Here is a 57,671-nt window from a genome sequence, read left to right as displayed (position 1 = left end):
TTTATGTTTGAAAGATCCTATTGCAGGTGGTCCAATATTTGAAAATGATCGAATAAGGATGACGGATGCTGTTGGAATTGGATTTTCATAATAAAGTGCAGCTTCAATTAGTGAGGGGGTTCGTCATCCCTACTGACTGTAAATAGAACCAATCGGGCTTTATGGATAGTTGATCTCTCACTTTTATTTTTTGTTTCGCTATAGTGGGATTTTCACTGTCTCTTTATGTAGATAAATAAGATTACTAGGGGGATGCTTATTATGAAAAGGTATTGGTTGCTTTTCGCGTGTCTTGTTGTAATGCTTTGTGCAGCCTGTAGTGATGATTCTTCAAATGAAAAAAAATCAGAGTATCGAGTTGTTTATTCAGGGGAAATAAAAACGTTAAATTACTTAAAAACCTCTGAAACGAATGAGTTTGCTGTGGCGGCGAACTTGATCGATGGATTAATTGAGTATGATAAGTATGGTGTTGTACAACCAAGCTTAGCAAAAGAATGGTCATCAAATGACGATGCTACAGTTTGGACGTTCAAGCTCCGTGACGATGCAAAATGGGTTACGCATGACGGGAAAGAGTATGCGAATGTTGTTGCTCAAGATTTTGTAGATGGCTTACATTATGTACTTGATGCAAAAAATGAATCATCAACAGCTTGGATTGCTACGGTCGTAAAAAATGGGGAAGCCTTCTATAACGGTGATATGACAGATTTTACGAAGGTTGGCATAAAGGCAATAGATGAACATACAGTAGAATATACTTTAGAAAAGCCAACACCTTACTTCCTATCTATGTTGAACTATGTCTGTTTCTTCCCGGTTAATGGTAAATTTATAGCGGAAAAAGGTGATAGTTTCGGTACAACTAATGATAATTTCCTTTATAACGGCTCTTATATTTTAGATAAATTTGAACCGCAAAACGAGCGAGTACTTGTGAAAAATGATACGTATTGGGATAAAGACCAAGTTCTGATTGATCGTATTCGCTATAAATACAATAAAGAAGCGGCTACAGTGGCACCAGAATTATTTTTACGAGGAGAAATTGATTCAGCGAGTATTCCAACTTCTATCATAGATGAGTGGTTTAAAGACGATAAGAAAAAATCCCAACTTCGTCAAACACAAAATAACTTCTATACGTATTTCTATGCATTAAACTTTAATCCGCAATTTGATGCAGAATATGAGCCTGAAAATTGGAAGAAAGCGGTCAATAATAAAGATTTCCGAAAATCTCTATTCCATGCATTTGACCGTGAATCTGCAATGCTAACTTTAGAACCTTATAATCCAAAAGATTTGCTTAGCAACACGATTACTCCTAAAAACTTTGTCGATGTGGAGGGAGTTGACTATACACAGTTAACACCACTAGCTGATATTGCAAATAACGATTCCTTCAACAAAGAGAAGGCATTGGAATACAAAGAAAAAGCGAAAAAAGCGCTTGAAGGAAAAGTAACTTTCCCAATAAAAGTGGTAATGCCTTATAACTCAGGAATGCCAGATTGGGCAAATCGTTCACAAGTGGTTGAACAGCAGATTGAAAAATTATTAGGCTCTGAATATGTAGATATTATCATTGAGGCCGGACCATCAACAGGCTTTTTATCAGAGGTTCGTAAACCGGGTAAATTTGCATTACTCGAAGCAAACTGGGGTCCAGACTATGCCGATCCATCAACGTATACGGACCCATTCACTGCAGACGGTACTTATAATAAACCAGAGCTAGCTGAAGGCTATACAGAAGCAAACGGAAAATCAAAATATCAAAATTTAGTGGACGAAGCAAAGGCAACGATCGATACAGCAAAACGTTACGAACTGTTTGCCAAAGCGGAAGCCTTCTTAATTGATGAGGCATTTGTTATTCCTTATTCAGTAGGGGGTAGCGGCTATGTTGCCTCTAAATTAAATCCATTTGAGGCTCAATACTCTCCATTTGGTGTGACTGCTGAGAAATTTAAAGGTCAGCGAGTTTTAAACAAACCAATGAGTAACGATGAGTTTAAAGAAGCTTTAGCGAAGTGGGAGCAAGAGCGTGCGGATGCGTTAGCTAAAGCGGCGAAATAAATGTGAAACTTCATTCAATGCCCAATGATTGATGGCTGATACAATCGGGCATTAGGCAGTTAATGCAAAAATATTGGGATTATTGCTACATTCAAGAAAAATGTTCAAAAGCGCTAAGTATGTATGAAGGAGATACCGAAATTTCAAAGTCGGCATCTCCTTTAGTCTTTCTGAAAAAGGAGGATGAAGTGATGCTGTGGTATATAGGTAAACGTTTATTACAATCAGTTTTAACACTATTTATTATTATTACGATTGTTTTTTCATTACTACGTTTAATGCCAGAAGAAGGTTATTTAGGGGCAGCAGCGAATAAAATGTCACCTGCACAACAAGAAGTATATTTAACGAATTTAGGTTTACGTGCCCCGTTACTTGTGCAGTTGGGAAATTTTTATTCCAAGCTGTTTCATGGTGATTTAGGTAAATCCGTTACATATCGGACAGATGTACCAGTCGTCACGATTATTGCAGATAAGATCATGTATTCGTTGCTATTTGGTTTAGGTGCGGTTGCGCTATCTCTTCTAATTGGAGTTCCGCTCGGCATATTGATGGCCCAGATGAAGGGACGCTGGTTGGACCGCTTAGGGACTGGCTATATTGTCATTATTGTTGCAGTGCCAGCCGCCGTCTATTATTTAGTCATTCAAATGTATATTACAGAAATATTTCATTTACCAATGCTTTTTGATGAATATAATCCTATTACTTGGATTTTACCACTGACTTCAATGGCGTTAGCACCGACAGCCTCCTATGCCATGTGGATGCGGCGCTATATGGTAGATGAACTCAACAAGGATTATATTAAGCTAGCGAGAGCAAAGGGAGTTAAAGAGCGTACATTAATGTTTAAACATGTCCTAAGAAATGCCTTTATTCCGATGGCACAGTATTTACCAGCGACTATTCTTTTTACCATTACAGGTTCCATCTACATTGAGTCCTTATATTCCATTCCTGGTATGGGGGGCTTACTCGTAGATGCTATACAGCGACAGGATAATACAATTGTACAAGGCTTAGTGCTTGTGTTCTCTTCACTTGGAATTATCGGACTAATTTTAGGTGATATTGCAATGGCACTTGTAGATCCACGAATTAAATTAGGGAAAGGGGAGAGTGTACGTTAATGGGAATGTATTCAGAAGAAATAAACAATATCTCAAACAAATCTCGTGAAACATTGTTCGAGTTTGCAGAAGTAGATGAGCGTCAGGCTGAGGAAACAGCATACTCTAATTATTCCTATTGGCGTTCTACTTGGAAATCCTTTTTGAAAAATCGTATCGCCGTCTTTCTATTAGTTGGCGTGCTTATTATCGTAGGTTTCACCATTTTACAGCCTTATTTACCAGCGCAAAAATCACCGACTGAAATATATTTAGATGAACAGACAGGTCTCCAAGCACGTAATATTGCTCCAAACGGTGAATTTTGGTTTGGGACAAATTCCATTGGGCAGGATTTATGGTCACGTATTTGGGCAGGGACAAGGACCTCGTTATTTATTGGCTGTGTGGTTGCTTTAGTAGAGGCTATTGTTGGTATTACGATTGGTACGCTTTGGGGCTTTTCGCGAAAATTAGAGGTACCTATCACACAGCTTTACAACGTCGTTGATAACATACCGACAACGATCGTACTTATATTAATGTCTTATATTTTGCGGCCAAGTATTTCAACTATTATTATTGCCATGTGTATTACCGGTTGGGTAGAAATGGCAAGATTTATACGCAATCAAATTGTTATTTTGCGTGATCGTGAGTATAACTTAGCCTCAAAATGTTTAGGAACGCCCGATTATCGAATTATTTTAAAAAATCTATTACCCTATCTCATTTCCGTCATTATGTTACGAATGAGTCTTGCCATACCATTTGCAATAGGCTCAGAAGTATTTTTAACATATATCGGATTAGGACTACCGATTAGTGAGCCGTCTTTAGGAAATTTAATCAATGAAGGACGGGTACTCATGATGTCTTCAGAATTAAGATATCAGCTCATTTTTCCAAGTATTGTATTAAGCGTCATTACGATTGCATTTTATATTATAGGAAATTCATTTGCAGATGCAGCAGATCCGAAAAATCATGTATAAAGGGAGATGATGGAAGTGACGCAAGCTAAATCACCTATTTTAACCATCCAAAACCTTGTCATTAAATTTACACTTCGTGGCAGAGTGCTAACGGCTATTCGTAATATTTCCCTCGATTTGTACAAAGGTGAAAGTCTTGCAATCGTTGGCGAATCTGGTTCAGGAAAATCAGTTCTAATGAAATCAATCATGGGCTTGCTCGATAAAAATGGTTATATTGATCAGGGGAAGATCATCTACAATGATCAGGATTTAGCACAGTTTAGAACCGAGCGGGAGTGGCTTAGCATTCGTGGGAAAGAAGTGGCAATGGTTACACAGGATCCAATGACATCATTAAATCCACTGAAAACGATTGGCAAGCAAATTGAGGAATGTGTTATTTTACATCAGAATTTAAAGGGCAAGGTAGCATACGAAGAAACCTTGAAATTGTTAAAGGATGTTGGCATTCACGATGTGGAAAAGCGCTATAAGCAATATCCTCACGAATTTTCCGGTGGCATGCGTCAACGAATTGTGATCGCTATTGCACTAGCATGTAAGCCTAAGATCTTAATTTGTGATGAGCCAACAACTGCATTAGACGTAACAATTCAAGCACAAATTTTGCAACTTTTAAAAAATCTTCAACAAAAATATGGACTAACAACTGTTTATATAACGCATGATTTAGGGGTTGTAGCGAAGGTTGCAGACCGTATTGCAGTTATGTATGCAGGTGATGTCATCGAGGTGGGAAAGACACATGAAATTTTCTTTAATGGCAAGCATCCTTATACATGGGCACTCATTTCTTCATTACCGCAACTTGGCTCAAAAGGGGAGCAGCTATATTCTATTAAGGGTACTCCACCAAATCTTTTCCAAGAAATAAAAGGTGATGCCTTTGCACCTCGCAATCAATATGCGTTAAAGATTGATTTTGTCGAGCGTCCTCCATTTTTTCAGGTGAGTGACACACATTATGCTCGTACATGGCTATTAGATCCACTTGCGCCGAAAGTAGAGCCTCCTGAAGCACTACAAGCTTTTTTCGCAGAAGGGAGACGATACGCGCATGAGTCATAAAGAAGTGTTAGTTGAAGTAAAAAATTTAAAGGTTGTTTTTGGGAAAGGCAAAAATAAATTTATAGCTATTGATGATGTCAGCTTCGATATTTTTAAAGGTGAAACATTTGGTTTAGTAGGTGAATCAGGTTCTGGAAAAACAACAATAGGCCGAGCAATTATGCGTATCAATGAAGTAACCGAAGGACAAATACTGTATCACGGTAAGAAACTAAATGGCAAAATATCGAAAGAGTGGGATCGAGAAATTACACAGAAAATCCAAATGATTTTTCAAGATCCTATGGCATCGCTAAATGAATGTGCAAAGGTAGACTATATTATTTCAGAGGGACTTATTAATACAAGAAACTTTAATAACGAGGCTGATCGCCAACAGAAGGTACGCGATGCATTATTAAATGTAGGATTATTACCGGAGTTTTCTAGTCGCTTCCCACATGAATTTTCAGGGGGGCAGCGTCAGCGTATCGGCATTGCACGTGCATTAGTAATGGAGCCAGAGTTTATTATTGCAGATGAACCGATATCAGCACTAGACGTATCCATTCGTGCACAAGTATTAAATTTACTAGCGAACCTACAGCAGCAAAATGATTTAACTTATTTATTCATTGCTCATGACTTATCAGTAGTCCGATTTATTACTGATCGAACTGCTGTTATTTATAAAGGTAAAATTGTTGAACTAGCAGAGACAGAAAAGCTGTTTGCTAATCCCGTTCATCCTTATACAAGGGCATTATTATCGGCAGTACCTGAGCCAAATCCTTATAAGGAGCGTGACAAAGTGGTAGAAATCTATGATCCGTCACAGCACCGTTATGACATTCAGCCACCATCATTTATTGAAATAGAAGAAGGTCATTTTGTCTTGGCCAATGAAGAGGAATTGGAATGGTACCGAACTTCACTAAAAATGGAGGTAAATAAATGATTCGTCCAAAGGCATTGAAAAAAGGTGACACAATTGGTCTTATAAGTGCTTCAGGTGCAACCCCACCTGAAAAATTTCTCCCTGCCGTTCAAAGTATTGAAAAGCTAGGTTTTAAGGTTGTCGCGGGGGAAACTTGTAGGGCAAGGCATGGTTACTTAGCAGGCTCTGATGAACTAAGAGCTTATGAAGTTAATCAAATGTTTAGCGACTCTAACATTGACGGTATCTTCTGCATACGTGGAGGTTACGGAGCGACGAAAATTTTACCGCTTCTGGATTTCGATATGATAAAAGCAAACCCAAAAGTATTTGCTGGCTATAGCGATGTGACGGCATTACATATTGCTTTTAACCAAAAATGTGGCTTTGTCACTTATCATACACCAATGCCCTCTACAGAATTTATTCGGCCGGAGATGGATCAATATACATGGAATTCCTTTATCGAAAGTGTGACAGCAACAGAACGTACAGATTACTACCTTGAAAACCCACCTGGACGTACAATGACAACGCTTGTAGCTGGAAAAGCAACAGGTCAGCTTATTGGTGGGAACTTAACACTAGTTACAGCATCCCTTGGCACACCTTATGAAATAGATACAAAGGGCAAAATATTATTTTTAGAGGATGTAGACGAGAGTGAGCAACGTGTTGATCGCATGCTTACGCAATTAAAATTGGCAGGTAAACTAGATGAGGTGGCAGGTATCTTATTAGGAGCTTGGACAAATTGCGGTCCTGAAGAACCAAAACATCCAGAACATAGCCTATCACTACAAACAATTTATCAAGAAATTTTAGGTCCACACAATATACCTATCATGAAGGACATTACTTGCGGTCACTGTTTACCAACGATGTCATTGCCATTAGGTCGAACTATCACAATGGACACGGAGAATCAAATGATAAAAGTTATAGAGTAGGTGTGAAATATGAAGCAAACGATTACACGGATTCTTCAAAAAGCACCCTATAAAGTGCATATGTTTGTGAAAGATTGTAAAACGGAGCATTTTTATATTAGTGAAAAAATAGAAGACACGTTTTCCAGTGCTAGCTTAATTAAAGTGCCTATACTACTTGCTGTTCTAAACTATTTAGAAAGCAATAACCTATCATTAGAGCAAGAGATCAAGATAGCACCAGAAGAATGGGTTGATTATAGTATTATTAGTGAGCAGCGCCTAGAGCAAAGTACCATCTATGAGCTTTTAGTATGGATGATTATTACGAGTGATAATACAGCAACAAATGTACTAATCGATTTTCTAGGGATGGATGCACTCAATCAATATTTTCGTCAAATTGGGCTACTACAAACAATGATTCAACGAAAGATGATGGATTTTGAGAGGCTTGCAAAGGGCTTTGATAATACTACTTCAGCACGTGATATGGCACTGCTATTTTCACGAATTTATCGCAGGGACTTGTTATCATCAGTATTTAGTGATCTAACGATAGATATTTTAAGTCGTCAACGTGTACACGAATCACTAAAACGTTATTTAGTAGATGATGTGAAGCTTGCTCATAAAACAGGTGGTCTTGATACGGTAGATCATGATGTTGGGATAGTTTTCAACAGCTCTGGGGATTATCTTATTGGCGTTTTCGTCACTGAGGTTAGAAATAATAATCATGCAAGACAGCTAATTGGTCGTATTTCCAAAGTTGTTTATGATTATTTGGTGAAGCGGAAGGAGATGATAGAATGAATGCCATTGTGACGTCAATGATTGCAAATTTACACGTAAAGCCAGATGAAGCCTCAGAATTAGTGGATGAGGTACTATACGGTATGACGGTTCAAATCATGGAAGATATAGATGAAAGCTGGGTACGTATACAAACTGCTTATCGCTATGAAGGTTTTTGCCAGAAGGATAACTTACTAGTTGATGAAGCCAAAACGGATGCCTGGCTACAAAAGGCAAACCATTTTATTAACCAAAGCTTCGCCGATGTTTTGCAACAGCCTCGAATTCAAAGTACGAAAATGATGACGCTCGTTAAAGGATCGATCATCTGTTCGATTGCTATTGATGAGCTAGATCCTGAATGGGCGGCAGTGCAATTAGTGCCAGGTGAGATCGGTTACGTACGTAAGCAATGGCTACAAGAAAAAATTACAGTAAACAGCTTATCTGAGCAACAATTACGAGAAAATGTTGTCCAAACAGCGCTAAGTTATTTAGCAACACCCTATCGCTGGGGAGGAAAATCGCCGCTAGGTATTGATTGCTCAGGTCTGTGTTCAATGGCATATATGCTTAACGGGGTATATATTTATCGTGATGCCAAAATTGTTGAAGGTTTTCCTATCAAGGAAATATCTCTAAAGCACATACAAAAGGGAGACTTATTATACTTCCCAGGACATATTGCTTTATATATAGGGGATAACCTTTATATACATTCTTCACTTGGCGGGAATGAGGTCAATATTAATAGTCTGGATGACCAACATCAGCAATATCGGGAAGATTTGGCAACATCTATTATCGCTGTGGGCAGTTTATAAATAGAAAGTTTAGAGAAGCTTAACTTTGCTTCTCTTTTTCAATTTTTGTGATAAATCGAGAAAATATTGATAGAGTTAACCTATTTTCATTATGCTATAATGAAATCAAAATTAAAGGGATTGGAGGATATGAATTGAATCTAGAGTTAAAAGAGATGTTACGTTCTGTTTTAAAAGAAGAATTAACACCAGTGCATAAGCGACTTGACGGAATTGACCAACGACTAGATGGAATGGACCGACATCTTGAGACTATTGATCAAAGATTTGATGGTATTGACCAACGGCTAGATGGAATGGATGATCGCTTTGAAAATATTGATCATCAATTAGTCGGAATGAACAAACGTTTTGACGGAATTGAACTACGCTTAGATAAAATTGAAAATGATTTGCATGAACTTAAGTGTGATGTATATGAACTCAAAATTGGACAAGCAGAGCTTCAGAAAAATATTATCGAAAATTTAGGTGAGTTTACTGAAAAAATTGCTCAGCAGGTAGAAGGTAGAACTTACACTTTGAATAAAAGAGTCTTTGATATAGAAACTGTGATTTACAGATTAATAGGTTAGTATAAGAAAAAAATCTCCATGTCTATAATTATTCATGGAGATTTTTTTACATTAATATTTATAAATATTTAATTGCTGACCGGCTTCAATTCTATCAGATCGAAGCTGATTCCATTGTTTGATGGACGTAACTTTAACATTATGTGCCTCTGCAATATGCATAAGAGAGTCACCATCAGCTACGGTAATTGTTTTTTTATCTTTGACAGGGCTGTCATACTGTTGTAAGTCATACTTTGCTATCAGTGCATTAAGTTTTTCATTGTATTTTGAATCTGTTGCATAAGAGCCTGTTAAAAACTTTGTAGCATCTGAATAGGTCTTCGCGTTACTTTTGAAAACTCCTGCATAGAAATTTTTGTTCCAAGAAACCCCATTACGCATTAATTTAACATAATCTTGTATGGAAGCCTCATAGGAAGGATATTTGCGAAATTCAGCCATTACCCTTGTCATATTACCTGAACCATCATCCTCAGATGTTTCCAATGTTACGGAGTTATTTTGATAACTACCTTTCATACCAAATAAATTGTTATTTGGAGCAGAACCAAGGCCACTTTGTCCATGCTCACTTTCTAAAACGGCTTGCGCAATGATAATCGATGCATACAAGTCATTGTCGGCACCTTTTTTCCGTGCAATTTCAGCAATAGAGCCAATAAATTCTTCTACACTAGGATTATTATCGACTACTACAGGCGCTTCAGTTTCATGAGTATTGAATAGCTGTGTCACCATAAAAAACGAAATACAAATAACAATAACAGTAATCATCAGACCTTTAAAAAAATTAATTAAGTATTTCATTGATTATTGATGTTGGTAGATTACAACATCTCCCTCCTTTCATTTCAATAACGAAGTTCATATATTTCTAATTATTACAGAGTTATTAATAGAAATAAAGTCAGTTTTCTTTTATAGAGTACATCATTTATAGAACGAAAAAACCCTTCATTTAGTTCCTTAATTTCCAGCACCTTTTAGAAATGAAGGTCATAAATAGATAGTTGCAATAGTTACTCAAAAAAACAAAAATGGTATTATTAACATTTATGAAGCTATTCATTTTGAAAGGACATCTTTATTGAATAGTAGTTAGTCGTACTCAAAAACAGTATACGATTTACTATGAAAATTATGAGACACATAGAGTAGAGCGTCAAGAGGACCAACGTTTTGATATGAAACAAAAAATAAGTTTGAAATCATTTTAAATAGTGAAATATATATAGTAACTCGGTGTATTTTAAAAAAGTGTCAGTTCTAGACCTACTATGCTTAACGTATATGAAATGAAGAGAATTAAAATAGTAGTTTATTTCTATTTTAAAACATTTAGTAAATAGACTAGACAATGTGTGTTCTCGAAAGATCAAGGAAGCCGAGCAAAGTGGATTAGTTGATTGGAGTGGAGGCTGGGCGACTCCTTGGGATCAGCGTCACAGATGAGACCCTGGAGCGAGCAGACAGAGGAACGAAGGCTAAAAGCATCACGTCCTGTGATAACGCCTTCGTGACCAACATCGTGTTGCCCCAAGCGGCTCATCGGACGCCCCCAGGAAGCTCTGCGCGAAAGCGAAGCGTCAGCGGCAAATGTTTTATCTGTAGCGAAAGCAAAGCGACAGCTACAAATGTTTTCTGCGCGAAAGCGAAGCGGCAGCGATAAAAGCGCCTAGCCGGAACGGAAATCAACCCTTCGTTTTGCTAAGAGATAATGAGTTTATGTAAAAGCAATATTAAAAGGAGCCTATACAATGATAGCATTTGAAAATGTCACAAAAAAATATGAAAATGACCAAGTCGCAGTGAAGGCTATTAATTTAGAGATCAACAAGGGAGAATTCTTTGTTCTTATTGGACCTAGTGGCTGTGGAAAAACAACATTATTAAAGATGATTAATCGATTAATTTATTTAACGGAAGGGACCATTCGAATTAACGGTAAAAGAATTAGTGATTACAACATACATGAATTGCGATGGAATATCGGCTATGTCCTTCAACAAATTGCGCTTTTTCCCCATATGACGATTGAAGAAAATATAGCTGTTGTCCCTGAATTGAAGAAGTGGAGTAAACCGCAAATCCAGCAAAGAGTTCGTGAGTTATTGGATATGGTTGGACTTGAACCAGATAAATATAGTCAGCGCAAGCCAATAGAGCTTTCTGGTGGTGAGCAACAAAGGGTCGGTGTTGTTCGTGCATTAGCAGCTGATCCAGAAATCATTTTAATGGATGAGCCTTTTAGTGCTTTAGATCCGATTAGCCGCACAAAATTACAAGATGATCTTCTAGAGCTTCAGCAAACGATACAAAAAACAATTGTCTTTGTTTCGCATGATATGCAAGAGGCTTTAAAATTGGGTGATCGAATATGTGTAATGAAGGATGGAGAGATTGTGCAGATTGGTACTCCTCAAGAAATCATACAAAATCCTGTTAATGATTTTGTTCGAGAATTTATTGGGGTAAAAGAGTATGGGGCGAATACTTTCAATATCCAAGATGTAATTGAACCAATTGCAGGCGAAGATGACCAAAGAAATCGAGAGTACACCATTTCTTCCAGAGATTCTTTACATACCATTCTACAAAAATTAGCTCATTATGAATGTTTAGGTGTGGAAGATAACGGAAAAATAATAGGCGTTGTCACAAGAGCATCTATGCTTCAGTATTTAGCGCATGATTCCTTAGAAAGAGGTAATATAAATGGCTAATTTTTTTGAGGTGTTTAGTGAACGAAAAGGCCAGTTATTGGCATCTTTATTAGAGCATATTCAAATTTCCTTCATTGCACTATTTCTTGCAGTGGTGATTGCTATTCCTCTAGGAATCTATTTAACGAATAAAAAGAAAATAGCAGAAAGTATTATTGGGATTAGTGCAGTTTTACAAACGATTCCTTCATTAGCGTTATTAGGGCTATTGATTCCGTTGTTTGGCATCGGAAAAGTACCTGCAATTATTGCCTTAGTTGTTTATGCACTTCTTCCGATTTTACGCAATACATTTACGGGGATAAACGAAGTAGATCCGTCTTTAAAAGAGGCAGCGATGGCTATGGGGATGAATACTCGAAAGCGATTAGTGAAAGTAGAATTGCCCCTTGCTATGCCTGTTATAATGGCGGGGATTAGAACAGCTATGGTATTAATCGTTGGAACGGCAACTTTAGCAGCATTAATCGGAGCTGGGGGATTAGGGGATATCATTTTGCTAGGAATTGACCGAAATAATACTGCACTTATTATTTTAGGGGCTGTCCCAGCTGCGATTTTAGCATTAGTGTTCGACTTTTTACTAAAAAAGCTAGAATTGCTTTCGTTTAAAAAAACAATTACAGCATTGAGCATTATTAGTGTTGTGGCATTATTAATGATTATCTTACCGCTACTAAACTTCAAAGAAAAAGAAGAAATTGTCATTGCAGGGAAGCTAGGCTCTGAACCAGAGATTCTAATAAATATGTATAAATTGCTTATTGAAAATGAAACAGACTTAAAGGTGCAATTAAAACCTGGGCTTGGAAAGACTTCCTTTGTATTTAATGCACTTAAGTCTGGCAGCATCGATATTTATCCAGAATTTACTGGAACGGCAATTTCAGAGTTTTTAAAAGAGGAAGCCATCAATAATAAGCAGGAAGATGTTTATAACCAGGCGAAAGATGGAATGATGAATAAATTTGGCATGGTAATGCTTAGTCCGATGAAATATAACAATACGTATGCCTTGGCGGTATCAAAGCAAATGGCTGAAACCTATCATCTGCAAACAATTTCTGACATTAAGCCTATTCAAGAAACGATAAAAGCTGGATTCACATTGGAATTTAATGATCGAGAAGATGGTTATTTAGGCATTCAAAAGCGTTACGGTATTACACTTTCAAACATAACAACAATGGAGCCAAAGCTTAGATATCAGGCGATCGAATCAGGAAATATAGATTTATTAGATGCTTATTCAACGGATAGTGAAATACGTCAGTATAATCTGCAAGTATTAGCAGATGATCAGCAACTATTCCCGCCTTATCAAGGAGCTCCTTTACTAAGGAAAGAGACGCTAGACAAGTATCCTGAGATTGAAACAGCTTTAAATAAGTTGGCAAATCAAATAACAGATGATGAGATGCGTGAAATGAATTATCAAGTAAATGTAGAAGGCAAAAATATAGAAGAGGTGGCGCGCGAATATTTAATAAAGGCTGGACTGCTGTAAGACGAAAATCATGTGATACAAGAAGCTAGAAAAGAGATGTTTATCTTTTATCTAGCTTTTTTTTGTTAGTTTTTATCACGGAGTTTGAAAAAGAGCTAATGGTGAACAGCGAAGCGGCAGCCTTAATTAAGCTAAGGAAAAAATACATGATTTCACATGCAACTATATTCATGGGTAGATTATACTTATTCTCTGACAACTTAGAGAAATAAAGTTTTTTTAGTACATAAATAATTATTATTCGATGGAATTATCTCGAAAAAGGTCAAATATGGTAAATGCTGTAAAATGAAAAATAGGATAGAATTATTCAATAAACAATATTTGGATGCTCATTACTTCGTTAGTACAATTTCTTCCAATTCAAGTTGTTTTGGAGATAAATGTGGATTAAAATGGGTATCAGCTCAAAAAATAGCTTATATAATTCGTTTTTACAGTTGGGCCTAAAAAATTTTAAAGACACATCTTGGAGGAAGAAATGAAAAAGAGTTTATTTTTAATGTCTTCGCTAATTTTATCAACATCAATTATTCTTAGTGGCTGTGGAAAAAGCGCGGACGAAACAAAAAAAGACGATGAACCAAAGAAAACACAGGAGGAAAAAGGACAAGATAAAGATAAAGTCCAAAAGGAAGAATCTAAAAAAGATCAAGAATCAACTAAAGAATCAGCTGACTTTGCACCTTTAATTTCTTATATGGAAAAGGAAACTCAAGGGAAAACTAAAGTTCTTTTTGAAAACAATGAACCACAAGTACATAAAATGGAGAATGTTTCAATTTCGCTTGATGCATATTCAGTAGTAGAATTAAAGGATTTCCACACAGATTTTAATATTCCATTTGGTGATCAAACTGACGGTGGGGTTATTTTAGCTAAATATACCGTGAAGAATGGTATGGATAAAGATGTTTATTACATGCCTAGTCTATATGTTACATTTACGGGTGCAAATAAAGATTATTCGAATTATAAGGATTTAATTCCTGAAGAAAGCCAATTGCCAACAAAATTAGGCTACAAGACTGATTATTTGCTAAAAGCAGGTGAAGAGATAACTGGGTATATCGCTTATCCATTCGGTGAAACAGATTTAGCAAAAATCAATAAATTGGGAACAGTAACAGTAGAGGTTCCAAAACCGATTACTGAAAAGGAAAATTACGGCTCTACGATTGGTTCTGATGGAAGATTTAATCTTGCTATAAATGCGGATGGCTCGAAAAAAGTAGCAAGTAATTCGTCATTTTATCAAGATAAAGTAACAATGGACAATATGGGCGAAAAGAAGATGTTGAAGGAAAAAAGCGACATTAATGAAAGTAAGAAAATAGGGGATGTAAATGCTATTCTAGAAGGGTATCAGTTTACACAATTTACACCTAATGAGGTGGAAGCTCCACGTTTCTCTAATTTCACGAATGGTGTCACTTTATTAACAGTGAAATTTAAGCTAGAAAATAAAGCAACAAGTGAAATCGGTTTATCATCTATGTCTTCGAAATTATCAGTTAACAATGGCGCGCAATATTCATTAAGCGAGGGTATGCTATTGAATTACAAGTATAATGACATTATTAAAGCTGGCGAAACTGGCGAGCTATTGCAAGTATTCGTATTAGATCAAGAGCAATATGAAAAAATCTGGAAAGATAAAGCCTTTGAAATTGAATTAGGTCCTATCCGAAATAAAGGAGCAGAGGATACTTCTAAAGGTAAAAAAGAAACGTTTACATTACCGAAATAAAACTAGTATGAGCCCTCTCACAATTTGAGAGGGCTTTTGCTTGGTGACATAGGTTGATTTTCACCCCGAGTTGGCGCTTTCCGTAGGCTTGGCTTCAATCTCCTTGTCAATCCGGTGCTTTCAACGCAAGCCCATCCCCGCAGTATTACAGACCCCCTTTTTTTCTTTGTATTTGACGATGTGAAGTAAGAGCTATAAAATAAAAAAAGACCGTCCAGACGGTTTTTTATGCTTTTAAAGGGGGCGATTATATGTCATCAAAAGCAGATTTAAAACGTTCATATATTATTGAAACGGCGATTGATTATTTAAAAGACAATGATTTAAGCACTTTAACTTTAGAGAAAATCGCTAGTAAGGCGAACATTAGTAAGGGTGGGTTACTGTATCATTTTATAACGAAGGATGCACTTCAAACAGCAATAGCTGAGAAGATTTTGAACGAGGTTGTACAATCCTATGAACATCTAGCAAGCCTAGAGCAAGGGACAGGGAGATTAACGAGAGCATTTATTTTAGCTTCTCAAAAAGATCTTGCGAATGGGGCATCTTTAAATATTGCGATTCAAATTATGCAAAATGACAATTCAGCCATCTCAACAGTTTATGAATGTTTACTAGACGAGTTGTTTCAAGATGGCTTGGAGGAATCCGTTGTTCATTTGATTCGGTTAACGATTGATGGATTGTATTATTCGAAACTATTAAATATCGCACCGATTTCTGCTAAGGCAGCAGACGGTGTCTTTAAACAATTAATGCACATGACAAGGAAGGACTAACAGACATGAGTGCTCTTGGTTATTTATTCATCTCAATTTTCTCAGAAGTTTTTGCGAGCTCGATGCTGAAACTAACAAATGGCTTTAAACGAATATTACCGACAATGGGTGTAGTGGTTGGATATGGAATAGCTTTTTATTTCTTTTCTCTAACATTACAATCTTTAGAAATTGGTACTGCGTATGCGATATGGGCAGGGGTAGGAACGGCGTTAACGGCAATAATCGGTGTAGTCTTTTATAAGGAATTATTCAATTATAAAAAGCTTCTAGGTATTTTATTAATTATTGTCGGTGTAGTTATACTAAACCTTGCTGGTAGCGGACATTAAGGAGGAATTTGTGAATGAAGGGTTATTTATTTTTAGCGTTATCCATTGTCAGTGAGGTATTTGCAACAACGATGCTGAAGTTTTCAGAAGCATTTACAATTCTAGGTCCATCGATAGCTGTCGCATTAGGATATGGCATTTCGTTTTATTCATTATCCCTTTGCTTAAAAACACTACCATTAAGTCTTGCATACGCCATTTGGTCAGGTATAGGCACAGCATTAACAGTCATTGTTGGAATCGTTGTATGGGGAGATATTTTTAATCTTTACTCAGCAATCGGAATTACACTGATTATTGGTGGTGTTATTCTTCTAAATCAGGGAGACCATCATAATGCGGCAACATAACATCCAAAAAGGAAAACGTTCAAAATGGACGTTTTCTTTTTTGTAGAATCCTTGTTTCCTTTACGAAAAAAGTCGTCATATTCCTAAGTGCTACATATTATAGCGAGAAGGTGTTAAATATTTTTGTAACTGTTTCAATGTTTATGGATAGCTCATTAAGACTTGGGAGGGCTGAGGGAAATGAATAATGAAAATAAAAGAAACCATTTTCTATGTGAAGCGCTCTACGACATAAAAGTACTCCAGGATGTGATAAAGGATTTCCATTCTAAATACTTTGGTCACCTGCTTGTGAAAATAGTGGGAAGTGATACGATTCCCTTTTTTTTAATAACACACAACGGTACTCATTTAAGGTTAATGGATACTGTAAAGCAGTTTGAAACAGAGTTTTTTCGTATAGAGGCTATTGATCGAGAACGTTGTCGAGGAACTGTTTCGCTTTTGCGAGCCTATGATTATGAAGGGCATGATACGAATATGATATCAGAGGTTGTCCGATTAGAGCGAACATCCTCAGAAAAATCCATTGAATTAAGTGGTATATCTGCGATTCAGTTATTGAAGCCTGACATGTTAAAAGGGAAATTTATCATCGAGCCCAAATGGTGATGAAATTTTAAACTACTAAAATAACATAATAATTAGAGCATCTGTCTAGGTGCACGTTGTATTCATTGAATTTATTAGATAGAGAATCCTATGAAAGGAAGAGATTAATGGATGACAATTATCGGAATGTTGCATCATCGTCTAGATCCTAGAACAGTTATTAAGTCATATGCATATGCGGCTGTTGCAAAAGCAGAAGGGGCTCAATTTTTTTATTTTACACCAAAAAGCGTTGACTTTGATAAACGTTCCATAAGAGGAAAGGTATATGAAAATGGTGATTGGCATGAAAGAATGATGCCCTTCCCAGATGTTATATACAATGCAGGGAGTCCCGAAAAATTATCGGTATCAAAGGACATTATTGAGAAATTAAAAAAGGAAATACCTTTTACAACCTATTCTATAGGGAACAAATGGAATGTTATTAAGCGACTTAAAGAAGCAAAGGAATTCGATAAGTATTTAATTCCATCTGAGGTTGTGGAAAATGTTGATTTACTCCATAATTTTATGGCTTTTTATAAAAAAGTCGTATTTAAACCGATAGATGGTCGGAAGGGCAAAGGGATTTATTTTATTTCGAAAGTAGGAAGAATTAACTTTGAGGTAAGGAAGGATAGGGAAACTACTATTTGTTCAAAGGCACAGCTAGATGAATTAATTAGAGGGCAACTTTCTACAGGCACCTTTATCGTGCAGCCTTATATCCAATCCATAACAAAATCTGGCCAAATTTATGATTTTCGTCTTCACGTTCAAAAAAACGGTGAGGGAAAATGGGTTATAACGACGATTTACCCGCGAATTGCACCAAATGGCTCGATTATACCGAATATTAACAATGGTGGTTTTACGAATTATTTAGATCCTTTTTTAGAGCAGGAATTTAAAGAAGAAGCTTATGATATTCGGCGGATGTTAGAGCATTTTTCCTTGTCACTAGCTCGACATTTAGATGAAATTCAAATGGTGCAATTTGGAGAAGTTATTGATGAAATTGGCATTGATATAGGCTTAGATGAGCAAAGAAAAATTTGGATGTATGAAGTGAACTGGCGACCAGGTTGTCCTCCTGCTTTTTATTTAGAATTAGATGTGGTCATCAATACTATAAGGTATGCAATGTACCTTGCTAAGAACAAGAAACAGATTAAAAGGGAAATTATGCAACATAGGAAAAATGAGGATATAGCCGAAGTGAAAAAGAAAATTACGCAACAGGAGAAAAATAAGGATATAGCTGAAGTTAAAAGAGAAATTATGCAACAGGAGGAAAATAAGGATATAGCCGAAGTTAAAAAGGAAATTACGCGACAGAAGAAAAATAAGGATTTAGTCGAAGAAAAGGCTTTACCGATTATCGCGATTACCGGCAGTGCTGGAAAAACGACATCAAAAGCATTCCTTGCCTCTATTTTATCGGAAAAATGGAATATCTTTGAGTCAAAAGATTATTGGAATACAACAGAGCATACGAAAAAACATAAAGAAGAAATTAATGCTTCGCATGAGGCTGTTGTGCTTGAGTATGGGATGGCTTATCCAGGTATCATAACAAATCATTGTAGTATTATCCAACCAAATATAAGTATTATTACAAACATCGGTTTAGCTCATGTAGGCAACTTTGATGGAGATATTAAAGGAGTGGCCAAGGCAAAGTCGGAATTAATACATGGAATGGACCAAAATGGTTTATTAATCCTGAATAAGGATGATGAGAATTCAAAATATTTAGAAACACAGCGGTTTAAAGGGGAAATCCTAACAGTTGGTATTCATAGCGCAGCGAACTATAATGCTTATGATATTCAATATAAAGATATCGGTATGACCTTTAAAATAAAGCTGCAAGGACAAGAAATTGCAATGTATATCCCAATTTTAGGAGAACATCATGTTTATAATGCGCTTAATGCGGTTGCGGTTGCAGATTATTTAGGGTTTAGTCCAGAAGATATTAAAGCAGGGTTAAATTTCAAAAAACCACCTAGAAGATTAACGATTTATAACTGCCGCGATGACATTACAGTCATTGACGATACCGTTCACTCTCATCCTCAGGGTGTACGTGCTGCTATTGATGTTCTTACAAATATAGCGAAACAACGTAAAATTGCTATTATTGGTCAAATGCGAGAATTAGGGGAGTTAAGAGAAGAGGAATATCGTAAATTAGGCGAATACATTTATGAGCAAGACATAGATCTATTCATTACTTATGGTTTCAGAACGGAAGAAATGGGAGCAGCAGCGCAGGCAAAAGGGATGGATTCTTCTAAAATTTTTCATTTCCTCGATAAAGAAAAATTGCATGCTCTCTTAGAGAAAGTCATAAAACCTCACGACACCATTTTAGTAAAGGGTGCTAGCAAAACGAATATGTTTGATACGGTTAAATTTTTAGATCAAAAATATCAAGAATAAATAAAAAAGCCCGAGTAATTGACCTTGTTGAAAGGAGGCAATTACTCGGGATATTTTTTATAGGAGTGCATTTTAAATCTAAGATACTTTTAGGATGAACTTTATTTCTTTCGCGGCGTTAAAGGCTTTATTTTTAGCTTCAGTTAATGTTGCCCCTTCCGCGATTACATATGCATAACGATGTCCCATTGATAAAGGAGGGGTCAGCAATGTCCCTCTTTTCGGCTTCACATATACATCCACTACTCCTGGTGATTTCGTCGCTTTATTTCTTCCAATAACTTTTTCTAAAATACCTTTACTTTCAACAATGACGTATTTTGTATAGACAAACTTTCTATGCTTTGGATTGATATCGGGGCGCTCACCTAAAAATAATTTAAGTGTTTCTTCCACTAAATTAAATCCAAAAGCGGCGTGAAGCATCGTATTCATTGCTCCCCCTGAGATTCGTGGATTAATCTCAATAAGCTTCCAGCCATTCTTTGTTAAACGAAGCTCTAAATGCAGAGTACCATTTTCGATGTTAAACGCTTTAACGATAGATTGAAGAACTTCCTCAAGACCAGTTTGAATTTCTTTAGGAGCTTTAACGAGAACACCATAACCAGTAATGATAAAACGTTTACCTTGAGTAATTTCTTGTTCAATAATACCGATGATATTAGCTTGCCGTTTATAGACAAGTGCTTCTACTAAATATTGCGGACCTTCGATATATTCTTCAATCATAAGTGTTTCACGAGGATTTTTGCTTCGTAGATAGCTCAGGTGTTTGTTCAGTTCACTTGAGTCGTTTGCTAACAAAACATCTTTGGAGCCAGTAGATCTTGGAGATTTTATAATAAGTGGGAATTCCAAATTATTAGGGACGGACTCATTTGGCTTAAGAAGAAAAAAGTTAGGAGAATAAGGCTGATTCTTTAAGAAATTTCTAGTTTTCTCTTTATCCTCCATCATTTCAATAGCTGTTGAAGATGTATAGTTGTCACAAAATTCATCACATAAAATTGAGGCAATATGAACAAATGGGTCAACAAAACTAACAATAGATTTTATTTCTAACCCGGTTTTAATTAAATTATAAATTTCTTCTTTCAAGTCTTCTAAATTCGAAGTATCAATAAGAATCATTTTATGAATTTCTGGGTAGGCTTTTCTCTGCTGTAATTGCTTTTCATTGTTAGTAAAAAGTACAGTAAAATAACCTAATTTTTCTGCTGCTCTGGTTGCTTCACGACTTGACCCGGATTTGTTTGTGCCAATAAATATAATCGTTTTCAGGTATATCACTCCTTCTATTGTTACTAAGATGCTTAATCAACTATATATATATGCGAAGAAATAGATTTCCTCTAGTTATGTATCTCGTATACATCCAAGCAACTTTTAAGAAGTTACATATACTAGAGTGGAAAGGAGGGAAAATAATATGAAGCCTCTTACGGTGCAGAATTTAACAGTCATTACTGCAGGCCATTTAGTGCAAGGGTCGGAGGAAGTGTTGATTCAACATGCGGCTTATCGACTGAAGCAAGTGAAAAGACCAAATACCGCCCTTTTTATGAGTAAACGTATTGTCAACTGGAAAGACTTAGAGCCACTTTATCCTTTAGTACTTGTAACCGATAGACTATACAGCGAATATGAAATACCTGAGCAAATAATCATCATTAAAGTAAATAATATAGATGAGGCATATTGGAAATTTGTAAATTATTATCGCAATCAATTTGATATCCCTATCGTAGCCATTACTGGTACTTCTGGTAAATCGACGACAAAGGAAATGATCAAACATATACTTTCTGAAGAACTAAAAGTAGCATCCACACCACTTAGTAGTAATTCTAGAACCGCTTCTTTGCAATACTTACTGAATATTGATGATCATACCGATGCAGCTGTTTTTGAAACTGCTGTTGGTTCACCGGGGGACGTCAGACTTGCGGGGGAATATTTCAAGCCGACTATTGGGATTATTACAAATATAGGGGCACATCATTTAAATTATTGTAAAACTTTAGAGGGGTATATCCAAGCAAAGGGTGAAATGTTGGACATTATTAGTCCTGCAGGCTCATTAATCCTTAATGCTGAGGATATCAACACAAGTAAAATAGATTTATCAAAGTTTCAAGGACACGTCATTAAAGTAGGTAAGCATGAATCTTGTGATTTTCGAGCAAGTAATATTCGCTACCATAAAAACGGTATGCTGTTCAACGTTCATCACATGAAGAAACTCTATGAAATCTTTGTACCAGGTTTTGGCGAGCACCAAGTATATAATGCCCTTGCTGCGATTGCAGCTATTTATGAAATGGATTTGCCGATTTCGTTGGCAGCTAAACGACTGCAATCATTCCAAAAATTGAATAAGCAGCTTCAAGTATTTAAGGGCATTAATAATTCCATGTTAATAGATGATACATGGAATATTACGACCACTTCTTTGGAGGCAGGATTAAAGGTTTTGAACGCGCTCGGAGAAGACAAGAAAAAGATTGCCATTATTGGAACGATTACAGATTTAGGGTCTTGGGGATATATTATTCACGAACAAGCGGGAGAATTAATTAGTCAAATTGGGGTTGATGTACTCATTACGATAGGGGAACATGCAAGCATTATAGCGGTTCATGCCATTGAGGCAGGACTGAATTCACCTGTGTATATTTTTAAAAATAGTACGCGCGTCTATAAACTGTTAGAAGACATTGTAGATGAAAATACGATTCTTTTCATTAAAGGAGATATGTATAGTAAAGAAGTTTCGAAGTTGGCAGATGATTTAAAAATAAAAAAAACATCTTCTTCTGAATAGATTTCACCTAAATAAATGTTATTTTTCATCATTTACTAGAATGAGCATTTCTATTGTCAATTGCTAGAAATGCAAAAGCATAGTCATTTATTAATTCATTTATTCAGAAATATACTTTATAGAAAGGGGGCGTAGTTAACTTGCAACATATAAGTGTGACCGATATAAGAAAATTATTACAAGGAGAATTAATAAGCGGTTCTGAACACTGGTCTGTAAAACATGCAATTTATTATAACCGACATGAACTGACACAAAATCATACACTTATGTTTGTTAGTAAAAGTGATACTATCAACTGGCAAGAGATAGATCGAAAGGGGCCATCTCTAGTCATTTCGGATAAATCATCAGAAGAATTGAAAAATGCGCTGAAGAATACGACCGTTATACGCGTCAAGAGTATTGTGCAGTCATATTGGAAATTCATGGACTATTACAGAAATCTATTTCAAATACCCGTCGTTGCTTTGACTGGAACATGTGGTAAAACAACAACAAAAGAAATGATTAAACACATAGCTAGTAAGGAATGGAATGTTCAAGCATCTGTCAGCAGTAAAAATGAGCCACGGCAATCCTTACCCTACTTGACTGGAATCAATCAGAATACAAAAGCAGCAATCTTTGAATTAGGACTGGGGAATATAGGGAATATTAAACACCAATGTATGATCTATCAGCCTACGATTGGTATCATTACGAATATCGGAGTCCATCATTTAGATGGATGTATAAATCTTGATGGCTATATAAAAGCAAAGGCTGAAATTGTAGAAGGAATAAGAAAAGATGGCACGTTAATCATTAATGGTGATGATGAAAACATTAAAAAGATCCCCCTGAATAAATTTAAAGGGAAGGTTATTACCTTTGGCGTCCACGAAAAGTCAGATTATCAAGCTACGAATATCCAGTTCACAAAAGGCGGCATGAAATTTGTATTAAAAGTGTCAAATGACAAGTACAATTTATTTGTTCCAGGATACGGAGAACACCAAGTATATAATGCATTAGCGGCAATAGCTGCCGTAAAGGAAATGGGACTTTCCATTGCTGTCGCTATTTCGCAATTAAAAACGTTCAAAGCGATGGCACGGCACTTAGAGATTTCTAACGGCATTGGTGAAAGTACGATAGTAGATGATACATGGACAAACAACCCAACTTCTGTAGAAGCAGCACTAAAGGTTTTAGATACGATCGGAAAAGGGAAAAAAGTAATTCTTATTTTAGGTGACATTAAGCGATTAGGTAATTTCGAAGAAAAATATCATCGAGAGATTGGCACAATGGTCGCGAAAAGAAACATTGATACGCTTATTACAATTGGCAATAGAGCAGAAAATATCGCGAACCAAGCGCTGAAGGAAGGCACGAAGGCAGATGTTCATATTTTTCAAGATGTTACAGGAGTTTTAGATGTACTAAAGCCTAAGTTAGATAGTAATACCATTGTACTTATTAAAGGTCCAATGTCTAGCAAATCTATGATTGAATTTGCAAATCAGTTAAAAAATATATAATAGAAAAAGAAGCACTCCTTAAGGAATGCTTCTTTTCTATCTACAATATAAAACGGTCTTAAAAAACACGTTTTGCTGTAATATAATGATCTTTATAATAGTCAAATAATAGTACTCTTGTAGTTATACCATTAGAACTTGGAATGATTAAACGCTGATCTCCTGCATAGATAGCTACTAGTGAAGGAGTTTTAGATCCTTTAACACTATTAAAGAACACCATATCACCCTTTTTTAAATTGGCACGTGAAACTGTTGTTCCAACATTCATTTGTTCCTTTAAATTAGTTGTACCAAGTTTAATTCCACTCTTACGATAGATAAAGTCTACAAATCCAGGCGTTGTAAAGCGAAGACTTGCTTCATTATTTGAAGAGCTTATCGTTACTTTATTTTTATAATTAAAGGCGTTTTCAACAATTTTATCGCCTTTCGTAGCAGGATTAGCTGAAAGTAATGTAGGTAATACTCTACGGGCACCTACATAACTATTTGTATAATATGGTTTGCTATTTAAATCAGAAATAATAATATTTTGCTTAGAATCAGCCATGTGAATCATTTTATTGTCCCCAATATACATACCAACGTGGTCAGGGTCTGTTCCCGTTTTTTTACTCTTAAAGAATAGTAAATCACCTTTTTGTAATTGATTTCTGTTAACAGATGTTCCTTGCTGTATCATATAATCTTCATTATAAGTCCCGAGGTCAACACCATTTTTCTCGAAAATGTACATTATAAATGATGCACAAGAAAATTTATAAGGATATGTAGCCTTGTATTCCGCAGTGCTGTATGTCGCCTTACCAATTAAGCTTTTTCCAGTTTGAATTAGTTGATCTGCTTTCGCAGCAACAGCCTGTGTGTTATTTTGAGCGTTAGTTGTTGCAGCCTCTACTTCTATTGGATGAACAGTTGATTCTACCATTCCCAATGTACTAAAACCTATCGTTAATGCTAATGTTGTTGTTAAAAATCGTTTATTCATGTTGTTAAGTCCTCCTGAAGCTATTTGTTAGGATTAATCCGGTTTTGGCTTGCCATTGGAATTAATCGTAGCATGAAAAAGTAGGGCTTCTTTGAGGTAAATGTTACCACGGTGGATGGGGATTTGCTGCAAACACTTGATATAAAAGGCTTTGTCGCCTTAATTTACAGTTTTATTACAAATGTTTCAGTTGGGTGAAGTGTTATAGAAACGAAAGGTAATAGGGGCAGAACGTACAAGCATTTCTAAGCGGTGGTAGGAGGCATTAACAGGTGTAAACGACAATCATCGACCGATACACTAACATGGAATACTTAACGATAAACAAACTATCACATCTTTGGGGTCTAGCGAGAAATAGCGTTTGGAAAACAAAAATCTTTATTGAGGAGCTTTATAATGGGAGCGTTCTAGTCTACTAGAGGTGAGAGTCGAACTGTTTCCCACCGCTTGACGTTGTTGCTACGCTACGCTTTCGAACAAAAGATAAGTTGTTGGTGTGAGATGTCAGATACAGGTTTAGTGAAATGGTTGATTGGAGAGAGACTGAGCGACTCTTTGGGGACCAGTGTCACAGATAATAAAAAGACTGGAGCGCAAGCAAGCGAAGCGGCTCATCAACGCACTCCAGCAAAGTGCCCAGTCGGAACGGAAATAAACCTCTCAATAAGCCTACGATTTAACAGACAGCTTTGTGTGTGATTCTTTTTTTGCTCTTTGGAAGGCGGATGTCGATAATATTCAGAAGTTGGGTGATAAAACGCGAAAGTTAATCGATAAAACTAAAAAGTTGGGTGATAAAACGTAAAAGTGTTCCGATAAAATTAAAAGTTGGATGACATCCGCTGAGCTGAAAAGTTACTTAAACCTGCATTCATCTCACCACCTTTAGAGGTGGGAGACTTCTGCACCTGTCGCTTTGCTTTCGCTACAGTAAATAATTGCTGAAAGAAGTTAAATTTCCTGAATCATCTCAACCCTATTACCGAATGGATCCCTAAATTCAAAGCGTTCAAAATGAGGAATAGGAACTGATTCGAAAATTTCTATATGATGTTCAGCTAATGCCTTTTTCCACTGTTCTATATTTTCAACTTGATAGGCAATATGAGCCTTTGTCGTTAATCTATCAAAGCCATCCTCTGTCCCTACATGAACCTCTTTATTGCCGACCTGTAACCAAAATCCACCTCGTCCTTTAAGGGAATCAGGCTTTTCAAGTTCTTTTAGTCCTAATACTTGACAGTAAAAATGTTTACCTTTTTCTTCTTCACCTTTTGGAATTGTTATTTGAACGTGATGTAAGCCTATAACCATTTTTTCTCCTCCTTTAATTCTAATCGATACTTACTTCTAGGATAATAATGCCAAATCCTTTAATTTGACGAATGAATAGTATTTTTCCTTACGAATGTGGCCTTTGTAAAACCAGTAATGAGAATTAGGGAGTAAGCCCATAATAGCCATGAGGCGAAATATCGATCTAAGTAAGCCGATAAATTCGGGAAAATATTATCGAAAACTAATAATACAACTGCATCGATGAGCATTCCAGGTAATACGATACAAATAGCAGCCAGTAACCGTTCTGTACCTTTTGTCTTTTTCAAAGAATAAATAGGTATTGTCGCTATCCAAACGATCGGAATAGCTAAAATGTAAGTAGCTATCATGAGGAAAGGTTCTTCAAGGGTAAAAAAGTAATGCCCTACAAATCGAAATACAGCACTTGCTACAAGCCAAATCCCAAAACCCCAGCATAAAAAGAATCGCATAGTGTTCCTCCTCGAGTTATTTTCCTAGACGACGCAGTGCCTGAAGGATTGTTTCTAATTGCAGATAGAATACATCTACATCGAAATCGTCCCGCATCATCACTTGTATGGCCAAGCCATCAATAAGGGCGTTGAAAAAAATGCTCCAAGTTTCCATCGACACACCATCAATTGGTGATGTATCCCATAATTCATTTAAAATGTTACATAAATGTTCATTTTCGGACGCTAATATCTGTCCAATTTGCTGTCTAATAGTTGGGTTCGTAAAGCCGTAGACGATCAAAGTTGAAAATAATTTATGATAAAAGGCATCGTTTTCATATCGACTTTTTGCAGAGAGAAGTGCAGATTGAATCAATTCTTGATTAGTCATCAAAATCTCATTCCAAGAATCTTCACAGATGTCTTGGACAATTTCGAGAATGATTTGCTCTTTTGATTTGAAATGATAATAAATAGTTCCTTGTGTCACACCAGCTTGCTCAGCAACTGCCTTTAATGTGAATTTTTCAATCCCTTTTTCTACTAAACTTTGCCTAGCAGCAGTTAATAAATATGACTTTTCGATACCAGTAGGTTTTGCCATTCATTTACACCTCCAAAGATATTAGTTAGTTGGATAACTAACTATAAAATAACAAAATATCCCTTTATTTACAAGTGTATTTTGGCAACGAGGATCCAAAACAGATAAATGATAGAAGCACACAAAAAAGTATTTAGGCATTAAAAAATCTGAAGCAAATAAGCTTTTGGTTATCGAGGGATAATAGGGGAATTAATACGTAATGAGTAAGGAAAAACATTTAGAGAAAGGGAGCTTCATTGATAAATTAGATGATTATGCATGTGACAATAAACAGAGTAATAGGATTGTATCTGTACAAATCAATAAATACATTGATGAAAGTATGCAGCCAAATTACCTAAATACAAATATTACTATTAGAGCGTTAGATGATGATATTGCACATAACTTAGATAATCAAAAATGGCGAGATGGTATTTTAAATGGTCAAATTTATCGAGAGTTATTTAAAACAGATACATAGTTATTTTACAGTTCTCCCATACTTTATTATCTAATCTATTTATAAAAGTTGAATAAAGGTACAAACAACTTGCTCACACGCAGTGTATGACTAAGTTGTACATAAGACTATGAATTTGCTCGCACGTTGTGTACGACTAAATTCAATATTTTTGAGAGCGTCAGTAACTAACTCACACGTTGTGTATGACTTAGAACTTATGCTCTTAAAATTTTCAGTCATATTTTTAATTCTTTTGAATATACTTAATAATAAGTCGTACGTTGTGTACGTCCCCTCTTTTTTATTTGTATTCACTAAATATAATTTTACTTTGAAGAAATTGTGTATAGAACTGAATAATTTTAGATTGATGTCTCTTTCTAGGTGCATGTCCATATTTTTGTCTAAAATATACAGATGAAATAAAATTAACTAAGTCAGCTAATTGAATTAGATTACAATTAGGATCATGAGATTCTTTAATTTGTAAATCAGGATAAACTCTCAAATTTGAAGGGTTTTTTAATGCGTTATAAAAATTACTAATTTCACTTGGTTTTCCATCGTCACATATAACAAATGCAAAATCATCATTTTGGCTTAATTCAGTGTTTATTAAGTTGACTAATTCAGCATACCCATCCACATGCATTTTATTGTGGTCACTAATTCCAGTCATAGATTGATATGTCTGTTTATCAGTTATAGAAGCAACTATTTTTATATCACTATCTTGTAATAAAGTAAGTAAATCTTCAACTACTTTAAATCTATCATTATTATCAAGATTGTAATAAAAATCTTCGCCATCTAAAAATAATGAGAGAGAAAAAACAAGTAGTTGAATTGACTAAAATTGACTTTGAAAATTGACTCCATTACATTAAATATTAGTAATCTATAGGGGTAGTGTCAATGTACACAAACCACTATGGTATAATAATAAAAACGGAATAATAAGATAAAGGTACAAATCATAATTTCGATTTGTTTAAAAGGGAAGATCGGTGCAATTCCGACGCTGTCCCGCAACTGTAAATGGGAGCACGTTTCAAAAGACCACTGTTACGAATTGTAATGGGAAGGTGAAAGGTGTGATGAACATAAGCCAGGAGACCTGCCTTTATCTAGTACAACCAAAAAGCCTACGAGGATAGGGGGTGTTGAGTGTGACTAGAGAAATTCTCCTGCACGCTCATAGTACGATGATTGCTAATATGGTAGCTTCTATTAATAATAGAAAGCTTTTTTCACCATGGCAAACAGCGTATTATGTCGTGTATTTGTCATAGTAAACATCTTTCTAAAGAAGGAAAGATGTTTTTTTATGCTTAAATTAAAGGAGTGTTACACATGAATCCACAAGTAATCGACTATTATGAAAGTCTGTTAAAATTTGAAGTCATGGAAAAGCAATATACAAGTACTTCTCAAACATTAAAGGAGATAGTTGAACAGTATGTAGGACAGGATGCTGTTCATAAAAATGATATTTTAACAGCTTATACGAATGTAATGAAAGAACTAATAGGATAAAGACAAATAATATAAAGGCTACTTATGTTCTCCATTTTACGGGGCATGAAGTAGCCTTTTTAACTTATTTCATCTGATTCTAAGAGGCATAATTGATAGAAAACAATCCCTTTTGTTTTCTATAACCTAATTATATCGATAGAAATACATATATTTGTCAAAAAATACTTTCTAGGACTTCATACTTATTTCACTTTTTAACTATATAATTATTTTGCGCTTATCTGTATTCAGTAAACACCTACTGAATGCAGATAATGCCTCCGGCGGATATCACGAATTTTGAATTGTGCAGGCACAATTCAAAATCCGGACGCAATTACGCCAAGGCGAAATTGATTTTTATAGATTGGAGAATTAGACATGAAGAACACGTTTTATCAGAGCTTTTGGCGAACGCATTTTTATGCCGCATTATTTATTACTCCACTTCTTATTTCGCTAACACTAAGTGGTATTGGTTATTTATTTTATACTGATGTTGAAAATCAGATATATGATAAATACTTTTTTGGTGAAAGTGGAAAGACCGAGGTACAATCTATTGATGATGCTGTTAAACTCGCAGAAGAATCATATGCAGGCTATAAAACCAATAAAATTATAGAGTTAGAAGAGCCTTACAATACTCGTTTATCGATGAAGAATGCAGATGGCAAAGAGAAATATGTGTTCTTGGATGATCACAATCAAATTATTGGTGGTCAGGATGCAGATTACACATTTTCAAATATTATGAGAAATGCCCATAGTTCCTTATTTATTGGGGGAACGGTTGTCAATTATTTAGTAGAATTGGCAGCGTGCTGGGCTGTTTTTTTACTGCTTTCAGGCATTTACATGACGTTTAAAGCAAAACTACTAAAGAAAACAAAGCAGACAAACAAACGTCAAAAGAGTAGAAAGTTTCATGCACTTATTGGGACAATTATTACCATTCCAATGCTTGTTATTATTTTCACAGGCTTACCATGGTCTGCGTTTATGGGGAAATATATTTACCAAGCTTCACAAGATCATCCTTCTTTCGGCACGCCATTATTGCAGCAACAGCCGCCTACATCTGATGTAAGTGAGATTCCTTGGGCTACTCGTCAAGAAACACCTCCAACGTCAGATTCAGGACATGCAGCACATCATGGTATGGGAGCCAATACGATCTGTGCTGCTAACCCTTACCAACTAAGCGTAGAAAAGCTACAACATGAAATTGATGCAATGAAAATATCAAAACCTTACGCGATTATCTATCCTACTAATGAAGTCGGAGTTTATACAGTTGCAAAATCTAGTAACACTGGTGTCACAGGTCTTGATGTTAGTCCGTATGATGAAACGACAATGTATTTTGATCAATATAGTGGAAAATATATTGACAAGGTTGGATATGAGGACTATGGCATTCTTGCCAAATGGTTCACTTGGGGAATTCCTTTGCATGAAGGTCACTTGTTTGGCTGGCCAAATAAATTAATAAATTTACTAGTATGTCTAGCATTTTTAGTGGTAATTGCTTGGGGAGTTAGAACATGGCTACTAAGAAAGAAAAAAGGTATGCTATCTGCACCACCTAAAATCTCTCAAAAGGTATCTATTCCTTTTATCATTTTCATGATCATTTTAGGTATACTGATGCCACTATTTGGACTTTCCTTAATTGCTGTCGTACTCGTTGAAATTATAATAAATCTGTTTTCTAAAAATAAAACAGAAGTTAATTAAAAATTAAGCGATACTGTATCCTTTATAGATGAGAAATGCAGTATCGCTTTTTTTTTCTAAAGCCAACCTTTATCGTTGGCGACTTGAACAGCTTGTTGCCTAGATTCGACCTGTAGCTTTTGAATAGAGGTTGATAAATAATTTCGAATAGTGCCTTTCGTTAAAAATAGTTTTTTACTAATCTCATGCGTTGTGAGTCCTTCTTTTACCAGCTGCAGAACAGCGATTTCACGTTCATTTAGCGGATTCTGCTCTTTCATAAACAATGTAGCAGCTAAATCTCTACTGACGACCTTTTCACCATTCATCACTTTTCTTATAGTTTCAATTAAATAGTCGATAGGCTCATCTTTTAATAAATAACCATGTACCCCACAATCCATCGCTTTTTGTAAATAGCCAGGGCGTGCGAAGGTAGTAACAATCATCACCTTGCACGGCAAATTTGCCTGTCTTATTTTTTCAGCAAGGTCAAGTCCAGAAAGATTCGGCATTTCGATGTCCAATACACAAACATCTGGAATCTCTTGTTGAATATATTCCCATGCTTTTTGACCATCTGAAACTTCTGCAATCACTTTTATATCAGTCTCAAACGACAACAAGGAAGTCAAGGCGCCACGTAACATTTGTTGATCCTCTGCTAGCAATACTCTTATCATGTAATCGGCTCCTTTTTATAGTGTTGAATAGGCATTGTTAATGTCACAATCGTTCCGCCTGTCAGTAAATTGTCAATGGAAGCATTTCCTTGAAGGGCATTCATTCGTTCTTTCATCGATGATAATCCATTCCCATGCCCTTGGTTATGTAAGCCGACGCCGTCATCAATAATGTTTATCTTTAAAATTCCATTTATATCATTGATATCTATTTCGCATTGTTTTGCTTGACTATGTTTAATAATATTTGTAGTAGCTTCCCGGAGACAAAGGGACAGCATCGTTTCTTCTACACTAGCTAGTAAAAGTTTTGGACAGTTATTTTTGATTTTTATGGAGACATCAGCTGTTTGAAGATGTTGCTTACAATGTATAAGCTCACTTTCTAACGAAATAAAATTCATATCTGAGACTAATTCTCTTACTTGCTTTAGTGCTGTTCGTGTTGTTGCTAAAATATCGTTTAGCTCATCTTTAACACGCACTGTATCCTTTTCGACTAATTTAGTTGTTAGTTCGGTTTTTATTTTAATCATAGTCAATGTATGACCAAGCGTATCGTGGAGGTCTCTTGCAATACGTTGTCTTTCTTCTTGCTGTACAAGCTGGGTATTTACCTCTGTTAATTCAGATTGTAATTTTTTGGACTTTTCAACGTAGTAAATTAGCATTGGAAATAGTAGCTGAATGATCATAATGGGTATTAAAACTTCAGTTTCTAATGTGAAAGATGTTCCAGATTCAAACCAAATAACGATAAAAAACATAAGGGCAATGGTAAACATTCCTACTGCAATATGCCACTTAGTTTTAGCTCTCCCAAGTAAATCGGCAAATGTAAATCCGAAAATTAACATAGAAGAACCTTCATAAATACCCAGGATGACAATAAGAGTAAAGCCTAGTAAAGAAGCTAACAGTAAACGCCAATCTTTAAACCATAAAGCAATATAGAAGGCTACTAAAAATAATATAAGGATTATTATTTTTGCCATTAATGGTAAATGAGAATTCGAACTTAATACCATTGTAAATAAAAAAACTAGTGACACAACATCGATAATTAAATAGTGTTTTGCCTGGTCTCTTGGATAAATCTTTATATTTCACACCAACCCTTGCCGATTATTTCTGTGTGACACTTTGAATGGCATGTTTCCGAATCCATTCCATTGGTCCAACATGAAAATGCTTGATACAAATATGTGCAATGAAAAGTTGTAGAAGGGAGAGGGTTAGCCAAATACTGATAACTTCAATACTATTCAATTTTCCACCCAAACCTAAGCCCCAGCCATAGAAAATAATTGATGCAATAATATTTTGTAGTACATAGCAACTTAAAGACATTTTCCCGATCTCGCCAAATCTCTTCCATAACCAATCAAGCTTCTTATATTCTATCATTTTACCTAATATACCAATATAACCAATAGATAGAATTGGTGCAAATAAATAACGAACAGGTAAATCAAATGCTCCTCCAGGAATAAAGATTAGGAGATTTAAAGGCACCCCAATAAAAATACCGATTTTGAAAAGCTTTTGACGCGCCTGACGTCCTTTGTCATCTTGTAAAAATACACCGTTTCTCATCAGCTTAACACCAAGTAAAAATAAAAAGATATTCATTGGGATAATAAAAATAGCTTCCGTTCTATAATAAAGGAAATGTGTTAAACGATATTGTATTTGCTCAAACCAAGTGCCATTTTCATAAAGATTAACGACTGGATCGAGTCCAGCAAGGGAAACATTGGCGGCACCTTGCAATGTGCCGACTAAAATTATTAGAATCGTTAGTGTATGGAAACTACCAAAAACATATAAAGCGAGTTTAATTGCTTTGTCACCAAATTTAACAATAAAGGCAACAATTACAGCAGTCACAGCATAGCTCATTAAAATATCATATTCCATTACTAAGGTGAAGTGGATAAGCCCCTCCATAAATAAAAATACAATTGTCCAAATATACATTCCAGGCCAAGCATTTCCTTTTCGTTTGGCTTGCTGATATTTTAATTCTAGACCTACACCAAACATTATTGTTAATAAACCAAGGAGTTTACCGTTCACTAAAAAAAGAACTGCCATTCGTAAAAAATCGTTGAATGACCACCAACCTGAATAACTACTCGTTGTGATATACGAAATATCTCCAAGATAAGCAAAAATCCAAATATTCGTGCCAAGTGTCCCTAATACAGCAAAGCCTCGTAACATATCGATTAGGGGTAATCTTTGTTGAACTTTCATTATAAAATCACTCTTTCTTTGTTTTCTTACAATAATGATAAGAAAACGAAAGGAAAAAACATATTCACACCAGTCAAAGGTTCTTTATGACAGGTGTCATTTTATGGTGTATCAACTAGCAATGATTTAGCATAAAAAGGACCTTACCATAAATTAGGGCTTTTTTATTCTAAATTATTTTAATTTAAATATTGCGAAAACTAATCGTATTAGTTAAAATGAAAATACAATTAGTTTATAAAGGGGATTTGATTTAGAATGAGAATCAAAAACATTGGTACAGTGTTTCAATTGTCATTTATGCCAAGAATATTTCCTGTAAATTGTTATTTTGTAGAAGAAGAAAACGAGCTGACACTTATCGATGCAGCACTACCATATAGTGCGAAAAGCATAATGAATGCCCTGAGAATATTGGAAAACCGATAACAAGAATTATCATTACCCACGCACATAGTGATCATATAGGGGCGTTAGACACATTAAAAGAATTATTACCAAATAGTCAAGTATGCATTTCTTCCAGAGATGCGCTGCTATTGGAAGGGAATAGTACGTTGCTATCAAATGAGAAAAACACACCAATTCGGGGAGGCATTCCAAAAAATATTAAAACCAAACCTGATTTATTACTTGAAGAAGGTGATCGTGTTGGTTCATTAGAAGTGATTGCAACTCCAGGTCATACGCCTGGTTCCATCACTCTTCTCGACACACGCAATAGAAGTTTAATTGCTGGGGATGCCCTCATAACTAGAGGGAAGCTAGTAGTATCGGGAATGATGAACCTGTTGTTCCCGTTTCCTGCGCTAGCTACATGGGATAAAATCACAGCACTTAAAAGCGCAAAAAAATTAAATGATCTTAATCCAAGCTTACTTGCTGTGGGGCATGGAAAGATGTTGAAGGAACCACAGGAACTTTTGGACAGAGCTATAGCAGAAGCGGAAAATATTTTTAACTATCAATATAGGAAGTGAAAAAAATGTCTCGTCGTATGAAATTAGATTTATCTATTATTTTGCAAAAGGCAACAGAGATCGTTGATGAACAAGGATTGGATCAACTTTCAATTGGATTATTAGCTGAAAAATTGGAAGTGCGGCCACCTTCCTTGTATAACCATCTTGATGGGTTAAATGGGTTGAAGCAGAAGTTAGCCATTCAAGGAGTAAAAAAACTAAATGAATATATGCTACGAGCTGCAGTGGGGCGTTCAGGTGATGATGCCATTCGTGCAATTAGTAAAGCATATATTCAATTTGTTAGAGAGCATCCGGGTTTGTATGATGCTAGCACACGTTTTCCAGATGCTAATGATCAAGAGCTACAGCAAGCCCAAGAATCTGTCGTACAACTTGTACTTCAAGTGCTAGATGCCTATAATTTGCAAGAAGAAATGGCGGTTCATATTGTCAGAGGATTACGAAGTATTCTACATGGATTCACTTCTATTGAACAGATGGGGGGATTCGGAATGCCTCTAGACATCAATAAAAGTTATTCAATCTTAATCAATACCTTTATTGAGGGCATTCATGCAGTTACGATTAATAAAGATAAATACATGCAAATGAATGACTAAGGAAGTTTTGAAATTTTGTTAATTTTATATTGTAACACAAGAAGTAAATTCATAAAAATGGAGGAAAAATTCATAATGCATCCCACACTTTTATTTCGATCTGTCGGAGGATTCGCAAGTGTTATGTCTGGTTTATTCTTAGGAATCGGACATTTGATTAACCTATTAGGGGAGGCAGATGATGGAATTGTTTTTGGTCAAAGCTTAGTTTTATTTGGTCACTTAGGTCTTAGCCTTGCTTTTATAGGATTATTTGAGGCGCAGGGTAAAAGAAATGGGCTGTTGGGTAGTCTAGGAATGTTGTTGAGTCTGATTGGTACGACTTGTGTAACGGCAGTTGTATTTGTAGAAATAGCAGGTGTTTCTGGGGTGAATGTAAAGCCAATTTTTGATGAAGGCGTTCCAGGCATTATATATACAGTTGGACCATTGTTTTTCGTTTTAGGTATGATTCTGGTTGGAATTTCGGTGATGAAAGAAGGTGTTCTTCCTCGTATGGGTGGTTTAAGCTTAATAGTAGGAACACTCGTTTTTGCGTTGGCTACTTTTATACCATATGCTGAAGGAATCATCACTGTCATCGGAGGAGCCATTACAGGTATAGGATTTGTATGGCTGGGAGGATATTTACTTTCTGCTAATGGTAAAAGAGAACTAACTAATCAAACAAAAATGAGCACGATTGTTTAATAAGCGTCACTGTTCTTCTTAAAGACGGGGCTTTAGCTAAATTTCGATTCACTAAATATAAAAACAAAAAGGCAGAATTTAATCTACAGTTTTGTAGATTAAATCTGCCTTTTGTTTTAACAGTAACAATCTTAGGGAAAACAGCCTAGAGAATAAGAAAAGGCGGGAAATGACACAGAGGACAATTTCACACTATAAGTCATTGAACAGTAGCACAAAAACAAAAGAATTGACATTGAAGAAGGAGATTTGTCGTTGAATCTTTTTCATTTTCAAGTTGAATAAAATCCTCAAACTATTTAGTACATGAATAAATTCTATAGTCAAAAAGCCCTTCGTACTTTAAGTTCATATCAAAATGTTTATCCATTATCTCATAAAGTTCAGGTTCAATATCCTTCGAGTGATGAAACTCAGGTACTGAGAAGATTGATTTATTTTTTTGTATACGAATATTTTTAAAACCGGCCTGTTTAAATAAAGCTACCCAATCCTTTTTCATTGAGCAAGAATCAAATCCATAAAACTGTTTGACTTCCTTTTCAATTTCTTCTTCAAGTGGTTGATGAGTAGTAAATTCAATGGCAATAAACCGACCGCCATTCTTTAATAAACGAAAAATTTCTTTTAGGGCACTAGGTTTATTGACAAAAGAAAGAACAGATTCAGAAATAATAAAATCAAATGTATGATCAGGTAACGGTACTTGTTCTATAGAGCATTGAATTATTTTTACGGGTAAGCGATTTTTTTTCATTCTCTTTTTAGCCTTTGCGACCATTACAGAATTGATATCAATACCTGTTACTTTTGCTTCGTATTTGTCAGCCAAATAGGCAACTGTTTGGCCTGTACCACACCCTACATCCAAAATATGAGAATTTTTTCCAATGTTCTCAGTCTTGAATATTTCCTTTGTTAAATTAATACCACCCGGATGAGCACCGCCAACACCAAATTTGGACAGAAATTCTAGATATTTTGAATTTTGAATCGGAATCCCTTCTTTATTCGTATTTTTGTATAATATGAAATTAAAAATAGTATGGTTCCTGTGGAAGACAAAGTTGTCGTGAAGAACCTTCACAGAAAGGGGAGACACTAGATTTCAAAATTTTTTACAATACATATTGTATATAATTTTTCAGCATCTTCTTCGATAGTCTAAACAATAAAAAAATACAGACATATACTAGGTAAAAGATATCTGACAGGGGGTGAATTGATGCCATTTTTTCCGCCGAATCCAAGAATGAGACCATTCCCACCAAGATACAGACAAGGTTTTGGTCCTCCTCCTCCTATTCAAGGTAGAAGAGTGCAACCTTTCTTTTACCCTAATCAACAGCCCCAACCTTCTAGATTTGGAAGATTACCACAGCATTTAAATACAATTATGGGCCATGCGGGAACAATAACAAATGGAGTTGGTATGTTAAGACAAATGGGAGCATTTTTAAATTTCTTTAGGTAGTTTATCTCGATGGAACGTAATAGAAGAAACCTATCTTGATAAGTATGGAAAAAATGTAATATCATAGGATCGTCATCAAAAGTTGTGGATGACATTTATAAAAATATATGCCCTGTATATTAGTTGATTGGAGTGGAGACTGGGCGACTCCTTGGGGATTAGCGTCACAGATGAGACCCTGGAGCGAGCAAAGCGAGTGAAGCGGCTCATCGGACGCCCCCAGGAAAGCGCCCAGTCGGAACGGAAATCAACCACACGTTATGATGATGAGCCATATCATATTAGCGAGAAAGGTTATGGTATTGTAACATGCGATATACCTAGAACCCCTCTTAAAACTTGGAGTAAGAGAAGGTGCGACGGGGGGAATGGTGTGAAAAGGAAGGTTTTGATTTTTGCTCTTTCTTTAATGGTTGTTGTGACTATTTCAGTTCTTATCCTTTTTAATAGGAATGAGATTGTAAAATTGAAAGATATTTTTAGAGACGATGTAGATGTCTCGAATGTAAGCCGAATTAACATCATTAGAAGTTCAGACAACGAAGAAATGATGCTGAAGGGAAATCAGGCGAAGGAATATTTAAATACCCTGTTAAATACTGAATTGAAGCAAACAAAGGTAAGTGATAAAACAATTAAAGAGTCATATTGGATTACGATTTTCAGAGAGAATGACATAGCAGCGTTAGGGGTGAGAATGGATAATAATCTCCTTATCGATGCTTATAGCTATAAGGGAAATAAGAACAATTCAAAATATTTTAAAGCAGAAAATGATTCGATTTTTGATGATACGGAAAAGATGTTCAGTAAACAAAAAGCTCCCGCTCATTAGCGAGAGCTTTATTAAATTACGAAGTTTTCTGTATTCTCGGCATAAAGCATGCAATTGCTAACCCGACGATTGCAATCACAAGCATAACTAAATATGCGTCATTGGTACTCAGAATGGAAGATAATTGGCCGATTTTTTCGTGAACAACATGCTGCGTTGCAAGTGTCGTGGCATGAGAAGTTGTTTGAATTGAATAAATCGTCATGACAACGGCTGTACCAATGGCACCTGCAAGTTGGCGAACTGTATTATTAACAGCAGATCCATGTGAACCTAATGTTCGTGGAAGTGCATTTAAGGCAGCAGTATTTAATGGCATCGTAATAAAGCTTAAGCCGATACGTAAAATAATTGTGCGAATCATGATATACATATAAGTTGTAGAAGAAGTCAAATCTAGTACGCCCCATATGGAGATAATAATAAATACTAGCCCAGTAATGAATAGAGGTTTTGCCCCATATTTATCAAACATCTTCCCTGTAACTGGCGAAAGAAAGGCATTTATGACTGCACCAGGTAATAGTAGCAATCCTGCTTCTAATGCTGTAAAACCTCGACCATTTTGCAAATAAATCGGTAGCAAAATTAAGTCTGCATACATAACCACTGTAATAACAACATTAATAATTGATGTTAATGTAAAGATTTTATATTTGAATACAGATAAATTTAACAACGGATCTTTCGACTTTATTTGTCTGATACAGAATAAAGCTGTCATGATAATACCAATAATGATCGTTGTTAAAACAATTACATCATCCCAGCCTTTACTTCCTGCTCTACTAAAACCAAATAAAATACCGCCAAAGCCTATTGTTGAAAGTAAAACACTGAATAGATCCAATTTGACTTTTTCTGTTTCTGCGACATTCATTAAATATTTATTTGCTAACAAAATAACAACAAGTACAAATGGAATTAACCCGATAAATAGCCAGCGCCATGAGAAATATTCAATGAGGAAACCTGAAAGTGTAGGAGCAATTGCAGGGGCAAATATAATCGCAAATCCCATTTTTCCCATCACAGCACCACGTTTTTCAGCAGGATATAAATATAAAATGACCGTCATCATTAGAGGAACGATTATGCCAGCTCCGACCGCTTGTATCATACGCCCGGTTAATAGGAAGCCAAAATTCATGGCACTCCCACAAATAATGGAACCAATTAATAAAAAGCACATCGAACTGATAAACAGTTGTCTCGTAGTAAATCTCTTTATTAAAAATGCAGTAGTTGGGACGAGTATCCCATTTACAAGCATAAATCCAGTCGATAACCATTGGATGGTAGCCGCATCTACTTGAAATACATTCATAAAGTTACTAAGTGCAACATTTAACAATGTTTGATTTAATGTGGATAAAAAACATCCCATTATTAAAATGACTAATAATATGGACTTCGCTTTTTCTGATAATTCGTTTTGCATGTGAACTCCTTTATATTGAAGCTTGTATTATCGACAATTTGTCGATAAAGTATATGCTATCAGAAAGCTACATCTCTTGACCATAAACAATATTTTTCAAATTGTTCAGTAGTCGACACGAATGAATTGCCTGTCGATGAAATGAGAAATGATGAACAAAGGAGAGAACAAATGTCTACAGATAAAAAAGAAGATCCAAGGTCGATTAGAACGAAGGAAATGTTTAAGAAGGCAGTGCTGCAATTATTAAGTGAAGGGGAAAAGACTTCTACATTGACCGTACAAAAAGTAGCAAAGGCTGCAAATTTAAATCGTACTACTTTTTATTTACACTATCAGGACATTCAGGATCTAGTAGGACAACTAGCTCATGAAATTATGGAAGGAATCTCAGTTCAAATATTGTTCCTTATTGATGCTAGAGATTTGTCGGAGAAACAACAATTTACGAAGCTTTTAGATAACTTGTATAGCCACCGCGACTACTTATTAATTTTATTTGACAATGATGAGTTAGAAGAGCAGCTATTTAATTTTATCCAACAGCTAGTCATGAAAAGAAGGGAAAATAGTGAGAAAATACTTCCGGAAAATTACGTAAGTATTGAAATTAAAACAGCTTCAATAATTGGTGTTATTATGTGGTGGATTAGAAAAGGCTTACACTACAGTTCCGACTATATAGCACATCAAATTTATCTTTTATATAAAGGTTAATCTACATAAAAAAGAGGCTATATGCTCATATATCCTCTTTTTCGTTTAGTCTATTTCAGCAGAATCATGGTGGTTGAAAATAGTCATGAACAAATTAATATTATCAAAGAATAGGTAATTAGCTTGATGATGATTGATTTTGATTCAGTTGATTTGCATGGGTTTCTTTGTGCTTATTTTGTATAAGGTGCTTATCAATAATAGAGCGATTTTTCTCTTTAAATACTTCATTATGTGATGACACGATTCCATGACGATAGGCAGTAGGCTCTAAATACGATTTAATAGAGTTCACGGCATTGGCTGCATCCTGGAATGTACCTAGAAGGAGATTAATTTTTCCTTCAAACGCTAAAATATCACCTGCTGCAAATATCCCAGGCTGAGCTGTTTCTCCCGTTGCTTTCCCTTCAAAATAATAATCATCTTTTTTAGGAATAGTAATCGCATGATCCAATTCTAATGATGCTTCGCGATTATAGCCATGACTAACAATTACTTCATCAATTTGACGCGTATAGCTTTGTTTTGTTTTTGAGTTTTCACATGTCACTAATTGGATGGCTGTTTTGTCAGCATTAGCAGTCAATTTTGTAATCGTTGTATTGCATTCAATCTTTACTCCAACATTTAAAGCTTCTTGAATTGTTGCTTCATGGGCAGATAACTTATCTTTACGATAAACAACAGTTATGTTTTTAGCGATAGGACTTAGTTCAACTGCCCAGTCAATAGCCGCATTTCCGCCTCCCGAAATAATAATTTCCTTGTCCACAAAGTGTCGATAAGACTGCACCGTATAGTGTAAATTAGTCATTTCATATTTTTCTGCACCTTCTAGCGAAAGCTTTTGAGGGTTAATAATTCCACCACCAACTGCTAAAAGAACGGTTTTAGAGTAATGTTTAACACCTTGTGCAGTATGTAGAGCAAAAATATCATCTTGGCGCTCGATAAAATCAACTTTAGTGCCTGTTAAAAAGGTTGGCTCAAAAGTTTTTGCCTGCGCAATTAATTGTTTTGCAAATTGTTCTCCTAACACAGGGGGGTGACCACCAATATCCCAAATCAACTTTTCAGGATAAAGTAAAACTTTACCACCAAGCTGTTGTTGACTCTCAATTAATTTCGTTTTCAATCCTCGTAAACCACTATAAAAGGCACTATATAGTCCTGCAGGGCCACCACCAATAATAGTTACATCGTATACATGTTGCATTTATATCACCACATCCTAAAAAAGTGTTTGACAAAATTTTATAAGATAACTAGACTATTCACTAGTGATAATGATTATCATTATCGATTAATAGTTATCATAGCATGGAAAGAAGAAAAAGGAAAGAGAGGTTACGTTGTGCGTTTACAAGTTGAATCGATTCGTATCGGCTACGAGGATAAAACGATTGTGCATGATTTATCGTTACAAATTCCAGACGGTAAAATAACGACCATTATTGGTTCCAATGGCTGTGGCAAATCAACACTTTTAAAGGCTATAACAAGGATTTTGAAGCATAAGAGTGGACAAGTCATCTTAGATGGTCAAAATATTTCCGAAATGAATACGAAGGAATTAGCGAAAGAGTTAGCCATTTTGCCACAAAGTCCGGAAAGTGCACATGGTTTAACAGTGGAAGAGCTTGTATCCTACGGTCGATTTCCATATCAAAAGGGCTTCGGTAATTTATCGCAAAAGGATAAAGAAATGATTGACTGGGCCTTAAAGGTAACTAAAACGGATGACTTTCGTCAGAACACGGTTGACGCCTTATCAGGTGGACAGCGTCAACGAGTGTGGATTGCGATGGCATTAGCGCAAGAGACCGATATTATTTTTTTAGATGAGCCTACAACTTATTTAGATATGGCCCATCAGTTAGAGGTTTTAGAATTACTTGACAAGCTTAACGAAGAAGAGGGGCGCACAATTGTTATGGTGCTTCATGATTTAAATCAGGCAGCACGTTTTTCAGATTTTATAGTCGCGCTGTCAAAAGGAGAGCTTGTGAAGTTTGGTACTGCTGAGGAAGTCATGGTACCTGAAGTATTAGAAAAAGTGTTTCATATTGATGCAGTCATTGGTAAGGATCCACGGACAAATAAGCCAATGTGCATTACATATAACTTACTACAAACTGTATAAAAGGAGATATATTCATGAAAAAGTGGTTATTACCAATGTTTATGATGGTCGTACTAGTGCTTGCAGCGTGCGGCAATAAAGAAGAGAAGACAGATGAGGGCTCAAAAGATAAAGCATCTGCAGAAACAATTACGTATCAATCAGAATCTGGTCCTATTGAAGTGCCAGCTCATCCAAAACGTGTAGTTGTGTTATCTTCATTTGTTGGGGATTTACTAAAGCTTGGCGTTAATGTTGTAGGTGTTGATTCATGGGCTAAAGATAATCCAAACTTCCAAAATGATATTAAAGACGCAGTGGTTGTTGAGAATACGGATATCGAAAAAATTATCGAGCTTGAGCCAGATTTGATTATTGGTTTAAATGGTATTGAAAATGCGGATAAATTAGCAGAAATCGCACCAACTGTATTATTTACTTATGGTAAAGTGGATTATTTACAGCAATTTATTGAAATCGGTAAAGTGGTTAATAAAGAAAAAGAAGCAACTGAATGGGTAAAAGATTTTAAAACACGTGCTGCAGAAGCAGGTACGAAAATTAAAGAAAAAATCGGTGAGAATGCAACGGTTACTGTAGCAGAAATGTTCAATAAACAATTGTATGTTTATGGAGATAACTGGGGCCGTGGAACAGAAATTTTATATCAAGAAATGGGCTTGAAAATGCCTGAAAAAGTGAAGGAAGGTGCTTTAAAACCAGGTTATTTAGCAATTTCTCAAGAGGTATTAGGTGATTATGCGGGTGACTATGTGATTTTTAGTATGTTTAAAGGTCAAGATAGTGCTATTAAAAATGCTGCATGGTTTAAAGATTTAGAGGCTGAGAAAAATGGTCATTTATTTGAAGTGAATGCCAATGAATTTTACTTTAATGACCCAATCACTTTAGATTATCAATTAGATTTCTTTGAAAAGAAATTTTTACAATAATTTCAGTAGAGAGTAGCGAAGGCAAATGACAAAGTTTCGATATTTCCCATTTTGGCTTCAGGTGTTGCTTGCACTGATCTTATTAGCAGTGACAGTTACGATTTCACTTTGTATCGGAGCGGCAAATACGAGTATTCAAGACGTCTATCAAGCGATTGTCGGACAAGACGACGGTAAGCATTATGCTATTTTACGAGAAATTCGATTTCCTCGTATTATTGCCGCTATTTTTGTAGGCAGTGCACTCGCAGTTGCTGGGGCTATAATGCAAGGGGTTACTAGAAATCCATTAGCAGATCCAGGGCTTCTTGGTCTAACAGCAGGTGCGAATGCGGCACTTGCATTGACGATGGCTTTTATCCCAAATACCTCGAATTATATGCTTATTTTTGCATGTTTCGTAGGTGCAGGCGTAGGGATGATTGTTGTCTATGGAATTGGCGCTTCAACAAAGAATGGCTTTTCTCCATTAAAGCTAGTCTTAGCTGGGGCAGCTGTATCCGCTTTATTACAAGCAATAGCAGATGGTACGGGAATATTATTTCAAATTTCGAAAGATGTTTCGATGTGGACGAGTGGTGGTTTAATCGGCACTACATGGCAAGCTTTAATAATTGTTCCTATTATTGTTGTCGGATTAATTGTTGCGTTTGCATTTAGTCGTCAACTAACCATTTTAAGTTTAAATGAAGAAGTAGCTGTTGGGTTAGGACAAAATACGGCAGTCATTAAAGGAATTATGATGTTTGTCGTTGTAATTCTTGCAGGCTCCGCAGTTGCTCTAGTAGGTAATTTAGCATTTGTTGGGTTAATGGTGCCACATATTGTTCGTGCAATTGTAGGGACAGACTATCGATTTGTTTTACCAATGAGTGCCATCGTTGGTGGATGGTTTATGGTGACTGCAGATTTTGCAGGTAGAATGATTAATGCTCCATATGAGACACCTGTAGTTGCGATTATTTCAATTATTGGCCTTCCATTCTTCTTACTTCTTGTACGGAAGGGAGGTCGTCAAATTGTTTAATGTCGGGCGAAAAAAACAACGTAAATGGCTAATCGCTTGGATACTATTAACAATTGCTATTTTTGTAATGGGTATTTCAATGGGAGCGGCTTCTGTTTCGATTTATCGCATAATACCAATTTTAATGGGAGACGGTAGCTTCAAAGAATCATTCGTATTGTTCTCTGTTCGCTTGCCGAGATTGTTTGTGCTGGCAGCTGCAGGGATGGCGTTAGCATTGGCTGGTGCCGTTTTGCAGGGTGTGACACGTAATGACTTAGCGGATCCCGGTATTATTGGGATTAATGCAGGTGCAGGTGTTGGGATTACGCTCTTTTATCTCCTTGTTAATGGAGATCTACCTAACTTTGCGTATGTGTTACCACTAGTAGGATTTGTCAGCGCTTTATTAACAGCACTCTGCATTTACTTTTTTTCATATAAGCGTAATGAGGGTGTGCAGCCGGTCCAACTCATTTTAGTCGGAGTAGGTGTAGCATCGGCCTTATCGGGTGTAATGATAATATTAATTTCCTCAGCTGAGCGGAGTGATGTGCAATTTATCGCGCAATGGCTTGCAGGCAATATTTGGGGAGCAGATTGGCCATTTTTCTGGGCTTTATTACCTTGGCTTGTACTAGGTATTCCATTTATTTTTTATAAGGCTAATGTGTTAAATGTACTGGCGATGACCGAACAAACGGCGGTTGGCTTAGGCTTGAATATCGGCAGAGAGCGTTTGCAATTATTAGTTGTCTCCGTAGCATTAGCTGCGGCAGCTGTATCAGTCACAGGAGGCATTGCCTTTATCGGTCTTATGGCGCCACATATTGCGAAACAGCTTGTCGGACCGCGCTTCCAGTTCTTTTTACCGCTCACATTGTTGATCGGTGCAAGCTTACTAATGCTAGCGGATACAATTGGCCGCGTAGCTATTTCAAGTGCGACAGTGCCAGCAGGTATTGTCGTAGCATGTATCGGAGCGCCGTATTTTTTATATTTATTACGAAAAAATGACTGAATGGCTTAGGCTGTTCAGTTGTTTTTTTGTGTAAAGTCTTTTTGGAATATTTTGTTGAAAATGTAATACTAATATAGATGGGGGATGGTATATGAGGAAACTATTAATTATCTTTTTATGTTCCATTATTGCATTGTCAGCATGTCAATCAACAATAGCAATCACTGAAGTAAAATCTGTACCAAGGGACCTGCAAAAAATTTTAAATGTTCTTGGAATGGAAGATTATGTACAAATGATTAATAATGGTGAAAAACGCTCGTTTATTGTGATTAATACCAAGGGTACTGTTACGGTAAGCGTGAAGAGTAAAGGCGATACGATGGTAATAAACATTGATGAAGTTGAAAATCAAAACAACGAAGTTATTACGCAGCATATTTTTAAACTTACGAAAGATGTTAATTATGAATATATTGATTTATATAAAAATGGCGAACAGATTCCGTTTGATACAGTGGGGGCTTTTTAGGATTAGAGGCGACGGAAAGCAAGGCTTCACCGACGGATAGAAGTCTCGGAGCGACGGAAAGAACTACGCCAACGACGGAAAGAACTACCTGGGAGACGGATAGGATTAGAGGCGACGGAAAGCAAGGCTTCACCGACGGATAGAAGTCTCGGAGCGACGGAAAGAACTACGCCAACGACGGAAAGAAATGCCTGGGAGACGGATAGGAATAGAGGCGACGGAAAGCAAGGTCACACCGACGGATAGAAGTCTCGGAGCGACGGAAAGAACTACGCCAACGACGGAAAGAAATGCCAGGGAGACGGATAGGATTAGAGGCGACGGAAAGCAAGGCTTCACCGACGGATAGAAGTCTCGGAGCGACGGAAAGAACTACCTCATCGACGGATAGCGAGCAAAAAAATACTAGCAAGAACTGAATCGTAGGAATTTTCCCGTTCTTTCTATCTAAAAAAGTTGGTGAAAGATTTAATTTGTTCTATATGTATTTCAAGTTTTTTGGAACCTCTTTTTATGAGGTTCTTTTTTAATACAATAGTTATAGGAGGTGAAGAAGAAACAATGATTTTATTAGATCGTCAGGAATCGGAGCAGCACAAAATTTTAGAAGCTTTGGTAAGAAGATTACCTAGTACGCATACTGAATACATGTATTATTTTGAGAAGTTGAGGCGAATGCACGCAGGCTTTGCTGGGGAGCAAAGAGTAGACGCAGAATGGCTTGAAATTATTTTACCTGATCCGCATTATTTTCTTCATGATTTGCAAATACTTAGTCAATTCGGTACTACACATCAAATAGACACCGTTTTACTATGTCCTCAATTTATATTGATACTCGAAATTAAAAATATAACAGGAATTCTGGACTTTGATGAATCCTTTAATCAATTTACACGAACTACAGCAGAAGGCGATATCGAGGGAATGACGAACCCACTTCATCAAAGTAGACGACATATGGAGTGGATGAAGGGGATGTTACAACAGTCACGGCCTCAGATTCCCGTTCATTATGCTGTCGTATTGGCAACGAAAAATGCTATTTTATCGAAGAGTTTAAGGGGACAACCAATTTTTCATGTTTCTGGTTTACGTTATTACGTTAGAGAATGGCTTCAACAGCATAAAGAGGTTGTGATGGAAGCAGAAGAGCTTTTTCGATTTGCTTCAAAACTATTGTCCATGCATAGGCCAATCAAAAGAGAAATAGAAGTGCCTGTCCGGGATATAAAAAAGGGTGTGCATTGTGAAAGGTGTTTAAATGGACAGCCTATGAATTATCGTTATCCAAATTGGTATTGTCAACGTTGCGGAGCAGTTGATAACGAGGCTATTTTTAGGACTCTTGAAGATTATCGATTGCTAGTAGGGGAAACGTTAACCAATAAAAGCTTTTGTGAGTTTTTTGCAATAGATTCGCCGAATACAGCTTATAAATTACTACAAAAGTTACCATTGAAAGCTGAGGGAACAAAAAGCAACAGGAAGTATTGGATTGTTAATTAATGGGCAAAAATTCAAGCGGTCTGAAATTTTGCTGAAGGATGTAGAAGTATTGAAGTATAGGTGCGACGGAAAGCAAGGCCACTTCGACGGATAGGAGTCTCGTAGCGACGGAAAGAACAACGGCATCGACGGAAAGAACTGTCGTACCGGCGGAAAGAACATTTCAAAAGCGACAAATTTCCTCGCTAATCCCTACTAGACAAATAAAATTTTTGGGTATATAGTTAGCTAGGCTAACTAATTAAAAAGGAGTGGTATTTTTGACGATCGAACAAGAATTTTTTAATCAGTACCGCTTAATGTACAGACCGTTTATCAATCTAGTGAATGTGCAGCTAGAGAAATATCAGTTGTTTAGCTCTCAATGGGCACTCCTTCGGTTATTGATGGATAAAGGGCCACATACATTTGTTGACATTGCGAATTTTATGTTTATTGAAAAGCCAAGTGTGACAAGGCTTGTGCAAAAGCTTGTGGAGCTTGGCTACGTGGAAACGGTAGCGGGCAGGGATAAGCGTGAGAAGCTTATACAGTTAACGGCTAATGGTGAAGAGATTGTGCAGGAAATTAAGGCACAATTAAAACCATTTTTTGAACAGGCACTCGCAGGGGTATCAGAGCGGGATATTGAAATTGCGACAAAAGTGTTAGCGAACATTTGTGCAAACATCAATCGGTAGGAGAGAGAAAAAGTGGAAACAACTAGACATAAACTTTGGACAAAGGACTTTTTAATCGTCTCACTTATTAACTTTACTATTACATTAATTTTTTATTTATTGATGGTAACCATTGCAGGCTATGCGGTTGAGCATTTTGGAGCTTCAACTAGTACGGCAGGGCTAGTATCGAGTATTTTTATTATTGGTACTTTATTTGGTCGTCTTGGGACAGGGCGTATTATTGGGGATTGGGGTAGCAAAAAAACATTATTTTGTGGATTATTTTTGTTTATGCTATCAACGATGTCTTATTTTATCGCGACAAATTTGCCGCTTCTAATGCTCAATCGTTTAGTACAGGGGATTGCACTTGGGGTGGCAAGTACGGCGACAGGAACAATTATTGCACAAATTTTACCTCCTGATCGACGAGGGGAAGGTATTGGTTATTACAGCTTAAGTGCCATTTTAGCCACAGCAATCGGACCGTTTGTAGGCATTCTTTTAACACAACTGTTTGAAGATTACCGGATGATTTTTGCAATCGATTCTGTATTAGCCATTGTTTGTTTTTTGATGTATTTTATCGTTACTGTTCCAGAAGCACCGAAGAAGGCTAAAGAAATGGCCGAGAAAACGGGCTTTAAGCTATCTAATTTTATCGAAATGCGTGCTGTGCCAATTGCTTTTGTGGCGCTCGTTATTGGCTTTGCCTATTCAGGAGTTATGTCATTTATGACGTTTTACGCGAAAGAGCTTGATTTGGTATCAGCGGGAAGTTATTTCTTTATCATTTATGCAATTGTCATTTTAGCGACACGTCCGTTTACAGGGAAATTACTAGACACTAGAGGTGCGAACATTGTTATTTATCCATGTCTAGTTATTTTTGCGATCGGTATGTATGCCTTTAGTTCGGCGACAAGTAGTGTTGCATTTTTACTAGCCGCTGCTTGCATTGGGATTGGTTATGGCAATTTCAATTCAGTAGCGCAAGCAATAGCTATTAAGGTTACACCAAATGAGCGTTTAGGACTTGCGACATCGACATATTTTATTTTATATGATTTAGGTTTGGGGGTTGGTCCTTATTTCTTAGGGTTCTTCGTTCCGACGTCGGGGTACAGTGCCATTTTCTTCGCGATGGTATTCGTTATTTTAGTGTCGATTGTGCTTTATTATTTCTTATATGGAAAATATGAAAATTTAAAACAAGCGAAAATTTCATAGTATTGAATCTTAATATTATTGGAGAAACGTCTTTTTCTAGTTGTCTAAATTTATCAACTAGAAAAAGACGTTTTTTTCTTTAAATGAAAATACTTCTTGCAATCGACGATGATAATCATTATCATTCTCAATATAAACTATTTCGGAAGTAGGTACTTAGCATGAAAAAAATATCATTATTGTCAGTATTAGTTGCAGGGGGCATTCTTATGACTGGCTGCGGCAATACCGATGAAACTAAAAAAGAAGATAAGCCTGCAACAGAGCAAGCAGAACAAGCTTCAAAGGTTGATTTATCTGCTGAACTAGCAGCCTATCAAAAATTTGCTTTAGAGCAAATGGATCAATTCTTAATAAAAACAACAGACTTTGTGAACGCATTTAAATCCGGTGACATTGAAAAAGCAAAAGCAGCTTATGCACCAGCACGTATGTATTTCGAGCGTTCAGAGCCAATCGCTGAAAGCTTCGGTGACCTTGACCCACGTATTGATGGTCGTTTAGCTGATATCAAAGAAGAAGGTAAGGGCGAGGAAGAATGGACGGGCTATCATAAGCTTGAGCATGCGCTTTGGGTAGAAAATAAAACAGAAGGCTACGAGAAAGTAGCAGACCAACTTCTAGCAGATGCAAAAGAATTACATGCATTAGTTCAAACTGTTGAAGTAACTCCCGATGTGATGATTACAGGTGCTGTTGATTTATTAAATGAAGTATCGACATCTAAAATCACTGGTGAAGAAGAAATCTATTCTCACACAGACCTTTATGACTTTAAAGCTAACATCGAAGGCGCAGAAAAAATCTTTGAAATCCTACGTCCAAAATTAGAAGCGAAAGACAAAGATTTAGTAGCAACATTAGATGAAAAATTCAAAGCAGTAGATGATTTATTGGCACAGCATGCGACTGCTGATGGCGGATATGTTTCTTACGAAAAATTAACAGAGGAAAACACAAAAGCACTTGCAGCAGCAGTAAATCAACTTGGAGAACCATTAAGTCAAATGGGTATTATTTTGGAGTGATAATGAATGACAGCGTCAAATGATGAAAAATGGATGAATAAAAAAATATCTAGACGTGACATGCTTAAGCTATCAGGTATCGGAGTAGCTGGTGTAGCTATCGGTGCTTCTGGCTTAGGTGGTATTATGAAAGTAATGGGCTATGATGTGTTTGAGCCTGTTGCAGACAGCACTACTGCACGTAATAAAGTTGATTTCTATGGAAAACATCAATCTGGCATTATTACACCGGTTCAGACAAATATATATTTTGCTTCTTTAGATGTTTTATTTACATCAAAGAAAGAGCTACAAGAGTTGTTCAAACAATGGACACCTCTTGTTGTACGCTTAATGAACGGTGAATTAATGGTAGATTTAACAACAAATACTAGAGTGCCAACAGGAGATACAGGTGAAGCGGAAGGGTTAGATGCTTCAAACTTATCGATTACAATAGGTGTAGGACCATCTTTGTTTGATAAGCTTGGTATCCAGCATTTAAAGCCTGAGGAATTAAAAGACTTACCTCATTTCCCAAAGGATCAGTTACAAAAAGAATTTACTGGTGGAGATATTTGTATTCAAGCATGTGCGGATGACCCACAAGTGGCGTTTCATGCAGTGCGTAATTTAGTACGTGCAGCCTCTGGTAAAGTAGAGATTAAATGGTCACAGGCAGGATTCAACTCTTTCCCAGCTGGCGGAGGAACACCTCGAAATTTATTTGCGTTCAAGGATGGTACGGGCAATCCTTCTGATGAAAAAGATCTAAACAAAGTGGTTTGGGTCGATAAAGGTTGGTTAAAAGGTGGCTCTTATTTAGTCGCACGTAAAGTTCAAATGCATCTTGAAACATGGGATCGCACATCTTTAAAAGATCAGGAGGCAACTTTTGGTCGTTATCGCGATAGTGGTGCACCTTTTGGGAAAAAGAAAGAGTTCGATGATTTCAATGTAGAGGCGAAGGATAGCAACGGTGAGTATATCATGCCAGATACTTCACATGTTCATTTAGCACGTAAATCAGGCGCGCGGATTTTACGTCGCTCTTACTCTTATGCATCAGGTGTTATGACTAATACAGGTGCGCATGATGCGGGACTCATGTTTATTTCTTTTCAAAAGGACCCAGCCCAATTTATAACAGTTCAAAATAGCTTAGGACGTAAAGATAAAATGAATGAATATATTACCCATCGAGGCAGTGCAGTGTTTGCTTGTTTCCCTGGTGTATCAAAGGGGAGTTATATAGGTGAAGCACTTTTTAACGCGCTGTAGTTTAGTACTTTGCTTGTTATTGGCACTTGCTGTACCAGTGCAGGCAGCGCAATCATATAGTCATTTGTACATTTCTATAAGTGACGCGCTGATGAATACGAAGCAGGACAAGGAAGCTGAGGCAGAGCGAGCTCTTGAACAGTTTGCTACAGACTGGGCATCGGTCACATCTGATCAAAAGGAAGCAAAAGAACAAGTAGATGAAATTCTTGCACAAGCAGTTAAAGCTACTTCCAAAGATGAACGTTTAAAGGCACTATCTGAATTATCTAATGCTTTACGTGCATTAGAAAAGCTTGAGAATCCTGTAGATGAAGGGGCGCAGCGAGCAGAATTTGGCACGAAATTTAAACCCGTTATGAAAGCATTTGAAGATGCCTTAGCAAGTGGTGATGTACCTACAATCGACGCAGCATATAAGGATTTTAATGCGAAATGGAAAAAAATTGAACGCCCTGTACGTGAGCAAAGCATTGCGATGTACGGACAAATTGAAACACAGATGGCCTTTATCCGAATCTCACTTGCTTCCGAAAAGCCAGATGTAGCCTCAATGCAATCACAATATGCAGAATTAAAACAAACAATTGAGGATTTTGTAGCAGGTAATGATACGGCGAAAGTTGTAGATGGAGAGTATTCTTTAGCAACATTGATTGCTTATATTGATGAAGCGAATGATTTTATCGATGCAGGTGACTACAAGGCTGCATCTGATAAAATTCGAGATTTCATTAAAATATGGCCGAGTGTAGAAATTGACATTTCAACACGTAACGGTAGCCTTTATACAAAAATTGAAAATGATATGCCAATCCTCGTTAGTGACTTATTGAAGTCTAACGTCGATGTCAGAGCAATTAAAAGTAAGCTTGATACATTCCGCACTGAAATTGAGCTGATTCAAAGTGACTCGGATTATACTCTGTGGGATGCAACATTAATCTTACTGCGAGAGGGCTTAGAGGCACTGCTCATAATTATGGCATTAGTATCGTTCTTAGAGAAATCTGGACAAAAAACAATGCGCAAATGGATATATGTTGGTGCATTTGTTGGGATCTTACTATCAGCTGTAGCGGCTATTTTAATGTCTACGATTTTCCAATCCGCAACAGTCGATACAAGTCGAGAGCTGATGGAAGGTTATATTGGTTTACTAGCTGCTGCAATGATGATTGGAGTTGGTATTTGGCTCCATAGTAAATCGAGTGTGACAAGCTGGAACCGCTATATCTCCAAACAAATGGGCAATGCAATCTCAACTGGCTCGGTGTTTGCGATGGCATCAATTAGCTTCTTATCTGTTTTCCGTGAAGGAGCAGAAACACTTATCTTCTACGCAGGAATTGCACCTAAAATGGAGACAAGTCAATTTGTGCTTGGTATCGTAGTAGCGCTTTTAATATTAACTATTTTTGCATTTGTATTATTTAAAGCAAGTGGAAAAATTCCAGTTCATAAATTTTTCGCAGTGGCAACGGTGTTAATCTATGTATTGGCATTTAAAATTATTGGTGTCAGTCTGCACACATTGCAGCTTCGTAATTCAATTTCAACAACAATTGTAGATGGTTTACCAGTTGTCAGCTTCATTGGTTTCTATCCAACAGTAGAAACAATGATTGGACAATCGATTTTACTTTTACTTGTTGTAGCTACGATTATTTATAAAAAGAAACAAAAATAAATAGAAGGGTAGATGAATATATTTTCATCTGCCCTTTTTTTCAATGAGATAAGGTGTCATCAATGTATGGCTTTTCTGCAAAACGTGAGATTGATTACCGTTCCGACTGAAGGACAATAAAAGGTTTGTTATGACAATCCGGAAAGTCTTACACATAAAGATGTTAACTTAAACTAACGATGGAGGTTTCTTCAATAAGTAAAAATGTAGTATTATTGTATATGGAGGATAATTATGGTGAAAACGATTAAGAAAAATATACAAGCTTCGCTAATTTTTTTCATACTATTTATTACATTTCGATGGTTATTTCATGATGACATTCAATGGGGACAAATTATTGGAATTTCAATTTTATTTTTCCTTTTTAATATATTTTACGATTGGGCAAATATCCCCTATAAATGGAAGAAGGAATAACTTGCTAAGGTAGCTAACCCAAAGTTGGTTCTGTTTAGATTTATCGTCACAATTATGCCGAGGAATATTGATTAGAAAGATTATTCAGTTAGTTAAGAAAAAGGCAAGATGGGGGAATGAAGATGGAAAGTGACAAATACGGTAATGAAAGTAACGAAATCTACAGTTATAAAACCTACAATATTTTTGCGTATATTATCGGTATTCTATTTTCACCGTTATTAGGGGTTATTATGGGCATTGTAGGTGTAATACAGCGTAAGAAAAATGCTTGGAGTATTATTATCATTTCAATTCTTGGTTGGGTTCTGAATGCATTCGTAATTAATAATATTCTATAAATGTAGCTTTACTGAAATCAGGATTTTAAAACATCAGGTGCAATTTTAAAGTTTAAATTTCCGAAATAATAATAAATTTTTAACTCCAACAATCTAGAGGACTTGTGCGTATTACAACTTATATACGGAAGTCCTTTTGTTATGTTATTCACTTACAGGAATGCTTCTACAGCTTCAGATGATGGCATTGCATCTTATTGAACAGTCAAAGCTGTGGTTTTGAATGAATCAACGCTCACAAAAGCTACAGCTACTTTGAATACGTCTGTGGTCTTAATCAAACTTTATAACAAATAGTAGAGCTTGTCTAAAGTCTGAAGGACAGATGATTTCATTTTCATCTGCCCTTCTTCAAGTTAGTCGACCCAATAAGAAGGACGTTTCAAGTGGGAGGGTAGTTTTGTTTGATGATTACCTTGTGCTGAATTAATTTGCATTTGGGTTAAAAACATACTGCTAGAAAGGTCTGCGCCGCGTAGATTTGCATCACGTAGATCCGCACCTATAAAATCCACACCTCTTAAATCTGCATTTTGTAGATTGGTAGCTATTAAATAAGATCCTCGAAGATCAGTTGCTCTCAAATCCTTGCCTTTTAAATTCTTCCCAATCCAATCAACCCCACGATTGTCATACTTTCGAGAGTTTTTTCCAATCTTTACGATAAGACTTTTGCGAATTTGCTCACTTGTTTCTAATAGTAAAACATTCACTGGTAGTCGGAAATTTGGAATATTTATTGCTAGTAATGCATCTGCTTCCAGCTCTGTTGCATGTTTTAACTGTTCTAATTGTATATGTAGCCTGTTAAATAGGGATGAATCAACTTTATACGATAAAGCCTCTGCTACGTAGGCGATCATTTCGTAAAGTTGTTCCATAATAGGGAAGACACGAAACATTTTCTCGGAAATTTCAGGGTATTGTCGCCAGTCTTGTCCATGGAATGTTGTTTGTGACACCTTTTGCCCAGCTCCTAAACAATCAAAAACTGTACAACCTTTAAACCCTTGATCTCTAAGTTTACTATGAATTTGACAGCTAAAATTCGATTGTAGATTAGGACAAGGTACCCCGGCTGCTTTATTAATGGCAAAGTCGCTAGAAGCAGCAATATTTAAAGCAGTGCAGCATAGACCAAAACAGCTTTGGCAATCTGCCTGTAAACTTTCACGTATCTTTTTTCCCATTGTATAATCGGCTTTTTTTACTTCAGACATCATTGTTTTCCTCACTTAACACATAAACTTTACATATAATTCTATCACTTATTGTGTGTGAAAGGATATTTTTTAGATGGAAAAATTCTGAGCCGAACCCGATAAATGTTGGAAAGGAATAGGGACAAAAACTTCGGATGAATAATTTGAAAGTTTTTTACAAAATTAGAACAGTGTATTGACAATTTATTGTAAAATGCTATAATTTTTATCGACAGACAGTCGGTCTATTAGGAGGAATGAAAATGAGAAAAGAAGCTATGGAACGCAGAAACCAAATACTTGATGTAGCTGATGAACTTTTCGGTCAGAAGGGCTTTGATGGCACAAGTACTAACGATATTCTCGAAAAGGTCGGAATTGCACGTGGGACGTTGTATTATCACTTCAAGTCGAAGGAAGATATTATGGACGCGCTAATTGAAAGGTATAATGTACAAATTTTAGGTACTGCAAAGGAAATTGCGGCAAATAAGAGCATACCAGTCAATGAGCGTATTATCCGTGTTGTAATGGCTCTAAACATAAGTGATGGAAATAGTAAGGAAATTATTGATCATATACATAAGCCTCAAAATGCGCTTATGCATCAGAAAATACAAAAGGTTATCATTAATGGCCTTCCCCCGATACTGACGGAAATAATTCGTGAGGGTATTGAGCAAGGGCTTTTCAGTACGCCGTATCCGTATGAATGTATGGAAATGATTGTGGCCTATACGAATACCGTTTTTGATGATGATATGGTTGATATGACAGATGAAGAACGCGCTTCACGTATACCAGCTTTTGTATTCAACGTAGAAAGACTGCTAGGTGTCGAAAGTGGAAGTCTTATGTACATGATGAAGATGTTTGGCAGTGGGGGTGAAGAAAATGGAAACAACGATGGTTGATTCTGAGGGTTTTTTCAAAAAATTTCTTCTGCTATGGTCGGGACAACTGATTTCGGCCATAGGAAGCGGGCTTACAGCGTTTGGGTTTTCGATTTATGTTTTCCAGCAGACGGGAAAAGCATCGGCAACGACACTTGTAGTTTTACTTGCGTTTATGCCTTCGCTTCTATTAAGCCCTGTGGCAGGAGTGCTAGCGGATCGTTATGACCGAAGACTTTTAATGGTGTTAGGCGATAGTCTTTCTGCGATAGGACTTGTATATATTCTAATTTGTATGCTTAGCGGAGAAGCACAACTATGGCAGATTTGTGTGGGGGTTACAATAAGCTCGGTGTTTTCATCGCTACTTGATCCCACATACAAGGCAACTGTTACAGATTTACTGACCGAGGAACAATATACAAAGGCAAGTGGTTTTGTCCAGGTGGCAGGTTCTGCAAAATATTTGATTTCTCCTATCATTGCAGGATTTTTACTCGCTGTTTCGGATATAAAACTTCTGCTTGTAATCGACATCTGTACATTTTTTGTAACAGTTACTTCAACTCTGGCAGTTCGTAGAGGTCTTATTTCAAAGAAATACGAACAGACACAATCATTTTTCCATGAGTTCAAAGATGGTTGGCGTGCAGTTTCTGAAAATCGAGGTGTGCTCGTTCTTGTAATCATGACATCGGTGCTGACATTTTATCTTGGAATTATTGAAACACTTTCCATTCCGATGTTGCTTACTTTTACGAACAGCTCCGTGATAGGAACGGTGGAAACCGTTGTCGCTACAGGGATGCTCGTATCCAGTGTGATCATCGGATTTCTTCCAATCAAAAAAGGGTATGTGAAAATTCTTTCGTTTTCGCTGTTTTTTGAAGGAATATTTATGGCGATATTCGGACTTCGCGAAAATATAGTTCTTATCTGTATTTCGGGTTTTTTCTTTTTTGCCATGATGCCATTTGCAAACTCA

Annotated in this window: 58 protein-coding genes, 1 pseudogene and 1 riboswitch (2 of these 60 running past the window's edge); of the genes and pseudogenes, 45 read left to right on the top strand and 14 right to left on the bottom strand. The window is 36.4% G+C overall.

The features are described from left to right. The 10 genes from ACQKMV_RS12405 to ACQKMV_RS12360 all read left to right on the top strand — a co-directional run. Positions 1-91 carry the end of a dipeptide epimerase gene (locus ACQKMV_RS12405; RefSeq protein WP_427504251.1) on the top strand. Its footprint begins 974 nt before the window's first position, so only the last 91 of its 1,065 coding nucleotides appear in the window; its start codon lies beyond the left edge, outside the window; its stop codon occupies positions 89-91. Between the two features lie 170 nt (positions 92-261). Further along, complete coding sequence (locus ACQKMV_RS12400; protein WP_427504250.1) at positions 262-2,085, top strand: peptide ABC transporter substrate-binding protein; 1,824 nt, start codon at positions 262-264, stop codon at positions 2,083-2,085. 191 nt (positions 2,086-2,276) lie between these two features. Then, complete coding sequence (locus ACQKMV_RS12395; RefSeq protein WP_427504248.1) at positions 2,277-3,221, top strand: ABC transporter permease; 945 nt, start codon at positions 2,277-2,279, stop codon at positions 3,219-3,221. Beyond that, the gene (locus ACQKMV_RS12390) at positions 3,221-4,195 is read left to right on the top strand and encodes an ABC transporter permease (protein WP_427504247.1); all 975 of its coding nucleotides are present in this window, start codon (positions 3,221-3,223) and stop codon (positions 4,193-4,195) included. The genes ACQKMV_RS12395 and ACQKMV_RS12390 overlap by 1 nt, the downstream gene beginning before the upstream one ends. Before the next feature lie 9 nt (positions 4,196-4,204). Then, a complete protein-coding gene (locus ACQKMV_RS12385; RefSeq protein ID WP_427504246.1) occupies positions 4,205-5,266 on the top strand; it encodes an ABC transporter ATP-binding protein in 1,062 nt (353 codons plus the stop codon). Then, positions 5,256-6,203, top strand: coding sequence for an ATP-binding cassette domain-containing protein (locus tag ACQKMV_RS12380; protein WP_427504244.1), 948 nt, complete (start codon positions 5,256-5,258; stop codon positions 6,201-6,203). Before ACQKMV_RS12385 ends, ACQKMV_RS12380 begins: the two co-directional genes overlap by 11 nt. After that, entirely contained in the window at positions 6,200-7,132 is a 933-nt protein-coding gene (locus ACQKMV_RS12375; protein WP_427504243.1) for a S66 peptidase family protein, read from the top strand. Before ACQKMV_RS12380 ends, ACQKMV_RS12375 begins: the two co-directional genes overlap by 4 nt. A 9-nt stretch (positions 7,133-7,141) precedes the next feature. Beyond that, a complete protein-coding gene (locus ACQKMV_RS12370) occupies positions 7,142-7,927 on the top strand; it encodes a serine hydrolase (protein ID WP_427504241.1) in 786 nt (261 codons plus the stop codon). Further along, positions 7,924-8,733 (top strand): C40 family peptidase, encoded by an 810-nt coding sequence (locus tag ACQKMV_RS12365; RefSeq protein ID WP_427504240.1) that lies wholly within the window; start codon positions 7,924-7,926, stop codon positions 8,731-8,733. Before ACQKMV_RS12370 ends, ACQKMV_RS12365 begins: the two co-directional genes overlap by 4 nt. A 134-nt stretch (positions 8,734-8,867) precedes the next feature. Further along, a complete protein-coding gene (locus tag ACQKMV_RS12360) occupies positions 8,868-9,308 on the top strand; it encodes a hypothetical protein (protein WP_427504239.1) in 441 nt (146 codons plus the stop codon). A gap of 51 nt (positions 9,309-9,359) precedes the next feature. Here ACQKMV_RS12360 and ACQKMV_RS12355 read toward each other — a convergent pair whose 3' ends face one another. Further along, a complete protein-coding gene (locus ACQKMV_RS12355; protein WP_427504237.1) occupies positions 9,360-10,085 on the bottom strand; it encodes a glucosaminidase domain-containing protein in 726 nt (241 codons plus the stop codon). Between the two features lie 983 nt (positions 10,086-11,068). Here ACQKMV_RS12355 and ACQKMV_RS12350 point away from each other — a divergent pair. The 8 genes from ACQKMV_RS12350 (at position 11,069) to ACQKMV_RS12315 (ending at position 19,797) form a co-directional block, all read left to right on the top strand. Then, positions 11,069-12,034, top strand: coding sequence for an ABC transporter ATP-binding protein (locus ACQKMV_RS12350; RefSeq protein ID WP_427504236.1), 966 nt, complete (start codon positions 11,069-11,071; stop codon positions 12,032-12,034). Further along, the gene (gene opuFB / locus ACQKMV_RS12345) at positions 12,027-13,541 is read left to right on the top strand and encodes an osmoprotectant update ABC transporter permease/substrate-binding subunit OpuFB (protein WP_427504235.1); all 1,515 of its coding nucleotides are present in this window, start codon (positions 12,027-12,029) and stop codon (positions 13,539-13,541) included. Before ACQKMV_RS12350 ends, opuFB begins: the two co-directional genes overlap by 8 nt. A 481-nt stretch (positions 13,542-14,022) precedes the next feature. After that, positions 14,023-15,291, top strand: coding sequence for a DUF5068 domain-containing protein (locus tag ACQKMV_RS12340; RefSeq protein WP_427504234.1), 1,269 nt, complete (start codon positions 14,023-14,025; stop codon positions 15,289-15,291). 251 nt (positions 15,292-15,542) lie between these two features. Next, entirely contained in the window at positions 15,543-16,073 is a 531-nt protein-coding gene (locus tag ACQKMV_RS12335) for a TetR/AcrR family transcriptional regulator (RefSeq protein WP_427504233.1), read from the top strand. Between the two features lie 5 nt (positions 16,074-16,078). Beyond that, a complete protein-coding gene (locus tag ACQKMV_RS12330; RefSeq protein ID WP_427504231.1) occupies positions 16,079-16,405 on the top strand; it encodes a DMT family transporter in 327 nt (108 codons plus the stop codon). Positions 16,406-16,419: 14 nt separating this feature from the next. Beyond that, positions 16,420-16,755, top strand: a complete 336-nt coding sequence (locus ACQKMV_RS12325; protein ID WP_427504229.1) for a DMT family transporter — start codon at positions 16,420-16,422, stop codon at positions 16,753-16,755. A gap of 180 nt (positions 16,756-16,935) precedes the next feature. Next, entirely contained in the window at positions 16,936-17,367 is a 432-nt protein-coding gene (locus ACQKMV_RS12320; protein WP_427504228.1) for a hypothetical protein, read from the top strand. A 111-nt stretch (positions 17,368-17,478) separates the two neighbouring features. After that, positions 17,479-19,797: a YheC/YheD family protein gene (locus tag ACQKMV_RS12315; RefSeq protein ID WP_427504227.1), complete on the top strand. Its 2,319-nt coding sequence runs from the start codon at positions 17,479-17,481 to the stop codon at positions 19,795-19,797. 78 nt (positions 19,798-19,875) lie between these two features. Here ACQKMV_RS12315 and ACQKMV_RS12310 read toward each other — a convergent pair whose 3' ends face one another. After that, the gene (locus ACQKMV_RS12310) at positions 19,876-21,081 is read right to left on the bottom strand and encodes an ATP-grasp domain-containing protein (RefSeq protein ID WP_427504275.1); all 1,206 of its coding nucleotides are present in this window, start codon (positions 21,079-21,081) and stop codon (positions 19,876-19,878) included. Between the two features lie 148 nt (positions 21,082-21,229). Here ACQKMV_RS12310 and ACQKMV_RS12305 point away from each other — a divergent pair, with 148 nt between their 5' ends. After that, positions 21,230-22,624, top strand: a complete 1,395-nt coding sequence (locus tag ACQKMV_RS12305) for a UDP-N-acetylmuramoyl-tripeptide--D-alanyl-D-alanine ligase (protein WP_427504226.1) — start codon at positions 21,230-21,232, stop codon at positions 22,622-22,624. Between the two features lie 140 nt (positions 22,625-22,764). Continuing rightward, positions 22,765-24,150 (top strand): UDP-N-acetylmuramoyl-tripeptide--D-alanyl-D-alanine ligase, encoded by a 1,386-nt coding sequence (locus ACQKMV_RS12300; RefSeq protein ID WP_427504225.1) that lies wholly within the window; start codon positions 22,765-22,767, stop codon positions 24,148-24,150. 58 nt (positions 24,151-24,208) lie between these two features. Here the strand turns inward: ACQKMV_RS12300 and ACQKMV_RS12295 are convergent, their stop codons facing one another. The 4 genes from ACQKMV_RS12295 to ACQKMV_RS12280 form a co-directional block, all read right to left on the bottom strand. Beyond that, positions 24,209-25,141, bottom strand: a complete 933-nt coding sequence (locus ACQKMV_RS12295) for a C40 family peptidase (protein WP_427504224.1) — start codon at positions 25,139-25,141, stop codon at positions 24,209-24,211. A 954-nt stretch (positions 25,142-26,095) separates the two neighbouring features. Then, positions 26,096-26,458 (bottom strand): VOC family protein, encoded by a 363-nt coding sequence (locus tag ACQKMV_RS12290; protein ID WP_427504222.1) that lies wholly within the window; start codon positions 26,456-26,458, stop codon positions 26,096-26,098. A gap of 59 nt (positions 26,459-26,517) precedes the next feature. Continuing rightward, positions 26,518-26,916 carry a DUF5367 domain-containing protein gene (locus tag ACQKMV_RS12285; protein WP_427504220.1) on the bottom strand — a complete coding sequence of 133 codons (399 nt, stop codon included), beginning with the start codon at positions 26,914-26,916 and terminating at the stop codon, positions 26,518-26,520. A gap of 16 nt (positions 26,917-26,932) precedes the next feature. Continuing rightward, complete coding sequence (locus ACQKMV_RS12280; protein ID WP_427504219.1) at positions 26,933-27,505, bottom strand: TetR/AcrR family transcriptional regulator; 573 nt, start codon at positions 27,503-27,505, stop codon at positions 26,933-26,935. A 202-nt stretch (positions 27,506-27,707) separates the two neighbouring features. Here ACQKMV_RS12280 and ACQKMV_RS12275 point away from each other — a divergent pair, with 202 nt between their 5' ends. Beyond that, positions 27,708-27,971 (top strand): hypothetical protein, encoded by a 264-nt coding sequence (locus ACQKMV_RS12275; protein WP_427504218.1) that lies wholly within the window; start codon positions 27,708-27,710, stop codon positions 27,969-27,971. 283 nt (positions 27,972-28,254) lie between these two features. Here the strand turns inward: ACQKMV_RS12275 and ACQKMV_RS12270 are convergent, their stop codons facing one another. Beyond that, positions 28,255-28,632: a hypothetical protein gene (locus tag ACQKMV_RS12270; protein WP_427504216.1), complete on the bottom strand. Its 378-nt coding sequence runs from the start codon at positions 28,630-28,632 to the stop codon at positions 28,255-28,257. A 269-nt stretch (positions 28,633-28,901) separates the two neighbouring features. Then, a riboswitch (cobalamin riboswitch) is annotated at positions 28,902-29,092 on the top strand. Between the two features lie 30 nt (positions 29,093-29,122). On the opposite strand from ACQKMV_RS12270, the gene ACQKMV_RS12265 reads away from it, so the two are divergent. The 3 genes from ACQKMV_RS12265 to ACQKMV_RS12255 all read left to right on the top strand — a co-directional run bounded on the left by ACQKMV_RS12265 (position 29,123) and on the right by ACQKMV_RS12255 (position 31,211). Next, positions 29,123-29,245 carry a hypothetical protein gene (locus ACQKMV_RS12265; protein WP_427504215.1) on the top strand — a complete coding sequence of 41 codons (123 nt, stop codon included), beginning with the start codon at positions 29,123-29,125 and terminating at the stop codon, positions 29,243-29,245. Between the two features lie 61 nt (positions 29,246-29,306). Beyond that, positions 29,307-29,489 (top strand): hypothetical protein, encoded by a 183-nt coding sequence (locus tag ACQKMV_RS12260; protein ID WP_427426628.1) that lies wholly within the window; start codon positions 29,307-29,309, stop codon positions 29,487-29,489. A gap of 363 nt (positions 29,490-29,852) precedes the next feature. Next, positions 29,853-31,211, top strand: coding sequence for a PepSY-associated TM helix domain-containing protein (locus ACQKMV_RS12255; RefSeq protein ID WP_427504214.1), 1,359 nt, complete (start codon positions 29,853-29,855; stop codon positions 31,209-31,211). A gap of 56 nt (positions 31,212-31,267) precedes the next feature. Here ACQKMV_RS12255 and ACQKMV_RS12250 read toward each other — a convergent pair whose 3' ends face one another. The 3 genes from ACQKMV_RS12250 to ACQKMV_RS12240 all read right to left on the bottom strand — a co-directional run bounded on the left by ACQKMV_RS12250 (position 31,268) and on the right by ACQKMV_RS12240 (position 34,132). Next, the gene (locus ACQKMV_RS12250) at positions 31,268-31,873 is read right to left on the bottom strand and encodes a response regulator transcription factor (protein WP_427504212.1); all 606 of its coding nucleotides are present in this window, start codon (positions 31,871-31,873) and stop codon (positions 31,268-31,270) included. Continuing rightward, the gene (locus ACQKMV_RS12245; RefSeq protein WP_427504211.1) at positions 31,870-32,925 is read right to left on the bottom strand and encodes a sensor histidine kinase; all 1,056 of its coding nucleotides are present in this window, start codon (positions 32,923-32,925) and stop codon (positions 31,870-31,872) included. Before ACQKMV_RS12245 ends, ACQKMV_RS12250 begins: the two co-directional genes overlap by 4 nt. 73 nt (positions 32,926-32,998) lie before the next feature. Next, positions 32,999-34,132, bottom strand: a complete 1,134-nt coding sequence (locus tag ACQKMV_RS12240; protein WP_427504210.1) for a DUF418 domain-containing protein — start codon at positions 34,130-34,132, stop codon at positions 32,999-33,001. A 258-nt stretch (positions 34,133-34,390) separates the two neighbouring features. Between ACQKMV_RS12240 and ACQKMV_RS12235 the strand changes: the two are divergent. The 3 genes and pseudogenes from ACQKMV_RS12235 to ACQKMV_RS12225 all read left to right on the top strand — a co-directional run bounded on the left by ACQKMV_RS12235 (position 34,391) and on the right by ACQKMV_RS12225 (position 36,407). Next, positions 34,391-35,112, top strand: a pseudogene (locus ACQKMV_RS12235) (MBL fold metallo-hydrolase). Positions 35,113-35,117: 5 nt separating this feature from the next. Further along, positions 35,118-35,717, top strand: a complete 600-nt coding sequence (locus ACQKMV_RS12230; RefSeq protein ID WP_427504209.1) for a WHG domain-containing protein — start codon at positions 35,118-35,120, stop codon at positions 35,715-35,717. A gap of 75 nt (positions 35,718-35,792) precedes the next feature. Further along, positions 35,793-36,407, top strand: a complete 615-nt coding sequence (locus ACQKMV_RS12225; protein WP_427504208.1) for a hypothetical protein — start codon at positions 35,793-35,795, stop codon at positions 36,405-36,407. Between the two features lie 295 nt (positions 36,408-36,702). Here ACQKMV_RS12225 and ACQKMV_RS12220 read toward each other — a convergent pair whose 3' ends face one another. Continuing rightward, the gene (locus tag ACQKMV_RS12220) at positions 36,703-37,494 is read right to left on the bottom strand and encodes a class I SAM-dependent methyltransferase (RefSeq protein ID WP_427504207.1); all 792 of its coding nucleotides are present in this window, start codon (positions 37,492-37,494) and stop codon (positions 36,703-36,705) included. Positions 37,495-37,632: 138 nt separating this feature from the next. Here ACQKMV_RS12220 and ACQKMV_RS12215 point away from each other — a divergent pair, with 138 nt between their 5' ends. Further along, positions 37,633-37,881 carry a hypothetical protein gene (locus tag ACQKMV_RS12215; protein WP_427504206.1) on the top strand — a complete coding sequence of 83 codons (249 nt, stop codon included), beginning with the start codon at positions 37,633-37,635 and terminating at the stop codon, positions 37,879-37,881. Positions 37,882-38,032: 151 nt separating this feature from the next. Continuing rightward, the gene (locus tag ACQKMV_RS12210) at positions 38,033-38,716 is read left to right on the top strand and encodes a hypothetical protein (RefSeq protein WP_427504205.1); all 684 of its coding nucleotides are present in this window, start codon (positions 38,033-38,035) and stop codon (positions 38,714-38,716) included. Positions 38,717-38,732: 16 nt separating this feature from the next. On the opposite strand, the gene ACQKMV_RS12205 is transcribed toward ACQKMV_RS12210, so the two are convergent. Next, positions 38,733-40,157, bottom strand: a complete 1,425-nt coding sequence (locus ACQKMV_RS12205) for a DHA2 family efflux MFS transporter permease subunit (RefSeq protein WP_427504204.1) — start codon at positions 40,155-40,157, stop codon at positions 38,733-38,735. A 171-nt stretch (positions 40,158-40,328) separates the two neighbouring features. Here ACQKMV_RS12205 and ACQKMV_RS12200 point away from each other — a divergent pair, with 171 nt between their 5' ends. Beyond that, complete coding sequence (locus ACQKMV_RS12200; RefSeq protein ID WP_427504203.1) at positions 40,329-40,874, top strand: TetR/AcrR family transcriptional regulator; 546 nt, start codon at positions 40,329-40,331, stop codon at positions 40,872-40,874. A gap of 118 nt (positions 40,875-40,992) precedes the next feature. Here the strand turns inward: ACQKMV_RS12200 and ACQKMV_RS12195 are convergent, their stop codons facing one another. Continuing rightward, a complete protein-coding gene (locus tag ACQKMV_RS12195) occupies positions 40,993-42,093 on the bottom strand; it encodes an NAD(P)/FAD-dependent oxidoreductase (RefSeq protein WP_427504202.1) in 1,101 nt (366 codons plus the stop codon). 138 nt (positions 42,094-42,231) lie between these two features. Here ACQKMV_RS12195 and ACQKMV_RS12190 point away from each other — a divergent pair, with 138 nt between their 5' ends. From ACQKMV_RS12190 to ACQKMV_RS12130, 13 genes are all read left to right on the top strand, one after another. Next, positions 42,232-43,020, top strand: coding sequence for an ABC transporter ATP-binding protein (locus ACQKMV_RS12190; RefSeq protein WP_427504200.1), 789 nt, complete (start codon positions 42,232-42,234; stop codon positions 43,018-43,020). A gap of 14 nt (positions 43,021-43,034) precedes the next feature. Beyond that, positions 43,035-43,952 (top strand): iron-hydroxamate ABC transporter substrate-binding protein, encoded by a 918-nt coding sequence (locus tag ACQKMV_RS12185; RefSeq protein ID WP_427504199.1) that lies wholly within the window; start codon positions 43,035-43,037, stop codon positions 43,950-43,952. A 25-nt stretch (positions 43,953-43,977) separates the two neighbouring features. Next, the gene (locus tag ACQKMV_RS12180) at positions 43,978-44,979 is read left to right on the top strand and encodes a FecCD family ABC transporter permease (RefSeq protein ID WP_427504198.1); all 1,002 of its coding nucleotides are present in this window, start codon (positions 43,978-43,980) and stop codon (positions 44,977-44,979) included. Further along, positions 44,972-45,979 carry a FecCD family ABC transporter permease gene (locus ACQKMV_RS12175; protein WP_427504197.1) on the top strand — a complete coding sequence of 336 codons (1,008 nt, stop codon included), beginning with the start codon at positions 44,972-44,974 and terminating at the stop codon, positions 45,977-45,979. Before ACQKMV_RS12180 ends, ACQKMV_RS12175 begins: the two co-directional genes overlap by 8 nt. Before the next feature lie 91 nt (positions 45,980-46,070). Then, positions 46,071-46,451: a hypothetical protein gene (locus ACQKMV_RS12170; protein WP_427504195.1), complete on the top strand. Its 381-nt coding sequence runs from the start codon at positions 46,071-46,073 to the stop codon at positions 46,449-46,451. 561 nt (positions 46,452-47,012) lie between these two features. Beyond that, the gene (locus ACQKMV_RS12165; protein WP_427504193.1) at positions 47,013-47,960 is read left to right on the top strand and encodes a nuclease-related domain-containing protein; all 948 of its coding nucleotides are present in this window, start codon (positions 47,013-47,015) and stop codon (positions 47,958-47,960) included. 260 nt (positions 47,961-48,220) lie between these two features. Further along, positions 48,221-48,640, top strand: a complete 420-nt coding sequence (locus tag ACQKMV_RS12160) for a MarR family winged helix-turn-helix transcriptional regulator (RefSeq protein ID WP_427504192.1) — start codon at positions 48,221-48,223, stop codon at positions 48,638-48,640. A 12-nt stretch (positions 48,641-48,652) separates the two neighbouring features. Beyond that, positions 48,653-49,852, top strand: a complete 1,200-nt coding sequence (locus ACQKMV_RS12155) for an MFS transporter (protein WP_427504191.1) — start codon at positions 48,653-48,655, stop codon at positions 49,850-49,852. A 161-nt stretch (positions 49,853-50,013) separates the two neighbouring features. Further along, positions 50,014-50,880 carry an iron uptake system protein EfeO gene (gene efeO / locus ACQKMV_RS12150; protein ID WP_427504190.1) on the top strand — a complete coding sequence of 289 codons (867 nt, stop codon included), beginning with the start codon at positions 50,014-50,016 and terminating at the stop codon, positions 50,878-50,880. Positions 50,881-50,886: 6 nt separating this feature from the next. After that, the gene (efeB, locus tag ACQKMV_RS12145; protein WP_427504188.1) at positions 50,887-52,140 is read left to right on the top strand and encodes an iron uptake transporter deferrochelatase/peroxidase subunit; all 1,254 of its coding nucleotides are present in this window, start codon (positions 50,887-50,889) and stop codon (positions 52,138-52,140) included. Continuing rightward, on the top strand, positions 52,115-53,830 hold the full coding sequence (locus ACQKMV_RS12140) for an FTR1 family iron permease (protein ID WP_427504186.1): 1,716 nt from the start codon (positions 52,115-52,117) through the stop codon (positions 53,828-53,830). The genes efeB and ACQKMV_RS12140 overlap by 26 nt, the downstream gene beginning before the upstream one ends. Positions 53,831-54,064: 234 nt before the next feature. Then, the gene (locus ACQKMV_RS12135) at positions 54,065-54,250 is read left to right on the top strand and encodes a hypothetical protein (protein WP_427504185.1); all 186 of its coding nucleotides are present in this window, start codon (positions 54,065-54,067) and stop codon (positions 54,248-54,250) included. A 122-nt stretch (positions 54,251-54,372) separates the two neighbouring features. After that, a complete protein-coding gene (locus ACQKMV_RS12130) occupies positions 54,373-54,591 on the top strand; it encodes a hypothetical protein (protein ID WP_427504184.1) in 219 nt (72 codons plus the stop codon). A gap of 356 nt (positions 54,592-54,947) precedes the next feature. On the opposite strand, the gene ACQKMV_RS12125 is transcribed toward ACQKMV_RS12130, so the two are convergent. Continuing rightward, positions 54,948-55,811 carry a pentapeptide repeat-containing protein gene (locus ACQKMV_RS12125; RefSeq protein WP_427504183.1) on the bottom strand — a complete coding sequence of 288 codons (864 nt, stop codon included), beginning with the start codon at positions 55,809-55,811 and terminating at the stop codon, positions 54,948-54,950. Between the two features lie 239 nt (positions 55,812-56,050). On the opposite strand from ACQKMV_RS12125, the gene ACQKMV_RS12120 reads away from it, so the two are divergent. Both ACQKMV_RS12120 and ACQKMV_RS12115 read left to right on the top strand, forming a co-directional pair. Then, positions 56,051-56,707, top strand: coding sequence for a TetR/AcrR family transcriptional regulator (locus ACQKMV_RS12120; RefSeq protein WP_427504182.1), 657 nt, complete (start codon positions 56,051-56,053; stop codon positions 56,705-56,707). Further along, positions 56,688-57,671 carry the 5' portion of an MFS transporter gene (locus ACQKMV_RS12115; protein ID WP_427504180.1) on the top strand. The gene runs 327 nt beyond the window's last position, so the window shows 984 of its 1,311 coding nt (coding positions 1-984); its start codon is at positions 56,688-56,690; its stop codon lies off the right edge, out of view. The genes ACQKMV_RS12120 and ACQKMV_RS12115 overlap by 20 nt, the downstream gene beginning before the upstream one ends.

This window comes from Lysinibacillus sp. NPDC094403, from assembly GCF_050278745.1.
Taxonomy (GTDB): Bacteria; Bacillota; Bacilli; order Bacillales_A; family Planococcaceae; genus Lysinibacillus.
This window is presented reverse-complemented; position numbering and strand designations above follow the sequence as displayed.

What these genes read in the sequence shown, in the direction of transcription:
- efeB (WP_427504188.1), top strand. Translation starts at nt 50,887, where the DNA reads ATGACAGCGTCAAATGATGAAAAATGGATGAATAAAAAAATATCTAGA.
- ACQKMV_RS12120 (WP_427504182.1), top strand. Translation starts at nt 56,051, where the DNA reads ATGAAAATGAGAAAAGAAGCTATGGAACGCAGAAACCAAATACTTGAT.
- ACQKMV_RS12225 (WP_427504208.1), top strand. Translation starts at nt 35,793, where the DNA reads ATGCATCCCACACTTTTATTTCGATCTGTCGGAGGATTCGCAAGTGTT.
- ACQKMV_RS12330 (WP_427504231.1), top strand. Translation starts at nt 16,079, where the DNA reads ATGAGTGCTCTTGGTTATTTATTCATCTCAATTTTCTCAGAAGTTTTT.
- ACQKMV_RS12390 (WP_427504247.1), top strand. Translation starts at nt 3,221, where the DNA reads ATGGGAATGTATTCAGAAGAAATAAACAATATCTCAAACAAATCTCGT.
- ACQKMV_RS12335 (WP_427504233.1), top strand. Translation starts at nt 15,543, where the DNA reads ATGTCATCAAAAGCAGATTTAAAACGTTCATATATTATTGAAACGGCG.
- ACQKMV_RS12135 (WP_427504185.1), top strand. Translation starts at nt 54,065, where the DNA reads ATGGTGAAAACGATTAAGAAAAATATACAAGCTTCGCTAATTTTTTTC.
- ACQKMV_RS12200 (WP_427504203.1), top strand. Translation starts at nt 40,329, where the DNA reads ATGTCTACAGATAAAAAAGAAGATCCAAGGTCGATTAGAACGAAGGAA.
- efeO (WP_427504190.1), top strand. Translation starts at nt 50,014, where the DNA reads ATGAAAAAAATATCATTATTGTCAGTATTAGTTGCAGGGGGCATTCTT.
- ACQKMV_RS12195 (WP_427504202.1), bottom strand. Translation starts at nt 42,093, where the DNA reads ATGCAACATGTATACGATGTAACTATTATTGGTGGTGGCCCTGCAGGA.
- ACQKMV_RS12325 (WP_427504229.1), top strand. Translation starts at nt 16,420, where the DNA reads ATGAAGGGTTATTTATTTTTAGCGTTATCCATTGTCAGTGAGGTATTT.
- ACQKMV_RS12295 (WP_427504224.1), bottom strand. Translation starts at nt 25,141, where the DNA reads ATGAATAAACGATTTTTAACAACAACATTAGCATTAACGATAGGTTTT.
- ACQKMV_RS12180 (WP_427504198.1), top strand. Translation starts at nt 43,978, where the DNA reads ATGACAAAGTTTCGATATTTCCCATTTTGGCTTCAGGTGTTGCTTGCA.
- ACQKMV_RS12170 (WP_427504195.1), top strand. Translation starts at nt 46,071, where the DNA reads ATGAGGAAACTATTAATTATCTTTTTATGTTCCATTATTGCATTGTCA.
- ACQKMV_RS12315 (WP_427504227.1), top strand. Translation starts at nt 17,479, where the DNA reads ATGACAATTATCGGAATGTTGCATCATCGTCTAGATCCTAGAACAGTT.
- ACQKMV_RS12395 (WP_427504248.1), top strand. Translation starts at nt 2,277, where the DNA reads ATGCTGTGGTATATAGGTAAACGTTTATTACAATCAGTTTTAACACTA.
- ACQKMV_RS12255 (WP_427504214.1), top strand. Translation starts at nt 29,853, where the DNA reads ATGAAGAACACGTTTTATCAGAGCTTTTGGCGAACGCATTTTTATGCC.
- ACQKMV_RS12355 (WP_427504237.1), bottom strand. Translation starts at nt 10,085, where the DNA reads ATGATTACTGTTATTGTTATTTGTATTTCGTTTTTTATGGTGACACAG.
- ACQKMV_RS12275 (WP_427504218.1), top strand. Translation starts at nt 27,708, where the DNA reads ATGAGTAAGGAAAAACATTTAGAGAAAGGGAGCTTCATTGATAAATTA.
- ACQKMV_RS12130 (WP_427504184.1), top strand. Translation starts at nt 54,373, where the DNA reads ATGGAAAGTGACAAATACGGTAATGAAAGTAACGAAATCTACAGTTAT.
- ACQKMV_RS12365 (WP_427504240.1), top strand. Translation starts at nt 7,924, where the DNA reads ATGAATGCCATTGTGACGTCAATGATTGCAAATTTACACGTAAAGCCA.
- ACQKMV_RS12380 (WP_427504244.1), top strand. Translation starts at nt 5,256, where the DNA reads ATGAGTCATAAAGAAGTGTTAGTTGAAGTAAAAAATTTAAAGGTTGTT.
- ACQKMV_RS12215 (WP_427504206.1), top strand. Translation starts at nt 37,633, where the DNA reads ATGCCATTTTTTCCGCCGAATCCAAGAATGAGACCATTCCCACCAAGA.
- ACQKMV_RS12125 (WP_427504183.1), bottom strand. Translation starts at nt 55,811, where the DNA reads ATGTCTGAAGTAAAAAAAGCCGATTATACAATGGGAAAAAAGATACGT.
- ACQKMV_RS12290 (WP_427504222.1), bottom strand. Translation starts at nt 26,458, where the DNA reads ATGGTTATAGGCTTACATCACGTTCAAATAACAATTCCAAAAGGTGAA.
- ACQKMV_RS12285 (WP_427504220.1), bottom strand. Translation starts at nt 26,916, where the DNA reads ATGCGATTCTTTTTATGCTGGGGTTTTGGGATTTGGCTTGTAGCAAGT.
- ACQKMV_RS12185 (WP_427504199.1), top strand. Translation starts at nt 43,035, where the DNA reads ATGAAAAAGTGGTTATTACCAATGTTTATGATGGTCGTACTAGTGCTT.
- ACQKMV_RS12165 (WP_427504193.1), top strand. Translation starts at nt 47,013, where the DNA reads ATGATTTTATTAGATCGTCAGGAATCGGAGCAGCACAAAATTTTAGAA.
- ACQKMV_RS12320 (WP_427504228.1), top strand. Translation starts at nt 16,936, where the DNA reads ATGAATAATGAAAATAAAAGAAACCATTTTCTATGTGAAGCGCTCTAC.
- ACQKMV_RS12270 (WP_427504216.1), bottom strand. Translation starts at nt 28,632, where the DNA reads ATGACTGGAATTAGTGACCACAATAAAATGCATGTGGATGGGTATGCT.
- ACQKMV_RS12205 (WP_427504204.1), bottom strand. Translation starts at nt 40,157, where the DNA reads ATGCAAAACGAATTATCAGAAAAAGCGAAGTCCATATTATTAGTCATT.
- ACQKMV_RS12230 (WP_427504209.1), top strand. Translation starts at nt 35,118, where the DNA reads ATGTCTCGTCGTATGAAATTAGATTTATCTATTATTTTGCAAAAGGCA.
- ACQKMV_RS12400 (WP_427504250.1), top strand. Translation starts at nt 262, where the DNA reads ATGAAAAGGTATTGGTTGCTTTTCGCGTGTCTTGTTGTAATGCTTTGT.
- ACQKMV_RS12280 (WP_427504219.1), bottom strand. Translation starts at nt 27,505, where the DNA reads ATGGCAAAACCTACTGGTATCGAAAAGTCATATTTATTAACTGCTGCT.
- ACQKMV_RS12370 (WP_427504241.1), top strand. Translation starts at nt 7,142, where the DNA reads ATGAAGCAAACGATTACACGGATTCTTCAAAAAGCACCCTATAAAGTG.
- ACQKMV_RS12340 (WP_427504234.1), top strand. Translation starts at nt 14,023, where the DNA reads ATGAAAAAGAGTTTATTTTTAATGTCTTCGCTAATTTTATCAACATCA.
- ACQKMV_RS12375 (WP_427504243.1), top strand. Translation starts at nt 6,200, where the DNA reads ATGATTCGTCCAAAGGCATTGAAAAAAGGTGACACAATTGGTCTTATA.
- ACQKMV_RS12240 (WP_427504210.1), bottom strand. Translation starts at nt 34,132, where the DNA reads ATGAAAGTTCAACAAAGATTACCCCTAATCGATATGTTACGAGGCTTT.
- ACQKMV_RS12350 (WP_427504236.1), top strand. Translation starts at nt 11,069, where the DNA reads ATGATAGCATTTGAAAATGTCACAAAAAAATATGAAAATGACCAAGTC.
- opuFB (WP_427504235.1), top strand. Translation starts at nt 12,027, where the DNA reads ATGGCTAATTTTTTTGAGGTGTTTAGTGAACGAAAAGGCCAGTTATTG.
- ACQKMV_RS12260 (WP_427426628.1), top strand. Translation starts at nt 29,307, where the DNA reads ATGAATCCACAAGTAATCGACTATTATGAAAGTCTGTTAAAATTTGAA.
- ACQKMV_RS12305 (WP_427504226.1), top strand. Translation starts at nt 21,230, where the DNA reads ATGAAGCCTCTTACGGTGCAGAATTTAACAGTCATTACTGCAGGCCAT.
- ACQKMV_RS12250 (WP_427504212.1), bottom strand. Translation starts at nt 31,873, where the DNA reads ATGATAAGAGTATTGCTAGCAGAGGATCAACAAATGTTACGTGGCGCC.
- ACQKMV_RS12385 (WP_427504246.1), top strand. Translation starts at nt 4,205, where the DNA reads ATGGAAGTGACGCAAGCTAAATCACCTATTTTAACCATCCAAAACCTT.